We start from the raw sequence: 53,573 nt of genomic DNA on the forward strand, positions 1-53,573 counted from the left end.
CGCCAAAGTCACAGGCAAAACCAGCGGCATAATCGAACGCTTGCCATAGACTAAGCCCAAACCCAGCGCCAATCCAAATAAGGCATAGATCAATAAATGCTGCGCTTGCTGACGATGCTGTGCAAACGCGCTAGACAGTGTGCTGACAGGTTGCTGGAAATCAATCTGTGCGGATTGCAATTGCTGTAATCGCTGCGCCTGTTTAACCCCACGGACCATGACCAGACGCTCGGTAGGACTGAGCTGTAAAAATGCCAAGGGATGTTGTTGAAACACCTGTGCTGTGAGTAAAGGTTGCTGCTGCAATTGTTGTTGCCATTGCAGTAGATCCGCAAAATTTAAACCCATGCTTTCCGCATACTTTTTCAATGCGGTTGCAGGAATCTGCTGAAGTAGTTGCACATTTTGTTGCTGCTGGGCCAAAGGAGGAATCCATTGTCCCAAAGCTTGAAAACCGTCAATCTGCCCCTGAGTTTGCAATTGCTGCAATTGATCAATCAATTGTGCTTCCTGCTGCTCAAGCTCAGCACTGGAGTGTGCACGCACAACAAAATAATCACTGCTTTGCTGCTGGGCAAACAAGGAACGAATATATTGATCTTCCTGTTTCAGCTTGGCATCCATACTTTGCAAGTTTCGAATATCATCATTGGATTGCAAAGCAAATAGGCTGCCTCCTCCAATCAGCAAGATACTCAAAATAAAGCCATAACGTAGTTTTTGATGTTGCTGAAACCATTGTCTGGCCATTCCAATCCAAGCTAAGCGTCGAATTGCAGCTTGTGCATTCAGCGGAGCTAAGCGCGGTAGGAGCAATACACTAGTGATCCAGGCAGCGACCAAACCGACAATTGAAAACACCGCAATTTGCCTAAAGGCTGGAAACGGCGTAAAGCTCAGAAAAATATAGGCCACAACCGTGGTCATTAAGCCCATAAATAAGCTTGGCAGCAACGGTCTAAGAATCCTAAAGCCATCCAGTTTACGGTGCTGCGATTGCATTGCCATAAAATAGAAAGAGAAATCGACACACACCCCGATCAGACTGGCGCCAAAGACCAAAGTCATCAGATGGATTTCGCCAAACACCAGATGTGTCACCGCAAATGCCAGTAAGCTCCCCGTCGACACCGCAATAAATTCAGTCATGAGTGGCCGGAATGAACGAAAGCCAAACCAAACCAACAGGATCAAGCCCAAGGTTGAACCGAGGCCAATGGTTGAGATTTCCTGCTTGGCCGACTGGGTTCCATAATGAGAAAATAAAATGGTCCCCGTCCAATGCGATTGAACCTGCAACTTACTCAGCTCGGGCTGTAGCTGCTCAATCCAAGCATTGACCTGTTCCTGATAATCAATGTTATAAGGACTCTGTTTTAATTGCAGAACCAATAAGCGTGAGGTCTTTTGCTCATCATGAATGGTTGCAAAACCATCTTCCAGCTCAACATTGCTTGAAAGCTGATTGGCCACACTCAACATATAGCGTGGAAACAGCAATAAAGGGTCTTGCTGTAATGAGGTCGCGGTAATCGGCATCCCGACACTCATTAACTGCATCAGGCTTTGTTCGGTCAGTGCCTCATAATCCTGCTGTTGCAAAAACTGTCGGTCTTGTTGATTCAGCAAACCTGCCCGATGTTGATATAGCTGTTTGGAAAACTGTGCTAAATCCAACTGTGGTCGAAGCGGTTGCCACAGGTCACTGTGTAGTAACTTCTGTTGAAACAACTGAGTAGCTTGCGCTAAGGCCTGTTGATCCTGACTTTCTAAAACAACAAAGACTTTTTCATTGAGCTGATCACTCATATATTGCTGTGTTTTAGCAAGCTCAGGATTTTTTTGCGTTTCAGGCAGCAAAGCAAAAATATTGGTCTGGATATGGATCTCTTTTTTGACCCATGCCACTGCCAGCGCAAGTCCAACAATGGTTAAAAGAACTAACCAGATGGCAGTAAATTTATTTTGCCAATTGGAAAAGCGCATCTTCAGCAGCCGTCAGTTGATTCGGTTGAGTGGTTTGATTACGGAATAAAATCGTGGTGCTATTATTGGCCTGTTCTTGAATCACAATCTTATTCACATACTGTTGTCCTTGCGCATCAATTCTCAGGAACAACTTTTTAAATAGCGCTGATTTAGGTGTTAACGCGATATTCCATCCTGTCGGGCTGTAATTGGCGGATAACACATTAAAATTCTTCGCCAAAGCTTTATCATCACCCGACATCAGTTGCAAAAATAAGGTCGCAACCGAACTATAAGGCGATTGGTCAATCTGGATCTGGCTATAGGTTCGTTGTGTTTTCTGGATGAGTTTCTTTTGGGTTACGATCAAATCTGCTTGCACAGGTCGTTTAATTTGCCAAAGTACACCATTTGATTTCGCAAAGGTCAGTGTGCCATTGGAAACAAAAGTCTTGTTTAAACTTGCCAACTTTTTTTGCTGTTCAAAATCGGCGCGAATGAGTTCACTTTTAGCAAGCTGATTAAAAATTGTCGAGACCTGATCCGCATGTGCCGATACGGAAACACTCAAGCTAAACAATACACTAACAACACTGAGTAATAACCAGCAAGCACGCTGTTGCATCAATGCAACAAGTCGATTGAGATTCAAAAAACCAGAATTAACCATGCGGGTGCTCCTTAAACGCATCCCATGCATTTAAACAATCCAATAAAATTTGCGGTGACTGGAAACACATTTCTCGGGTCTCCATATTCACAGCCACTTGCGTGGTATAGCCTTTGGTTAAACGTCGTCCAGTGTTCGCATCAAGAATCAGATATTCAATTTTTAAACGGTTTTCCCATTCTTTTAAAATCGCACGAACTTTAATTTTCTGTTCAAACTCAATCCCCTGCACATAACGCACATGGCTTTCAATCACAGGCCACGCATAGCCCGATGCTCTCATCTGGTTATAGTTATAATTAAACTGTTCCAATAACTTACAACGTGCAATTTCGAAATACTTTAAATAATGCCCATGCCAGACCACATTCATGGTATCCACATCATGAAACGGGATTTCAATGATTACATCTGCCTGCATCTGCCGCTCCTAGACCTGTTGCTGGAATTGATTGAACAATTCAAAGTTGTCGAAACGATCAATAATCTGTTGTAGTTCAGTTTGTAAAGGACGATCTTCTTGCAGTAGTGCAAAACTTTGTAAGGTCCACTCAACAAAAGCTTTTAAAGGCGGGCTTAGTTGAGATTCAACACCTTTCAAATGCACGGCCTGTACACTGGCACAGCATAAGGCCGCCAAAACCTGCTGCGTCAAGGTAATGACCCGAGTCGCATCTCGGGCGGCAATGGTCCCCATACTGACTTTGTCTTGGTTATGGCATTCGGTCGAGCGTGAGAAAATAGACGCGGCCAAGGTATGCTTCAAGGCTTCAGCGGTCCAAGCCGAAACCCCAATTTGTACCGCTTTAAAACCATGATTCAAAGGCAGGCGCTCGGCACTGGCACCCGTTAAATTGCGTGCTAAGCCATGATTCATTTTATGGTCGACTAGCTGTGCAATTTGTCGGTCCATCAAGTCGGCAATATTGGCGATCATAATCTTCAAACTGTCCATAGCTTGCGCAATATGCCCGCCATAGAAATGCCCGCCATGCAGCACCCGTAAATTCACAGGATCAATCAGCGGATTATCATTGCTGGAATTTAATTCATTTTCGATAAATTGACGCAACCATGTTTTTGAATCTTCAAACACACCAATAATATGCGGCGCACAGCGTAAAGAATAACGATCTTGTAAACGTGGACTTTGGTGTGCTGTCTGCACTTCACTGTTTAGCCATTCACGTAATTGCTGGGCAATCTGCTGCTGACCTTGATGCGGTTTTTGGGCAAATAAGACTTCATCAAAATGACTTGGATTACCTTCTAAGGCCAACACATTCAAAGCGGTAATCAAGGTACTGGCCAATGCCACCTGCTCTGCTTTTTTATAGTTTAAGCAGGCAATCGCCGTCATCACCGCGGTACCATTCATCAGTGCCAAGCCTTCTTTAGGGCGTAACACCAAGGCGTCCAAGCCTTGCTCTGCATAGACTTGTGCAATCGGCACAATCTTGCCTTGTGCATAGACATCACGCTCACCAACCAAAGCACCTGCAATATAGGACAGAGGCGTCAGATCACCACTTGCCCCGACAGAGCCTTCCGATGGAATCACTGGAATAATGTTTTCATTCAGCATCCAGACCAGACGCTCCAGCAAGGCCAAAGACACCCCCGAATAACCTCGTGCAAGTGAACAAAGACGAGTCACCACTACCGCACGGGCAGTGATCAAATCCAGATTTTCACCGAGACCGCAGCCATGAAAACGAGACAGATGCAAAGGCAATTCATTGACTTGATGCATCGGAATTTCAACCAGACATGAATCCCCATAGCCTGTGGTAACGCCGTAGATCACGCCTTCATCCAGCAACAACTGATCCAGAAAATCTGCACCGCACTGAATCAATTCACGCCAAGCTGTTGCTGTCGGTAAAGCCACTTGACGCTGTTGTCGAGCAACCGCCACCACATCTTCAATACTGAGTGGCTGCTCGCCGACAATCAGAACCGGCTTGAGCATTGCTTCACTTTGACTTGCATTCACGTTATTTTGTCCAAAACTGATAAAAATTAAACCATTGATACGGTGCCCGTAAGCAATGTTGTTCTAATACGGCGACATAGGATTGGGTGATCTGCTGCATGCTGCTTAATCGGGTTTTACGCGGTAAATCCACTTGCTTGGCAATCGCATGAATATGCACCTGAAACTTCTGCTGGACGCGATAACAAAATACGGCTAGCACCGGAACTTTGAGTAAATTGGCCAAAATCCATGCCCCTTGTGGTAATGCAGCCTCATGTCCCAAAAACTGGATGCTTTGCACTCGATCCGACTGCACAGGAATCCGATCCGCCGCCACGATCACCCACTCCCCCTGCTCCATCTTTTCCTGTAACAGCATCGCTGTTTCAATGCCAAGTTCATCCACTGCAATTAAATTGACATCAGCCTTATCATTAATTTTTTTTAAAAACTGATTAAATTGTGAGGCATGCTTTTGATACACCAGTACATTAATTTTTTGTGGGTGCTCTGACTTTAGCGCCCGCAGTAGCTCAATATTGCCAAAGTGCGACACCACAATAATCGCGCCTTTTTGATAGTGTTGCTGGAAGTGCTCATGCCCAAACAATTGCAGTTTTTGCTCGGGAATATGCCCTAACCAGCCCTCAATTTTATCCAGAATACACTCACCAAACTGCATAAAATGCGTATAGCTATTCATCCAGTTCGGCATTGCTGCAAACGGTGACTGAGCCCCTGCAAATTGATGCAAACGCTGTAAATATTGTAAAGAAGCCTGTCGAGCTGTTACCGCAAACAGCCAATACCACATAATAATAAAATACAGTACCACACGGCATAACCAACGTCCGCCACAGCGATAAAATCCAAGCATCAGCATCAGCGGCAACAGTCCGCCTCGTTCCTTAATCTGATGCCATGTGTCCTGCGAAGTTTGCGGTATCGTCATCAGTCCGCCTTAAACTTATGCCAAATCAGTTTTGGAAAGCGCAGCAGCATCCCTGCAAATAATCGAGCATGTGCCTGACTTAAGCCTAGATTATCACGCCACACATTAAAATGTGACACACCATGTTCAGGATAAATTACCCGTGTAGGCACATTCACAAAAGGGGTATCTTCCCATTTTAAGCGGACCAAAATTTCACTATCAAAACCCATTCGAGGTTGGAATTGAGCAGCATTGAGTACAGCTATGGTTTTCGCCAAGGGATAGACCCGGAAACCGCACATACTGTCTTTAATTTCGAAAGACAAGCTGTTTAACCAGACCCAGAAATGCGTGACATAACGTCCATACAGACGCTTTTTCGGCACTGAATCATCAAAGATCGGCTGTCCAATCACCATCGCTTGGGGATGTTGCTGCGACTGTTCGATAAATTTCGGCACATCTTCCCAGCAATGCTGACCATCCGCATCTAGTTGCAGTGCATGTGTCATTCCTAACTGGAAAGCATGTTGCAGCCCAGTCATGACCGCTTGCCCCTTGCCTTGGTTGGTCTGATGTTCCACTAGATCAACCAATGGATGCTGTTGTGCCAGTTGATGCAGAATCGCCGTACATTCGGCATCACTGCCATCATTGATGAGAATAATCGGACATTGAAATTGTTCCAGATACTCAACAAGATCAGCAAGATAGTGCGGATGATTATACACAGGAATAACAATGCCATAGTTCAACATCAGCGGACTCCTAAACCTGTTCAAGCGCAAACAATAAGCGCCCTGAAGCCAAGACCCGTTGCTCTGAGGTGATTTCAAAGCTGATTTTATGTAATTTACGACTTAATTTTAATTGCACCACAGCATAAGGACGAATCAGGTTTTGAAACTTCAATTGCTCAAACCCCTGACACCACTGTAAATCAGACCAACTATTCTTGGCAAACTGCTGAATAAAGCCAATTTGTCCCACACCCGGATAAATCGGTTGGGTTGGAAAATGCCCCTTAAAACATTCCAGTTCAGCAGGAAACTCAAGGCTGAAATACTGCTCATCCTGTTGTTGCCATTGCGATAACACGACAGGCTGTAACATTGGGCTAAATAATGCTTTTAAATAATTTTTATCCCGTTTTGACTGGGTATTTTGTGGAATCTGACTCAAAAAACGCCATTGTCGAGGAATGGCAATGCTTTCCAACTGATACTGTAACGGCTGCTTCAACTGTTTGACAAAAGCGGCTTTACCTATCGTCATTAATTGCTGTTGAGCCTCGGCACTGAGCACCACAATCGCCGCTAGAATTTGTCGATGCTGATGTTCAAGTAAGAGTGTGTGGCTTTGCTCTACTTCCTGCAAGGTATTCAAACTGTGCTCAATCGCATCCAGACTCAAGCGCTTTTCTTCCAACTTGATAATACGGTCCAAGCGACCTAAAAGTTTGAATTGCTTATTGTCGATCTTGATCCACTCAGCAGCATCGCCCGTGATGATCCAGCCAGACTCACCTGCATGGTTACTTCGCACCATGAGTTGGGTATTTGCAGCAATCTGAATCTCGACATTATTAAAAGCCGTCCATGCCGCATCATCATATTGACGATGTGCAATGCCTCCGGTTTCTGAGCTCCCGAGTACCTCAACAATCGGAACATTCAAATGTGGTCGGACGCCTGCATCTAATTTTCCACCCGAACTGAACACCAGTTCACACTGCTGCAAGATCAGATCCTGCGTCCAGCGTTTCAATAAAGCTGGACTGGAAATCAAGTAGTTGCTCCACCCTTGTTGGGCTAAACGCTGTTGAGCTTGAATGACGTCTTCAGGAAAAGCCAATTGCGGATTAAAAAAATGACATCCTGTTGCGAGTGGTAAAAGCAGTTTGAACAATAATCCATAAATATGCTGGTGACTGACTGTCGCAATGGCCACGCTTTTCTGGTTGAACTGAAAACTACTGGCTAAGCCAACCACTTCATTGAGCAGTTGCTTTAAAGTACGTTGAATCTTTTTCGGTTCGCCTGTTGAACCCGAGGTAAAGAATATGATCTCAGCCTGATTTAAAAAATCATCATCTTGTATACGAATCAGTTGCGAAAAGCTTTCGTCTACATTCACAGTCGCAGCAACAGGTTGACGGCTCAGAAAGTAAATCTGTTGCTGGGCCAATTGTTGTTCTAAATCTCGAACACGATTGGGAGGTAAAATGATTTTTTTATTGGCCAATAAGCCTGCAAAAAATAATAGCAAAAACTGGTAACTATCTTGTTCCCACAATGCCCAAGTCTCTTGGCTCAATCCCCTGATTGCGGCGGCTTGTTCAGCGACGTCTTGCCAAAAATCGGCATAAGAAATTGTTTTTAATTCAGAGCTAATACACAACGCATTCGCTGAATCAGCATCATTATAAAAAGAAATAGGCATAATATTTTAAGGGGTCGTTTGATTTAAACGTTGATGTTTTTTTCGCAAGATGTACTCACCGAGGAATAATATCCCCATCAATAGGTAAGACACAAAGCCGTTATAAATGATCCAATATTTCATGGGTGCAAATACCGTTGCCAGTGCAATGATGGCGTTTATTGCAAAGAAGAAGCACCAAACCACAGTGACTTTCCGTGTCCATACTACACCAGAGGCTGGCAGATCAGGCTCAACCAGACGCGCAAAACGCTCAATCATGGACGGTGGTCGATACAGTGTCAGTGCAAAAATGATCAACGCACCAAGACTCATACCCACAGGATAAAGCTTGAGCCAAGCATGATCTTTTAAAATCAGGCTCAATCCACCACAAATAATGGCTAAACCAGTCAGTGGTAACATCAAATCTCTTTTGGCGCTCAGCAAGCGACTCACACCCAAAACGATCAGTAAAATACTGACCCAGATGAACTGTCCATGCGACAGGCTCCATCCAACAATAAAGGGGTACAACACAAAAAAAGTGATCAATCCCCCTCTAATGAGATGTCTCATTCAGCGGTCATGTTCTGAATGACAGCAACAACATCTTGTACGGTTCTGACTGCTTTAAAATCTTCAGGCTTGACTTGTTTACCAGTCAGTTCTTTAATTTTAACCACCAGATCGACAGCATCAATACTGTCTACATCGAGATCTTCATATAAATTGGAATCAAGTTGGATATCATCAGGTTCAATTTCGAATAAATCCTGCATCCACTCTCTTAACTTTGCCAGCACCTGTTCTTGAGTTAACATCGATCTACTCCTTAACCTGCTTGCTGAGCTTCAACCAAAGCCACTAAACTTTGAACTGATTTAAAATGTTGTTTGGTTTCATCTGATTCTGCATTCAAATGAATGTTATAGCGTTTTTTCAATGCCAAGCCCAACTCGAGCGCATCAATTGAGTCTAAGCCCAAACCCTCACCAAACAATGGTGCTTCAGTTTCAATATCACTGATGCCAATATCCTCAAGCGCGAGAACATCAATAATCATTTGCTTTAATTCATCAGCAAGATTGCTCATTTTTCGATAACTCATTATTAAAAATTTGATAAAAACCTTGATTCAACTGACGCACCTGTTTCGGTGATACGTCTGAATCTGCCAAGATATCTTGGACTTCAATTGCATCCAGTACCTTAATCTCGATATGAAAAGGCTGTGCGGGCACATGATACCATTTTTCATTTTTGGTTAAGGTCGAGGGTGTACATCTAATCAAAACTGGACGTACTGGCACATTGGCACGAATCGCAATATTTGCAGCGCCGCGTTGGAACTCATTCAGACATTCGCCTTTTTCGGTTCGCGTTCCTTCAGGAAAAATCAGTAATGAAGCTGCACCTTGCTGTTTTAATCGAAGCACACAGTCTTCAATAAACTGCTGCGAACCCGCATTTAAAATATAACCCGCACTACGTACTGGACCACGAGTAAACGGATTTGACCAAAGCGATTGCTTCACCACACAATTGGCCTGCTGCATCAATCCAATCATCACCACCACATCAATCAAGGTCGGATGATTGGCAATTACCAACTCTTGGCGGCTATGTTGCAGTTTTTCCAGCCCCTCGACTGAATAGGTCATGACGCCAAGTTTGACCATCATTTCAGTAAAGCCCTTAAAGCTGTAATGAATGACTTGCTGTGCACGTTGCTGACGTACAACTGGATTGCGGCTGCTTAAATGAACCAAGGGTGCCACAATGGTTGCAATCCCAACCCCACCGGCACCAAAACTGGCAAAGCTGAAACCTGTTGCTGCAACACGCCAAGCATAATTGGCTTTCTGTTTAATCTGATTCAGCTTTAACATTTTTTCCATCTCAACACAGATTGACCTACTTCTGCAGCCTGCCAAAACTGGTAAAAAGCTAAACTTTCTAATGATTCCGAGCCACTGAGCTGTAAAACTTCCAGATTGGGATTTTCTAAACTCACAACGGTCGCCAAAGCAAATGCGGGGAACTCAACCGTATCAGCATAAACACTCGGTAAAGCTTGATCATATGCCACCACTAACACACGTTGTGCGGTAGTTGTTGACTTTAAAATTGCATAAGCCTCAATCAATGCTTCCGTCCATTCACAGCTTAAACTTGTCGAGGGCGTCGCATCCTGACATAGAATCGAATACAAGCCTGCAATTGCATTATGAACTGAGGTTGAAAATTGTGTTGGAGATGGTGTTTGTTGTTGTAATACGTCTTGGAGAATATCCAAGGTTTTTTGTTCATCCCCAAATCGGGAAACCCATACAATATAATCAACATGTTGACCATTTAAGCTTGTCAAAGCACTGCTTAATGCCATTTTTGCCAATGCAGATAGACGGCGACGCTGCATGGCTGGAATAGCGTCCAACGCAGCATAGTTTTGCTGTGCATCAATCAACTGAGGCTGCGTTATATGGAGTTTCAACATGCAATGCACAATCCAATATGGTTTAAAAAATAATCAATTTGTAGAAATTTTGCGGTGGCATTATAGCACTGGTGCGAAATTTAACAAAAAATAATTCTTATTACATTTCAACAACTTATATTATTTATTTTAAATAAAACCCAAAGCCAAGCCAAACTAAACAAAAATATGCATTGTTTATATTAACTAATAAAAGAATAGCATCAAAAAAGCCCAAAGCAAACTTTGGGCTTTTATCATCAAGACCAGCTTAACGTTTGAATTTCTTTTCCGCTTTCTTGAACTTCTGAACATAGCGACGTTTACGTGCTGCTACACGCTCATCGACTTGAGATTTACGCCCCTCAAATGGATTATCCGATGTTTTGAAATCTACACGAACCGGCGTTCCTTCCAGTTTATAAACTTTACGGAACACATTCTCAAGATAACGACGATAATCCGCAGGTGTTTTGTCTACCTTGTTACCATGAATCACGATGGTTGGTGGGTTCTGTCCACCCATATGGGCATAACGCATTTTAATACGTTTACCACCAATCATCGGCGGTTGGTGCGCTTCAGTCGCATCATTCAAAATCTGAGTCAGTTTCGCAGGAGAAACTTTTAAATGTGATGAGTCATAAGCACGATGGATGGTTGGGTACATTTCACCTACGCCAGTGCCATGCAATGCCGAAATTAAATGAACTTTGGCCCAAGGAATAAAGTCAAAACGACGGTCTACATCCAACTTACATTGCTTGCGATCATACTCGGTCATGTTGTCCCATTTGTTGATCGCAATCACCATGGCACGACCAGCTTCAAGCGCATAACCAATCAAATGTAAATCTTGTTCGACCACCCCTTCACGGGCATCTAGTACCACCACAATCACATGCGCATCTTTAATGGCTTGTAAAGTTTTCACAATTGAGAATTTCTCAATCATTTCCTCTACTTTACCTTTACGGCGTACACCTGCTGTATCGATCAAAGTATATTGACGACCATCGCGCTCATAAGGAATATAAATTGAGTCACGTGTTGTACCCGGTTGGTCAAATGCAACAACACGGTCTTCACCCAACAGGCGGTTAACCAAGGTTGATTTACCGACGTTAGGACGACCAATAATGGCTAAGCGTAAACCTGTAGCTTTGTCATGTTCTTCTGGATTCTCATCTTCTGGAACCTCAGCCAAGACATCTTCGAGCATCTGTTGTACGCCACGTCCATGGCTCGCCGCAACTTGTAATGGCTCCCCCATACCAAGCTTATAAAACTCAACCAGAGCAGCTTCTGCATGTACACCATCTACTTTGTTGGCAACCAGATATACTTTCTTGCCTAAAGTACGAAGTTCACGAGCGATTTGCTCATCTGACGCCAAGAGGCCAGCACGCGCATCAACGACAAAAACAATGATGTCTGCTTCATGAATCGCAGTTTTCGACTGCTCGGCCATGTAAGAGTCGATACCACCTTCGTTCTCACCAATACCACCCGTATCGACAACAATGAACGATTTATTTTGATAAACCGCATCGCCGTATTTGCGGTCACGAGTTAAACCAGCGAAGTCAGCAACCAAAGCATCACGACTTTTGGTGATTTGGTTAAATAGCGTTGATTTTCCGACGTTTGGACGACCAATGAGCGCAATAACGGGTTTCATAGATTAACCTTAATTCAGACGAGCCATCGTTGATGACATCGTATCAGAAACAGTATGGAAGATTTTGGTGATCAAGTAATCACAATAAAAATTCGGGGTTTTGTTTAAACAAATACCCCGATCATTCTTTTATTAGCAATAGCTAATTGAGCATTTTACCACAAGCTAAGACAAAATTAACGATTCTGCCAAATGGTTAATGCACCTTTTCGTGTTGCGACATAAAGCTGATTGTCAATCACACGTAATGAGCGAACTTCACCACTGGTTTTTGCACGACCAATTAGCTTACCTGAGGCTGGATTAATCAGATGAATCACACCATCCAAATCACCCACAACAAGGTTTTGTCCTAGCATCACAGGATTGCTAAGCTTACGATTCAACAATTCTTCATTTTGCCAAACTAGCTCACCTGTTGCCAAGTTATATGCATTCAACTTGCCATCTGTGGTCGCAACGAAAACTTTATCATCCGCAACTTCAGCGCTATTGGTACTGCTCGCATCTTCGCTCCACACCACACGTTGTGTCGCAAGATCAGTCACGGTCACTTGACCTTGGAAGCTAGTCGTCACCAAATATTGACCTGAAACCACTGGATCACCCACAACATCCACTAGTCGCTGAATGTCAGAACGACCTTCACTGATCGCCACACGACGTTGGAAACGCGGTACACCACTGATGATATCCAAAGCATAAACATAGGCATTGGCAGAACCAATTAGCACAGTACGCTCATCTAAGCGAACAGGTGCTGGTTGACCACGCAAACTAAACTGAACATTCGGTAGCTTATACGCCCAAACCTGTTGTCCTGTCGCTGCATCATGCGCAAATACCGTACCATCATTGGCAATCGTAATCACACGACCTGACTGGATCAGAGACGGAGATAAAATGGCACCTGACAATTTTGCGGTCCACTTCTGTTCACCTGTGGCTTGGTCTAAAGCAAATAACTGACCTTTGCGATTACCGCTCACCACAATTCCCTCACCTGCTTCTACACCAGCAGTGAGTTCTTGTTTGGTAATTTTACTTTTCCAAAGACGCTGTTTACCTTTGTATGCAGAAACCTGACCATCTGGGTCAATCGCAAAAATCACGCCATTGTCTGTATCCAACTGCAAACGTAAAGCTTCCGCAGCATCAGTAGACGAGACACTTTGTGAAAACACAAGGTTTAAATTTTGTTCTTGCGTGATTTTTGGCAATGGATTCGGTTTTGCTTCTTTTACTTTATTGCTTGAACAACCAACGAGTAAAGCTGAAGCAATTGCAATTGCCAAAGGTAATTTTAGTTTATTCTGCATTAAGACTCATCCACTTTGGTATCTAAGATCGGGCGCTCAAACTCAGGATCATCTACTAAAACGCCAACACTTTCGAGTTTAATTTGTAAAAGCTGACGTTCTTGTTTACGCTCGAGTAGGTTATCCCATGCACTTTGATATGCTTTACGCGCAGATTCATTGTCTTTTTTCGCAACAAAAATATCACCGCGAAGTTCATCAGCAGTCGCCTTAAACGCAGGATCAGTCACGCTCGTTAAGGTTTTTAACGCTTCATCGTATTTGCTTTGCGCCAATTGCGCATCCGCTAAACGTAATTTAACAATTTGAACTAAACCAGCATCTTTAACTTTTGAAGTTTCAACTTTCTTCAAGGCTTTTTCAGCAGCAGCATAATCTTGCTTGTCATAAGCAAGTTTCGCCATGATAAATTGTGTTTGAATCGCTTGTGCTGAATCCGCATCATCTTTCACAATTTTATCCGCCGCTTCAGATAAGCTGGCAAAGGCATTTGGTTGACCTGATGCCGCTTTCGCTTCATCCATCAATTTCTGTACCTTTGCTGTTTGGTTCTGGGCTTCAGCAAGGTTTTTCTTTTGCCAATATTCCCATCCGAAAAAGGCAATCAAGGCAATGAGAATTCCGCTAATCATTGCAGAACCATATTTTTTGGCAAACGACTTTAACTGGTCGAGTTGTTCATCATCACTTAAACTCATGTGATTGTCCTTTTCCTAAATTGTGCAATTTATTGTTTAAATTTTTCGATAAAAAATGGCGTCAGTTCAGTTAAAGCCACTTGTGTCTGTTCAGCCGTTGCAAGCTCTTTCACCAATAACTGCTGAGATTCCCACTCACGCTCGCCCAAGATCACTGCATAGGTTGCACCTGATTGATCGGCCTTTTTCATTTGGCTTTTCATGCTACCTTGAGATCCAGTTTTTAAGCGGATTGAACTGTTCGCTGCTTCTAACTGGTCACGGATTTGTTCAGCCAAGACCAAGGCTTTGGCTTGATACGCCGGCTCAGCCAATAAAAACACTTCACAATCACGGACATCTTTGGTTTGCGCAACTTGCTCGACCAATAACAACAAACGCTCCATCCCCATGGCAAAACCAACCGCTGGTACAGACTGATCTGCTTTACCTTTGAGCTGTCCAACCAAGCCATCGTAGCGACCACCAGCACAAACCGTCCCTTGTGAACCCAACATGGTGGTGGTCCATTCAAATACCGTTTTGTTGTAGTAATCCAAACCACGAACGAGCTTTTGGTTAATCACAAACTCAACACCAGCATCCGTTAAGTATTGCTGTAATTGCTGAAAGTGATTAATTGAATCTTCTTTTAAGAAATCATGCAACTTCGGTGCATTTTCCAAAATCTTTTGCGTTGATTCAATTTTAGAATCCAAAATACGCAATGGATTCGTCGTTAAACGACGTTGCGAATCTTCATCCAACGCATCTTTGTGCTGGTTTAAGAACTCAACCAAAGCCGCACGATATTCTGCACGTTCATCACTTTCACCTAAAGTATTTAACTCTAAGCGAACATTCGCAGCCACACCCATACGTTTCCATAAACGTGCGGTCATTAAAATGATTTCAGCATCAATATCCGGCGTTGCGACACCAAAAGTTTCCACACCAAATTGATGGAATTGGCGATAACGACCTTTTTGTGGTTTTTCATAGCGGAACATAGGCCCGAGATACCATACACGCGGTGTCGCACCACGCAGTAAGTTATGCTCTAACATCGCACGCACACAACCTGCCGTTCCTTCAGGACGCAAGGTCAGTGATTCTGGCGGTGTACCTTTGTCGAAAAAGGTATACATTTCTTTTTCAACAATATCAGTCGCATCACCAATGGCACGCTTGAATAGACCTGTTTGCTCAACGATTGGCAAACGGATTTGTTGATAACCATATGCATCCATTAACGATGCAAGTTGTTGTTCCAGACTTCTCCAAGCCGCAGTTTGCGTTGGAAGGGTGTCATTAAAACCTTTGATAGCGACGATTGAACTCATGATGAACTACGAATAATGACTTTAGATTTTGCTTCTTCAAGCTCTTGAACACGTTGACGAACCATTGTTTCAATTTCATCAACCAGCTGATTTGTATCAATTAAATGGCTCTTTTCACCATTTCGATAGACCAGTGAACGAGGTGATGCACCTACAATCCCGATATCCGCTTCTTTGGCTTCACCTGGACCATTCACTTTACACCCGATCACAGACAAATCCATCGGGGTACGAATATCTTCTAAACGCTCTTCCAAGGCCTGCATCACTTGAATCACATTGAATTCCTGACGCGAACAGCTTGGACAAGCAATAAAGTTAATCCCGTTTGAGCGCAAGCCCAATGATTTTAAAATATCAAAACCGATTTTAATTTCATCTTCTGGTTCAGCTGCAAGCGAGATGCGCATGGTATCGCCAATGCCTTCCATCAACAGTCCACCCAGTGCGATGGCTGATTTCACCGTACCAGTACGGTAAATCCCTGCCTCAGTGACACCAAGGTGTAACGGATTATCGATCTGTTGAGACAGCAAGCGATAAGCATCCATGGTCAGGAACACATTCGATGCTTTGACACTGACTTTAAACTCATGGAAATCTAAACGGTCCAGAATATCGATATGACGCATTGCCGATTCAAGTAAGGCCTGCCCTGTTGGCTCACCATATTTCACTTGTAAGTCTTTTTCCAGAGACCCAGCATTGACCCCAATACGAATCGAAATACCATGGTGTTTCGCTGCAGCGACCACTTCACGCACTTTCTGATCCGAACCGATATTACCCGGATTGATACGTAAACAGTCTGCGCCATAATCCGCAACCGCTAAAGCAATACGATGATCAAAATGAATATCTGCCACCAAAGGTACAGAAACGCGCTTACGAATCGCGCCAAACGCCTCTGCTGCTTCCATCGACGGTACTGAAACACGCATGATATCTGCACCTGCATCTGCACAGCGCTGGATTTGCGCCACAGTTGCATCCACATCACAGGTTTCAGTATTGGTCATACTTTGAACACTGATCGGGGCATCACCACCGACATACACTGAACCAACACGGATTTTTCGTGTTGGACGGCGTTTAATTGGATTCACAATCATCGTATAGCTCTACTCTTTGGCATTAACGAGACAAACGGAATTCTGCTTTTCCATTGACTGTATATGGAGACAAGGAGATTTGCTCCTGATTTAAAGTCAATGCGACTGCGGTCGCGTCATCTAAACGAATTTGAAATGGCGATTCGCCACTTAAAGTCAAAGTCGATGCTTGACGACCTGTTGCCAATACTTTACCTGTTGCATCGACAATATGCACAGAAGTTGGTCGATTAAAATTCAACACCAATTGGTCACCAGATGTTGCAGTGGTGGTATTCCCCATTGGCAAAATCTGAACATCCGAATTTTTGATCTTCGGTACATCATCTTCATCTTTATGGCTTGATGTCCAATTCTGCACCGCCATAACCGCCAACCATGCTAAGACTGCAACAGCCGCAACGATTGCAATACGTTTTAACCAGATACGGTTACGCACGCTTTTCGAACCTGATAATTTCCCCATAATTTTAATCGGAGAATTATTCAAGGCATGGCTAGCTTTCAGTCCAGTATCATTAACATAGATTTCATCAAAACGCTGAATGATCGCACTAGCATCTGCATTTAAATGCTTTGCATAAGCTCGATAATAACCTTTGATAAAAGTTGCTTCAGGTAATGATTTATAATCATCTTGCTCTAATGCTGTCAATGTTTTGACAGGCATATTCAATACGTTTGCAATCTCTTCAATTTCTTTCTTTTGTGCAATACGAATTTGACGCAAATACTCACCAGGTCGTTGAATATTTCCTAAGGTTGACGATGGCGAGGTTGAGCCAGTTGGCTGATGTGAATTTGGATTTATTTCCATACGGCCTCAGTACTGTACTGTAATTGCAAATAACGTTGATATTCTGGACTATCAGGAAATAGCGCACGTAGCTGATTGACTAACACTTGCATTCCTAATTGATCCGCATTCGCTCGAGCAATGCGTAGACCAATCCAAAGTGCCCGAGCACCTTGGTTTTTCTGTCCCACGTTACGAACATATTGTTCGTATAGTTGCGACGCATCTCTATTATTTTGTTGCAAATAGAAAATTTCCGCCAACTCTAACATTGAAATGGTTGCATTTCGATTCGCTTGTAGCGCTTGTTTGAATGATTTTTCAGCATTCGCAACATCGCCCAATTTCAAATAGATTCGTCCTAGGTTTTCCAACGACTGAAAACGCTGTTCATACCCTAAGGTTGCACCCGCACGAGTAAATTGCTCAATGGCATCATTATAGCGTTGCTCTTGATACAAATATGTACCGTAATTATTACGCGCTTGAGCATTATCAGGTTCTGAGGAAATTGCACGCTTAAAATAAGCTTCTGCTTTTTCCATATTGGTCTTGCTACCTTCTTGTTGCAGCAAAATCCCCATCATCATATTGGCATTGGCATCACGTGAATCAACCTTTAGGGCTTGGTCCAGCGAACGCTTAGCTGCGTCTAAATCACGATTGCGAATATATTCAGCTGCAAGTTGGGTCCGGACTTGCACTGCTTTTTCTGGATCTTTTTTTAATGTTGAAGATGTTGATTGACATGCTGTTAAGCCAAGTAAAGTAAACACAACAGCTGTCGCAATAATCGTTTTTGGTCGAGTGGTATTCAACGCCTTTTCCCCAAGTATTATCCTTGTGTGCGCAAAATTTCTTGTTGTTGCGCCACTTTCTTTTTCCATTGTTCAGCACGACGAGTACGGTCAGCAACCTGTCCTACCAATTGTCCACACGCAGCATCAATATCATCACCACGTGTCTGACGAATCGTACACACAAATCCAGCATCCGACAAAGTTTTTTGGAAGGCAATAATTCGGTTACGACTCGAGCGACCATACGGCGCATGCGGGAACGGATTAAATGGAATAAGATTGATCTTACTCGGTAAATTTTTTAACAGTTTTAATAATTGTTGTGCGTGCTCAGGCTTATCATTGACACCATCGAGCATCACATATTCGATGGTGACATGACGACGTGAGCTTTCATTACCATCTTTAGCGAGATAACGTTGGCAAGCCGCAATTAACTGTTGTAATGGATATTTTTTATTGATTGGAACAAGTTCGTTACGCAATTCATCATTTGGCGCGTGTAATGAAATTGCCAAAGCGACATCGATATCTTGCGCCAGTTGATCAATTTTCGGGACGACACCTGACGTCGATAAGGTCACACGGCGTTTTGACATACCATATGCAAAATCATCTAGCATAAGCTGCATAGAACTGAGTACAGCATCATAATTGAGTAAAGGCTCGCCCATACCCATCATCACCACATTGGTCACCGTACGTTCACGTTCGGCCACAGGCACCTCTTCCATATAGGAATAGTTCGCCATCCATAACTGACCAATGATTTCAGCTGGGGTTAAATCACGTTGAAAACCTTGCTTACCTGTTGAACAGAATGAACAATCCAATGCACAGCCCACTTGTGATGAAATACACAAGGTCTTACGCGCACCTGTTTTATCTTCCGCAGGAATCAATACGGTTTCAACCAAAGAACCTTCACCATCTCCTACACGGAACACCCACTTCCGAGTTCCATCTTTCGAATAGTTACGATGTACCACATCAGGTGCTTTAATTTCACAAATCTTTTCGAGTTTCTCTCGTAATTTGCCTGAGATATTGCTCATCTCAGCAAAATCAGTCACAAAATATTGATGAATCCATTTCATGACCTGACCTGCACGAAATTTCTTTTCGCCTAAGTCTTCGAAGAATTTTTCTAATTCAGCTCGAGACATGCCAAGTAAATTTACTTTTTTCTCGGCAGCATGAACGACAGGCGTAGAAACAGACTGTTGTTTTTCATCTAAATTTTCTGATGAAACGACCACTGCAGAACTCATGTATATTTACCTAAACAATATCGACGCTAAAAAATGCTGTGCATTATTCGCACAACACAAGCTATAAGAAATAAAAAACCAGATAAGTAGTATACCACTTATCTGGTCTGAATACTTTGGATTAACGAGTGCGTGGGCAAATCTCGTTATCAGCAAAGAAGTAAGCGATTTCACGCTCAGCAGAAGCAACTGAGTCAGAACCGTGAGCAGCGTTTTCGTCGATGCTTACAGCGAAGTCAGCGCGGATTGTCCCAGGAGCAGCTTCTTTAGGGTTTGTAGCGCCTAAAATTTCGCGGTGAGCAAGAACTGCATTTTCGCCTTCAAGAACTGAAACAACCACTGGACCAGAAGTCATGAATGCAACTAAGTCAGCAAAGAAACCACGTTCTTTGTGCTCAGCATAGAAACCTTCAGCATCAGCTTGAGAAAGGTGTTTCATTTTAGTTGCAACAATTTTCAAACCTGATTTTTCGAAACGAGCAAAGATGTCGCCGATGTGGTTTTTAGATACTGCATCTGGTTTTACGATAGATAAAGTACGTTCAATCGCCATGATTGACTCCTATTATGGTTTAAACTAAAAAATTTGCCGCATTATACCGATGTCATCGCTAATAATCAGCTTGAATATGCAAAACTTAAGCGTTTTCTGACGAATTTTTAACGAACTTCATCCAGCCATGCCATTTGAATGGCTTCAAGCAAACCTTCAGTTGACTTATTTGGGTCATCACTAAAGTCAGGCAAAGCACAAACCCATGCATGCAAATCGGTAAAACGAATCCATTGTGGATCTACATCTGGGTGCGCTTCGGTGAGTTCAATCGCAATATCAATCGTATCTGTCCAACGTAAGCCCATATGACAACCTAAATAAATGAGTGTAATTGAGCGTACTTTAACAAATCATACAAATTAAGAGATAGTGTTCTGTCGCTAAATTCGAGATAAAACACCTTACAAAGCGATATTGGCAGTTGGCGCGAACAAGATAATCCCACTGGCAACCGATGCACCAATCATCGCACCCACAATCACATCACTTGGATAATGCAAACCGAGTACCATTCGAGATAAGGCAACCAAAATCGTGAATGGCAGCATTAACAGCAATAGTAGAGGTTGAATATAACCCAAAGTGATGGTCACCATCACTGCATGCAAAGTGTGACCTGATGGAAAACTAAAATGATCGAGTGGTCGCTCACCCAACACAATCACCTGATGCACCTGATAGGGTCTTGGGCGGGTGGTTTTATTTTTTAAAAACTTATAGATCAAGGTTCCAACAGAACCTGCTGCAATCACATACAATAGTTGCAGACCGTATGCCAAACCTTGCATTGCCCATACAGACAACAACATGACATACCAAAATGGCCCATCACCCAAACGACTGATCGTTTTAAAAAATAAAGCGATCCGTTGTGACTGAGAGAGATGATTGAGGTAGACACACCCTTTTAAATCTAAATCAAGTATTTTTATTTTTGCATTTTGAAGATTCATACGATTTCTCCTCTTTTTGAGAGTAGCTTAAGTCGCGGTCATGGGAGACTCCTCACGACTTGATACAATGCTTGTTCTAATTGTTGTACTGGGAACTGCCAGCTACTTTGCTGTACACTTTCACTGGCCAATAAGCCCATTTGTCGTAATTGCGGCAAGGCAGGTAATTGGCAAATCGATTGAATAAGATGATCTGTTTGCCCCAATGGACTCAACCAACCAGTGACATTCGGTTGTACATGCTGATGGGCACAGACATAATCATAAGCCACCACCGCTAAGCCGCTGGCAATTGCTTCTAAGACCACATTTCCAAACGTATCGGCTTGGCTGGCAAAGGCAAACACATCGGCACTGGCATAAGCGGCTGAGAGATCACGACCACTCAGACTGCCCATAAAGATAATGTCATCCGATTGTGCCATCTTGCCTAGACGGGCACGATCTGGACCATCACCAACAATCACAAACTTACTATTTTTACCTTGTTGAGCCTGTAATGCATGAAAGCTTTTAATCAGCACATCGACTTCTTTTTCTGGTGATAAACGTCCGACATACAACATCACTCGGGTATCGGTATCGGCACCCCATTGTTGGCGCAGTTGTTGTGAACGATGTTTGGCCGAGAATTTTTCGGTATCCACACCACGTCCGACCACCACCAATGGGCAAGTCACACCGAAACCACGTAAAGCTTGTTCGGTATATTGACTTGGCACACAAGTCACATCGGTACTGTTATGAAACCACGTTAAATAGCGCTGAATCGGCTTAACCAAGAAAGCCAAGTCAAAGAAGCGGCTAAAATCATGAAAGGCTGAGTGAAAACCACTGGAGACTGCGATTTTTCTTGATTTTGCTGCTTGTAAGGCGGTCAACCCCAAAGGTCCTTCTGTCACAATATGCACCACATCTGGAGCAAATTTTTCAAAGGCTTTGGACACTTTAATATATTGCGGCCAACCAAACTGAATACTTGGATATTTCGGAATCGGTTGAGACATGACCAGACATTCTTGTTCTGGATAAAATTCGGTACAGACTGCTTTTTGGGTTGGTCGTACCAATAAAATTTTATGCCCTAGTCGCTGTAAACCTTGACACAATTGCATCATCGACAGCGCCACACCATTGATTTCGGGTGGCCATGTTTCGGTTACAATGGCGATTCGGAGACGAGGACGAACCAGATCACGAAGCTCAGACAATTCATCTTGTTTATTTTTGGGTTGTTTCCTTTTAAAGTAAAATTTAAAATTTTCAGGAAACTCTTGCTTGAATAGAGATGTCGCGTATGTACTCTGCATATCGCCATCCATTTGTGTCGTTATTTTCATGCTTTCAGCTTAAAAGCATTTTTTGACACTTTAATGATCAGTGTATGACAGTTTTTTGACAGTCTTAAAATAAAAAATGCCCGAGTTCAGTATGAAAATGGGCATTTAAAAGAGATCACGGACTGATCAAGCTAAAGGATTATCCACTGCAAAAAGTTGCTGATCCTCTAAACGGAACGCCATCAATTGCTGTCCCCAAACACAGCCACCATCGACATTTTGAATTTGAGGACTAATGGTCCTGCCCTGCAAAGCCGCCCAATGTCCAAAAATCAACTGATGGGTCTGTGCTGCCTGACTTTCAAACTCAAACCATGGTTGGAAATCCTCAGGCATCGGTGCATCGAGCGCATCTTTAAAATCAAACTCTAAACGGCCTGTTGCATCAGTTAAACGCATCCGCGTCAGATAATTGGTAATACAGCGTAAGCGTGCCATACCCGTCAGCTCATCAGACCATAGATCAGGTTGTGAACCATACATCTCGGTAAGAAAACTATCTAAAACCGAAAGATCGTCATGCCCCACCACTTTCTGTACTTCTTGTGCCAATGCCACCGTTTTTTCGGCATTCCAGATACACGGCACACCTGCATGAGTAATCAAAGTCTGTGCATTTGGAGATAGGCTTAACGGCTGTTTACGCAGCCAATCAATCAGCTCATCACCATCAATGGCATCAATCACTTCTTGAGTGTGATCTTTGTCTTTGGCCTTTTTAAAACCACGGGCGCAGGCAATCAAGGTCAAGTCGTGATTACCCAACACCGTTGCGGCAGCACCACGGTCAGCCAGCTTTTTAATAAAGCGTAAAGCACCTACCGAGTTTTCACCACGTGCAACCAGATCACCCGCAAACCATAAAAAGTCTTGGTCTGGATCAAAGCGGATTTCTTTTAGTAATGCTTTCAGTGCTTCAAAACAGCCTTGCACATCACCAATGACATAGTTATAGCGTTTAGACATCGACATCAAGACACCATCTGATCAGAAAGTGCGACAAAATCAGCCAAACTCAATGTTTCTGGACGTGCCATCGGATCAACGCCTGCTTTTTCAAAGCCGTCTTCTGCCAACATCCCTTTTAAACTATTACGTAGGGTTTTACGGCGCTGGGTAAAGACATGCCCAACCAAACGCGCCAAAGCTTTCTCATCCTTTGCCACGATTGGCTTGGTTTCGTATGGCTCTAAACGGAAAACTGCCGATGTGACTTTTGGCGGTGGATTAAATGATCCCGGTGGTACTTCAAATAAGAAGGTTGGCTTGCAGTAATACTGAATCATCACCGATAAACGACCATATTCTTTGGTGTTTGGTGTTGCCGTAATACGATCAACCACTTCTTTCTGCAACATGAAATGCATGTCTTTGACTTTGTCACCGAACTCCAAGAGATGGAACAACAGTGGTGTTGAAATATTATAGGGTAAGTTCCCTACTACGCGCAGTGGACGGCCGTCTTGAAACAGTTGTGTGAAGTCGTATTTCAACGCATCGGCTTCAATAATGGTCAAACGCTCAGGATGTGGCACACGACCCGGCAAACCCGCGGCCAAATCACGATCCAGCTCAACTACGGTCAACGCATCACATTCGCCAATTAAAGGTGAAGTCAATGCCGCCAAACCCGGTCCGATTTCGACAATATTTTCGCCCGCACGCGGATTCACTGAGCGTACAATTTTGGCAATCACACGTTGATCATGTAAGAAGTTTTGACCAAAACGTTTTCGAGCCTGATGCCCTTCATCTTTAGGGTTTAGGGCATTAATTTGATACATAATAATTCCAACGTGAATAATTTACTCGTTAATCACTGACGAGCTAAATCAAGTGCTAAATCCACTGCAACATGCAAACTCGATGCTTTTGCCTGTCCAGTGCCTGCAAGAGAAAGTGCTGTGCCATGATCGACCGAAGTCCGAATAAATGGCAAGCCTAATGTAATGTTAACTGCTTCACCAAAGCCTTGTGATTTTAACACAGGTAGACCTTGATCGTGATACATCGCCAGAACAGCATCGGCATCTTTTAGATTTTCTGGGGTAAATAAGGTATCCGCAGGTAAACTGAGACTCATGCTAATCCCCTGTGCGCGATAGGTTTCTAACACAGGATTAATCACTTCGATTTCTTCTCGACCCAAATAGCCATCTTCACCGGCATGCGGATTCAGACCACAGACCAAAATACGTGGTGCAGCGATTTTAAATTTTGTTTTTAAATCATGAATCAAAATATCAATCACTTGCTGCAAACGCTCTGTGGTAATGGCATCAGGCACATCACGCAAGGCTAAGTGTGTCGTCGCTAAGGCAACTCTTAATGTTTTCGTTGCCAGCATCATCACCACACGATCAATACCTGCAAACTCTTGGTAATATTCGGTATGCCCACTAAACGTGATGCCTGCCTCATTAATAATCGACTTCTGAACTGGGGCTGTTGCCACACCAACACTCTGTCCTGACATCGCATAATCGGCTGAACGGCGTAGCTGTTCCAACACATAAGCCGCATTGGCTGAATCTAATTGTCCCAACACAACAGGTTTAGCTAAAGGCACATGTTCAACAAAAAGTTGTCCCTGAAAACTAGATTCAGCCTGTCCTTGATAAGCAATCAGTTCAACATCAATACCTAAAAGATTGGCGCGTTGCTGCAACATTTGCATATCAGCCAAAATAACAATGGGCCGTTCATCTACACGCTCTGCCAAACTCAGACAGATGTCTGGGCCAATTCCTGCAGGTTCGCCTGAAGTGACATATAAAGGGAGCATAAGTATCGCCAATCTTTTTGATTACCTCTAGTGTAACCAAAATCTAAAACGAGCTATAGCCCTTCATTTTTTATAATTTACTTTACTTCGGGATTTGTTGTCGCTTTGGGTAAGTTTTGTGGCACTAGATTCGAAGGTACAAACTCGACCTTGCGTGTCCAAGGATTAATCTTGGGCTGTACTTTCTTCTCAGCCTGTACGATCACTGCTTCTTCTTTTTTCTCAGGGACTGCTACAGCACTCGCGGATTTATCTGCCAATAGGTTGCTAACAGTTTCTTTCTTTTCAGCCACTTGTACAACTTGAGTCTCTTTCTTCTCCACAGGCGTTGGCGCAACCACTACACTGACTGGGCGTATATATGGTGCTGCGATTGATCCTTGTTTGACAACCGTTTGTGTGGTTGGTTGCTGAACAGGCTGTGCCGTTGTATTGGTCGCTTGCCCTTGTAAATTCATCTGATCGACAGGAATCTCAATCGCTTTCATTTCTGCAGTAACAGCCATCGAAGGGTCAACATGATCGTTGCCACGACTTTCCAGCACCTCAAGCTTACGACTGGTGCCCTCTTTGGGCTGAAATTCTGAATAATTGGTGACGCTGGTCTGATCTACCCATTTATAAAGTCGTCGTGCATTGGTTTGTGTTGAACAAACGCCAATTAATAATGTGACTACAACAATTTTTGTAGAAAACGACAACTTCATCAAATTCCCCGAGAGAAGAGGTAAATACTTCTATTTATTTCAAATAATTGGAATAAAAATGATAGGGTAAATCTAGCCCCCTCACAAGACAAATAATGTGCTATTTCATTCAGCGTGCGTTAATTCCCAAACCAGTCACATTGCAGCAAATTCTGGCATTCCCGGCTAATTTTTCTTGTGTAGTTTTATAAACTCATGTAGAATTCGGTCTCCTTTTGTTTGGACAGATTTCATCGTCCAAACCAACTATAATAGGTAGTGGTTTAAATGAAAACTCTCAGCGCTAAGCCAGCTGAAGTTCAACACGACTGGTATGTTGTTGATGCTTCTGGCAAAACTTTAGGTCGCCTTGCGACTGAAATCGCTCGTCGTTTACGCGGTAAGCACAAAACTTCTTATACTCCTCACGTTGACACTGGCGATTATATCGTTGTGATCAATGCTGAACATGTTCAAGTGACTGGTAACAAATCACTTGATAAGAAATACTATCGCCATACTGGTTTCCCTGGTGGTATCCGTGAGACTAACTTCGAGAAGTTAATTGCTCACAAACCTGAAGCAGTTTTAGAAAAAGCTGTTAAAGGTATGTTACCAAAAGGTCCTCTTGGTTATGCAATGATCAAAAAAATGAAAGTGTACGCTGGTACTGAGCATCCTCATACTGCTCAACAGCCACAAGTTTTGGACATCTAAGGGATACAGCACATGGCTACTAATTATGGTACAGGTCGCCGTAAGACCGCAACTGCACGTGTTTTCTTATCAGCTGGTACAGGTAAACTCGTAATTAACAACCGTACGCTTGAGCAATATTTCGGTCGTGAAACTGCTCGTATGGTTGTGCGTCAGCCTTTAGAGCTTTTAGAAGTTACTGAAAAATTTGACCTTTACATCACTGTTAAAGGTGGTGGTATCGGTGGTCAAGCAGGCGCTATCCGTCACGGTATTACTCGTGCATTGATCGCTGCTGACGAAAACTTAAAACCTGCTCTTCGTCAAGCTGGTTTCGTTACTCGTGATGCTCGTGAAGTTGAACGTAAGAAACTTGGTTTACGTAAAGCTCGTAAACGTCCTCAATTCTCTAAACGTTAATCGTTTTACGAATCGGACAAAAACCTCGGATTTATCCGAGGTTTTTTTATTGCCTGCGTTTCATCATTTCTTTTTAGAACAATCCATCATCGCATCACCAGCACCATCGGCAGAAGCGAACTCAGTGATCTTACAGCCATTCTGTGTATAGGTCTTGCTCACTTTAGAAAATTGATGATCTTTCGGGATCGGTGCATTACACGGTTGACCTGTTTTTTCATGAATCATCTGGACTGGGCCATCATTATAAAGAGTGACCTGACACCCCTTGACCACATACTGTTTTTTGATCCCACCATATTGTTGCCCACTATCATCATCAGCCGCATCAGCAATAACCGCATCGGCAGCGACCTCACTCTCTACTGCTGAGACATTGTCATGCTCAGATCCTGTAGGCGAGCTAGCACAACCAGCCAGTAACAACGCTCCACACAAAACAATCAGGTAATCTCGCTTCATTCTATTTTCCCTCTTTGAACTTATTGAATCATAAATCTATTCTGTAACATGTATATTGTTCAGCTTTAAGTGATTTCCAACGTTAATTTTAGTATTCTAAACAGTCAACCATAATTTTTTGGACTTATGTCTTTAGAAAATCCCCCAACCCCTGTCCAAGGCATTACGCTTTATAGTCATGCAGATGATTTCCGCTCACACTGGATTCGTTTTTTACTTGCTGAAAAACAAATCAAATACCAACTGATTATTACAGATCATGAGGATGAGGATTTAGCTGATCTCAATCCCTACAATCAACTTCCAATGTTGATTGAACAAAACCTAAAGCTATTTTCAGCCAATGTCATTGCTGAATATTTAGATGATCGCTATCGTCAAAATAAACTCTATGCCGATGCCCCGATGGCGCGTGCCGAGCAACGCCAATACATTTGGCGCTTTGAACAAGATTGGTTCAAGCTTGCCGATCATATGCTAAGACATACGGATACGATAGACCCACAGCAAAAGCAAAAAGCACAGAAGGAACTTCGGGACACCCTAATTTCTCTCACCCCTCTGTTTCAGCATTTTCCATTTTTTATGTCGGAAACTTTTTCAATTTTAGATTGTATGCTCGCTCCAATCTTCCTAAGGCTAAAAAGTATGGGGGTTGAACTCCCTGCACAGCACTGTCGACCTATATTCTTGTATTGCCATCGTATCTTTAGCCGACCATCGTTCATTAAATCAATGACAGCTCAAGAAAAAAACAGCTACAATGAATTGATTTCTACGATTTAATAAGTTTTTCAATTATGTCTGAGCAAATAACTTTTACACCTACACGCCCATATCTTGCTCGTGCCATTTATGAATGGATTTGCGATAACCAACTGACACCATATTTATTGGTGGATGCGACGCAACCCCATACTGATGTTCCCTTACAATTTGTGAAGGATGGTCAAATTGTCTTAAATCTTGCTCCACATGCCATTCATCAGCTACATATGAGTAATGAAGCGATTACCTTCTCTGCTCGCTTCGGTGGCGTTGCAAAAGAAATTTATGTGCCGATTCGTGCTGTATTAGGTATTTACGCAAGAGAAAATGGTCAAGGCTTGTTTTTTGATGCTTCTGAATATGCAGAAATCGAAGACTCTACAGCGGCATCAATCGATGAAACAAAGCAAGAAACTGAACCAACAAAAAAGAAACCTTCACTAAGAATTTTAGATTAAGCGAGGATCGTCACGATGGCATTTGATTTAGTTCAATATTTTTCTGAACAAATAAAAATTCAAAAACCACAACTTTTTGGTCAATATTCTCTTAAAGAAAAACAAACATATATTGATGAAGTAAACGTGTTGGCACTCGGACAATTGATTAGTCTCTGGAAACAGAATCCACAGAAACTCTATCAAGAAGTCCATACTGCCGATCCTCTTTACATTCAAGAGGTTGCTCGCCATCTCACCACCTCAGCTCATAATCAATCGGCACTTAAAGCAACCGAATTGGAAAAAAGCCTGTCAGATGTACTGGCCTTACAATTAACTGAATTGAAACAGCTTGATCAAACTGGCAGCTTTGGGCAAACAGGACTAACAGAACTTTTATTGGGTCAGATTGAGCATCTATCTGGACAAGCAGAAGACTGGGTTTGGTCAACCAATCAACTCACCGAATTACTCGGATCGAAGCCAGTTATTCAGCAAGAAGTATCACTTGAAGCGACGATGCAAGAATTCAATCAAATGGTTCATCAAGCACAACCCGTTGCGCATGATGATGAGCCTACGATCAAAGTCGAAATTCCAGAAACTCCAACTTGGGCCTATATTGTTTCGCCTTTCGTGGCATTGGTCATTCTGATCTTTTTGTATTGTTCATATTGCCAATTGGTTTCCGTTTAAGCTCACTATTTAAATGATAAAGAAAGCACGATTGCTTTCTTTATCATAGACTTATTATTAATTTTATTTTATTTAAAAAATCAATGTACCTATATTAATTAAAAACAATTTACATTTATTTACAATCAAAGCAAGCATTTAAAACCCGATATTAATGTGAATAGAATCACACTAAAAATAAAATCCAATCCTCAATTAGTATTTTTAATTGTTTGTTTGACAAAAATTGTCAATTATTAGCAAATCAGTCAATTCAATTATTTTAAAGCATGATTGATTTAATAAAAGAGTTTCCTATAATGAGATTAACTACTTTTGAAAACTAATCAAAAACAGAAGTGGCAAATATAACTTCATAAACAAAGATGTATTAGTAGAGATAAAATCATGGCTAAAATTTCATTAGAAAGCTTAACAAATATTGATGGGTTCGTTGCAGCAGCATTAGTAGATACAGAGAGTGGTTTGGCGCTAGCAACTCAAGGTGGGGGTTCAATCGACTTAGAATTGGCAGCTGCGGGTAATACCGAAGTTATTCGAGCAAAACGCCGTGTAGCTAACTCATTAAAACTGAACGATGACATCGAAGATATTCTGATCACACTGGGCAAGGCATACCACTTAATCCGTCCATTAGAAAGCAATGGCAACTTATTCCTTTATCTCGTATTAGACCGCAGTAAATCGAACCTTGCGATGGCTCGCCACGAATTAAAAACATTTGAAAAAGAATTAGACTTTGCTTAATTCTAAATTTCAAAATACTTAATATATTAGACTTCTTGTATATTTAATATTTTCATTATAAGAAAATACAAATATGCAAGCGGTCTATTATTAGTCTTTAGTATTAGACTAATTTTGTGCAGTCCAATATTTTATAAAATATTAAAGTGATACTATGAATGGACATTGCATTAATATCGCAATTTCAGGTATAAGTTTAAAAGTTTCAGATGAGTTAAAAATAGAACTTAGAAAAACAATACCTCATGAATTTGGCATTAATTGGATCAATATTGCCGATCCTAATATCGACTTATTATTAATAAATGAAAATTTTTTTGAAACCGAAGGTATTCAACGTATTTTAGAACAAAAACAACTTCCCTGCTTAAAAATTTCAAAAGGAGAAGGCTCACAACATATAGAAGAACACAATACGCTTTACTTGCCTTTTCAGCATACTGATGCATTAAAAAACTGGATTCATCTCCGCCTTTTAAGCTATATCACCCATCAACAGGCGCAACAACCGAAGATCGAATCGACCTCTACACATAATGCTATCAATGAAAAGTATTTAACCGACATGTTAAATCCTGAAAATGCCCGTCTACATTTGTTTGATGATCACGGTACTTTGGCCATTATTGATACGCGGAGTCAAATTGCATGGCTAGAACCAACCCGCACCCACACGCAAACCAACCATAGTTTTAAATATGAATTTGCGACCACCTCAAACTTCACCAAAGTTTCTCGCAAAGTTGAATATAACCTGCAAGATTGGTTATGGAACCTGTTCTGGCATTCACTCGAGTTTCAGCGTTTAGCGCCAAATGAAAATGAATACTACAAAATTGAATATTGGCCACAGCCAGCTCAAGGCACTGACCGTAAAACCACTTTATTGCTTTCTGCTTGCTTTATACAAGGAGCCCAACTCTATCAAGTTGCAACACAATTAAAACTTCCTATTCAAACGGTTCAACAATTTATCGCTGCCTGCATTATTTCTGACAATGGCGGCATTATCCCTGCTTCAGAAAGTCATTACCTACGAATTGAAAAGACTGAACAAACAATTGAACAACAAGGCTTTTTAAATAAATTTTTCGGCAAGATCAGACGCCGCTTTGGGCTTTAAGGATTGATATGATTCTCCAACAATATAAAATTGTATTTGCAGGAAGCATGGGCGCAGGTAAAACCGAAGCAATCAAATCGCTTTCAGAAATTCCTGTCCTCGCGACCGAAGCATTCAATACAGATAGTCAGGCCCATAATAAAATGCAAACTACGGTGGGTATTGATTATGGTGAGATTACTTTAGATGACGGTGTAAAAGTAGGCTTATATGGCACCCCAGGCCAATCACGCTTTGATTTTATTTGGCCGGTGATTTGCCAAGGCGCTTTGGGCGTTATTTTATTGGTTGACCACAACAGTAAAGTACCAATCGAAGAACTTGAGGGGTATTTGGATACCTTTAAGGACTATACCCAAAATATTTCAATCGGCATCACCCACGTGGATGAAAACAAGGGGCAACCAACCACGATCTATCGCGAGTGGTTAATTCAAAATGACTACCAATATCCCTTATTTTTTATTGATGCCCGTAAACAAGAACATATTTTGCTGATGATTGAATCTCTCATAGCAGCATTAGAAGTCAATTTAAAAGCAACAAACTAATTACTTTATAAAGAGAAGAATTATGTTCAGTATTCCTAGTCAGCAACGTACAGCACCCAAAGAGCTGATTCAGTTTGCTAAAGCGCAGGCCAACGATATTTTAACCAATATCCGAGGCGTCGATTACATTATGCTCTGCTCTACCGATGGCTTTGAGCTTGCCTCCATTTACAAGAAGAACCCTTATAACAGCACCAAACTGGCAGCTGTCAGTAGTTCAATCTTGGCAATGGTCACTGCTTTTCTCAATGAAATCCAGTTGACAGGCTGCCAAAGTATTACCTTGGATGCTGAAAATGGTAAGGCCATTCTGACCTCAATCCCTGCCCCTCATCATCCCATGGTCATGGTGACTTTAAGTAATAAAGATGTCTTGTTAGGACAACTGCTCTATAGTTTGAAACAAACCAGCAGTGCAATCGTCGACGCTGACCAAGCTTAATTTTTCTCATCACAAAATCTGACAGGCACCGCCAGCTTGTCAGATTTTGTTCATTTATAGCCTCTATCATAAATAGATTACTTTTCAATTTTCTTTTTTGAATCATTACTTTTCCTATATTTCACTAAATAACTATCCCAATCTGTTAAAAAATCCCTATTTCAGCCAAAAATATGGAATAAAATATTGTTTTTTAAAACATCAGATGAGCGGTTAGAAATTTAAATGATTTAGCAATATTTTTTCATTATTATAATTTTCGAACAAATAACAATCATAAAATTTTCACAAATGAATAATTTCAACAATGAAATATGTATTTGTTCAAACATTATTAAGCACTATGGAGAGATAAAGATGAAGCTGAAGAGCTTAAAACTAGGCGCAGGGGTCGCGCTCTTAATCAGTGGTTTTTCTACCCAACAGACCTTGGCTGATTCCTACGTGTTTGTGACCAATACCACGCCACAAACCGTATCAATACAAGTCAATCAAACTGGGGCAAGCTTACAGCAAGGCAATGAATGGGCGCAGGAAGCGACTCAACTTGCACCCTACGAGACCAAACGAGTATTACGTATCAACCGTTATACCGGGATCAAATCCGGTAAAACCTATAACTTTGATACCGTTCTCAGCAGTGGCAATTCGCAAGTCACTTTAAAACAAACCATGACGGGAACCTGGTCGGGCAGTAATATTAAACATGGGATTCAAACGGCGACCACAACATCACCATGGTATTCAGATCGTGATGTGCATCGTATTAGTACAACTTATGGCGGTTTATCTGCACAAGCAGCAGTAAAAGCTGAATACACGGGGGGCTATGATGATTTCCACTACACCATTCATCAAAACACGCTTCAAGAGCCTGTTTCAGCCAGTGCCGATGAGCTCAAGGTACTGACTTACAATATTTATGCCCTCCCGATGGTGGCGAGTAAAATCAGCGAACGCTTGGCTGAATTACCAAATCATTTAAACGGTTACGATGTGATTATGATGCAAGAAGCCTTTGCTTCATCGCGTACAGGCATGCTGAATCAACTGGCACAACAGTACCCATATCAAACCCATATTCCAGTCGGTTCTGGCTATAACTTGTTTGATAGTGGCTTGGTGATTGTGAGCCGTTATCCAATCGTCAAAACAGCACAATTGATTTATCCAGACTGTACAGGAACTGATTGTTTTGCGGATAAAGGTGTGCTGTATGCAGAAATCATTAAGAATGGTAAGGCGTATCATGTCACCTCTACGCATACCGCTTCTTTTGATACCGATGCAGCACGCGCATTGCGTCAGGTTCAGTTCAAACAAATTCGCCAATTGGTAAATCAACAAAATATCCCAAGTTTTGATGCCGTGCTCATGGGCGGTGATTTCAATGTCAATAAACTGTTATGGCCGCAAGATTATCAAGACATGTTAACCAATCTGAATGCGACCGCAGCACCAAGCACAGGTTATACTGAATCGACCTTTGACCCACGCGTGAATAAGTTGGCTGGAGCAGCAGGTTCAGGTGGTGCAACAGTCGAATATCTAGACTATGTGGTGACATCAAATAACCACCGTCAACCGACTCAGTCTCGTAACGATGTGCGTATCTTACGTACCACAGCGGACCCACTGTATATGACATGGGATCTTTCAGATCACTTCCCTGTGATGGGGCAATTTAATTACGGCCCATAAACGGAATTCGGTATGAATAAAAGACTATTGCTGACAATGCTTATTGTTGTCGTGGTCTTGGTTGGGATTGTAGTTTGGAAGAGCACTGCCTCTTCCGCTGCAATTCAACAAACCAAATCCACCGCATCATCTCAAGATTCATCAACACAGGTGAGTAATGAAGGCATGCCAAACAAAACCAAGGATGAAGTTTTTCAAGAGTCACTTTTAAAACAATTAAAAACACTACAACAGCAACCCGGCAATATCACCGAGTTTCTCAATGATTTTAAAGCCAACTGCCCTGTATCCGACTGTAATGCAGCTTTAGCAAAAGCTTTAGCTAATTATCCAGATCAAAACTTTGCACATTTGGTGGAAAATCTAATAAAACGTATGCCGCAATATGAACAACGCATGCAAAACACGGTGTTATCGACGTCGTTATCGCCAAAAGAACGCTTTGATGCCTTGTGGAAGCTCAGAGAACAAACCTTGGGACAAGCCGAAGCGATGCTGGGTTTTGGTCAAGAACGCGGCTATGCGGATTATCGGTTTGCCTACAATGATTTAGCGCAGAATCAAAAACTTAGTGCTGAACAACGTTTAAAAGCATTTGAGCAGCTACAAAAACAGTACCCTGATGCAGCTCAACAAGAAAATAAAATGGGGCTTTATGAACAAGCACTCGGTTTAATCAATCAAGGACAACATAGCCCTGCTGAAACGCAACGCTTAAAGCAGATGTTACAACAACGCTATCTCACCGAACAGCAACGCCAAGATGTACAGCAGCGTGAACAACGTGAAGTTCAACAACAGCAACAAGTCAATCAATATCAGCAGGCTGTACAACAGCTACAACAAGAGATGGAGCCATTAAAAACACAACTGCCAAATGAAGAATGGCAAAAGCAATATCAAAGCCGCCTAGAAAATCTACGTCTAAAAATGTTCTCTTAACACATTGTACTCAACGGATAGCAGCTTAAATTTATATCTCATTTCTGATAAAGCATTAGCCGACCATTTAGACAGACAATGTGTCGGCATTAAATAAGAATGATCCTTTTTAATTTACTCGGTCCTTATTTGACAAAGAACATGCATTCCCGCTAAATAAACCATTCAATTACTTCAAGATCATGATGTAGCATGGACAGCTTAAAAAATGATAATGCTGGTTGGAGTGGTCAAGCAGCAATTGCTTTGGGGATTGCCGCTTTTCTTGGACAATCAGGAAATAATCACCCTCACCACCACTATGCGCATCAAATCACCATGTCCTTGAATGCAGATCAACCCGTGCAAGTGATTGCTGATGGTCAACTTTATCAAGCACCGACTTTATTCATTCCCGCCAAGCTAAAGCATCAACTTATAACTGGCGACTATCTGTCGCTTTACATTGATACCTGTCATGCACTCACAACCAGATTCAATCTAGAGTTTCATGCATCTACACAAGTAGGTGAAGTATCAATCGATCTACAACAACTGTTGCAACACAGCTTTCACTCACAGATACCGCTCAATCATGGCTTAGCCGATTTCTTAAAAAATACACAGCTGAGCAATTCAGCTCCCTATCGTAATCCACAGAAGCTTGAATACATTCTAGCGTTGCTTTATCAGGGTGTTTTGCAATCCAATATCCCCGATCGCCAATCTTTAGCGCAAGTTGCAGGTTTATCTGAAAGTCGTTTTTCGCACTGGTTTCGTGAACAAGTAGGACTACCCTTGCGCAGCTATCGTAAATGGTTACGTCTCATGTGTGGATTAACTCAAATGCAAAATGGACGTGCATTAACGGATACGGCTCATCAAGCTGATTTTGCTGATCAGGCGCATTTCACACGAACTTGTATTGAATTACTCGGGGTCCGGCCATCGGAACTGAGCCAGATGCAGGGGCAAATTTTCTTTATTGAATAAATAGCTGTTTTGTTCAATTCAGTGCTGCAATCGCATAGGCATAGTGACTGTTCATTGTTTTGGAACAATACACCATGCCGAAGTTAATTCAATACCTCATTCGCTATAGCAGTTATCCCCTGATGATGGGGCTGAGTCTGTTTTTTTTATTGCCCGTTGCCGCGGGTGAGCTTAGCTATTGGCCTTATGTGCCCTGCATTGCAGCCATTGCGATTGCACTTGTTGCGCTGCTTGAACAGATTCAACCTTATGAACAAACCTGGCTAACCGATCATGAAGATACAGGCGTTGATATCCTGCATGCCAGTTTTAGTATCGTCATGATTTTTATGACTGCTGAATGCATTACCTTATTTCGAAAGCTAATTGATATAACTAGCTTTTGGCCAAGCACTCTACCGATCTGGCTACAATTACTGATTGTGGGTCTAGTCATCGACTTTGGCTTGTGGCTGATGCATTGGCTAAGTCATAAAAAACGTTTCCTATGGAAATTGCATGCCCTTCATCATAGCGCTGAACGATTATATTGGCTGAATGGTGAACGTCGTCATCCATTAAGTGCCATTCTGCTCGCAGCGCCTGGAATTATCTGTATTACCTTAATCGGTGCACCCGCCAATCTGATTGGGACGTGGATGGGATTAACCGCAATTCATTTGGCTTTTCAGCATGCCAATCTGGATTATTCTGTAGGTGTTTTTAGACATTTACTGGGGGTTGCCGAAGTCCATCGCTGGCATCATAAATATGGTTTTGGTCGTAAAAACTTTGGTGAATTCTGGATGATCTGGGATCATCTGTTTGGGACGTATTACTATGAAAGCAAACCCGTGAAAGCAGGACAAGTCGGGTTAAAGACTGCGCTACCAAAGACTTATCTCAAACAAATACGTTGGCCATTTGCTAGAAAAAACCAATGAGACACCTAAATTAAAGGAAATCAGCGATGCATTACCCACAATATCAACACGATCTGAATACTGCACTTGAATCAGAAATACTGGGTGAACTGATCTTTTTAAATGCAGCCAAGCATACACGCTCAATTGAGCAACAACAAAAATGGCAAACGCTGGCCAAACTGGAAACCCAAACCCTGCACAAGTTACAGCAGTTCTTAAGTCAACAAGGTCAGACAGCCACAATTCGTCTGCATATTAAGTTACAGGCCAAGGCATCAGGCATTGCGATGGCTAAATTACCTTGGAAACTGGCCATGCATTTACTTAAGCAAGGTACACAACCGTTTATGGTCACTTTTGAACGGATGCAGCAACACGCAGATGCCAACACACAAGACTTTCTCCAGTATTTGTTAGCGCATGAACAAGCCTTAGCTGAATTTGCAACACAAGAATTACAAGGGAATTCAGAGCATTCTTTAAATGCGGTGCTGCACTTATTAAAAAGCGAGGGCTAAGACCTCGCTTTTTGCTCTATTCTAATGTTGTCTTCAAGTCGTGCTAAGGTTTAATAACAATTGACGTTTTTTCACTTGTTGCCCGACTTGACCAATCAACTCCTCGACAACACCATCGACATCGGATTTGATTTGTTGCTGAATCTTCATCGCCTCAAGCACCAATAAGGTTTGTCCTTTTGTTACTGAATCTCCGACATTGACCAGCAAATTCACAATCGCACCGTCCATTGGTGCACGAATTTTGCCATCACCCACCACCTCAGCCGCTTCTGGTACTGCATAGGTGCTATTTTCAATCAATACATTACCATTAGCTGCATCCAAATAGAGTTGATCCTGATCAATAACATAGGCGAGCTTGCGTCGAACACCTTCACAACTATAAACAATCTGCACATCACTGATGCTTACAATATTGATGGTTGCTTGTTGATCACATAACGTAACTTTGACCTGCTGCTGATCATTTTGCACATGCAACAAAATCTGCTGATCGGCATATTTCAGTTTCAGTGGAAACGGCATAGCAACACCCGTTTGCCAAGCCACTTGCTGCTGATTTTGCTGGGTAAACAGTGCTGCTGCCACGGCTAAGGTTTCAAGCGGCAAAGCTTGTTGGTGCAGGCTGACATCTTCTTGGAAGTGTTGCTGAATAAATGCCGTATTGGTATCCCCAGCCACAATGATCGGATGGCGTAATAAATTGACAAGAAACTGCTTATTGCTATTCACACCAAGCAAGACACAATCATCAACCGCTTTGGCAAGCAGTCGAATCGCATCCTGACGGGTCTTGCCATAGGCAATCACTTTGGCCACCATCGGATCATAGAAGGGACTGATTTCACCGTGTTCTAGCATGCCATGATCAATACGGACATTCGGTAGAGTGCTATCAGCACCCGCTGCTTGCCAACGCAGTACTTTGCCTGTTTGTGGCAGGAAGTCCTGACGTGGATCTTCTGCATATAAACGGACTTCGATCGCATGTCCGTTTAAGCTCAACTCATGTTGTTGTAAAGGCAGGGTTTCGCCATTGGCAACACGCAATTGCCATTCCACCAAATCCAAGCCTGTGACCATTTCAGTGACTGGATGTTCGACTTGCAGACGCGTATTCATTTCCAAGAAATAGAATTCACCCGATTGATCAAGCAGAAACTCGACCGTGCCTGCCCCAACATAATCACACGCCTGTGCTGCCGCAACAGCAGCCTCGCCCATTTTCTGACGTAGTTCAGGTGTCATCACTGGACAAGGTGCTTCTTCAACGACTTTTTGATGACGGCGTTGAATCGAACAATCCCTTTCAAATAAATACACATAATTGCCATGTGTATCTCCAAAGACCTGAATCTCGACATGCCTTGGGGCAATCACCGCTTTCTCTAAGATCAACTCACCCGAACCAAAGGCATTTTCTGCTTCCGAACGCGCTGTTTTTAATGCGTCCAATACATCAGCAGCATCTTGGACCAAACGCATACCTCGCCCACCACCACCTGCTGAGGCTTTGACCATTAAAGGATAGCCAATCTTCTCAGCTTGTTGTGCTAGATAATCAAGGCCTTGCTGATCACCTTCATAACCAGGCACACAAGGTACACCTGCTTGGATCATGGCAATTTTAGAAAGACGTTTACTGCCCATCAACTCGATGGCAGCAGCCGTCGGCCCAATAAAAGTGATACCATGATCAAGACAAGCCTGAGCAAAGTCGGTATTTTCAGACAGAAAGCCATAACCTGGATGGACCGCATCAGCTCCAGTCTTCTGACAGGCTGCAATAATATTGGCAATGGATAAATAGGATTCTGAAACTTTAGATGCACCGATATAAACCGCTTCATCGGCCAGTTGGACATGACGGGCATTGGCATCTGCATCTGAATACACCGCAACCGTTTGATAGCCCATTGCTTTAGCTGTTTGCATCACACGAACAGCAATTTCACCACGGTTTGCCACTAAGACTTTTGAAAAACTCATTGTTTCATCTCGATTATTAAATCCCTCTCAATCCACCTCTTAACGGAGGAAGTCCCTCTTGTTTAATAAAGCGGATTTGGAGGAAATTTTAGTCAAACCAACTCGGATTACGTTTTTGAATAAAGGCCATGGTGCCTTCTTGTCCTTCTGCGCCGCCGACAGCCTGAGCAAACTGTTGTGCCGCATCATCCAAAAGCTGCCCTAAAGGCTCATTCAGTGTCCGATGCAATAAAGCTTTGGTGGTACGGGAAGCCAATGGGGCAGCACGTTTAATCTGCTGAATGATCTCTGTAAGCTGTTGTTCAAGCTCAACATCATCTTGTGCAACTTGATGAACAACACCCAAATCTAAAGCCGTCTTGCCATCAAAACGTAAACCCAATAAGGCCAAACGACGGGCTTGAGTCAGACCAATCCGCTTCACTACAAAAGGCGCAATCTGTGCAGGCAAAATACCTAAGCCTGTTTCAGGTAGACCAAACTGTGCAGTATCACGGCTGATGGCAATATCTGAAACACAAGCCAGACCAAAACCGCCACCGAGTACTGCACCTTCCAAAACTGCCACAACGGTTTGCGGTGCTTGATCCACTTGTTCAACCATGGCGCCAAAACGACGGTTAAAATCCACATAGGGCTGTAAGCTACCGCTATTGGCAGCTTCAACGCGTAATCCCGCCATATCCTTGATATCGCCACCTGCACAGAAATGCCCGCCTTGACCACGTAAAATCACAGCGCGAATGGATGTATCATTGGCAATCTGGCTAAACACCTGTTGAATGGCAGTAACCATCTTTAAACTCATGGCATTACGGCTTTCAGGACGATTCAGCCATAGCGTTAAAATACCACCTTGCTGTTCGAGCTGAATGCTGTCATCTAACGCTAAGCCTGCAAGAGAAGTTGCAACTGTCATGCTTCTGCTCCTAGTTTTTCTTTTTCTTCGGCAGAATGTCGGTGAGCTTACAAATGATCCCCAACATGATTTCATCTGCGCCACCGCCAATCGAACCTAAGCGACCATCACGGAACAGTTGCGATGCAGGGTTATCCCACATAAAACCATTACCACCCCAATATTGCAGGCAACTGTCTGCCACTTCACGGCTTAATCGCCCCGCTTTCAGCTTTGCCATTGAAGCCATTAAAGTGACATCTTCACCCGCAACATGCTGTTCACAGGCTTGAAGCGTTAAGGCTTTTAATGCCGCAACTTCTGTCATCAGTTCAGCAAAACGGAAATGTACATACTGGTTATGAATTAAAGGCTGACCAAACGTGGTTCGTTCTCTGGTGTAGTCAATAGTTTGCTGAATGACTTTTTCCATGCCCCCCACCGCATTGATACAAGCCCACATACGTTCCTCTTGGAACTGCATCATTTGCATCATGAAGCCCATGCCTTCCACCCCAACCAAGTTGCGTTGCGGTACACGCACATTGTCGAAATAGACCTGTGCCGTAGTGGTAGAGCGCATCCCCAATTTATTTAAGGGTTCTGAAAAGCTAATCCCTGCTGTCTTGGCAGGAACAATAATCATGGATTTATTGACGTGTGGCTTATCGTCAGAAGTATTGGCAAGTAAACAGAAGAAATCGGCTTGCAGTGAATTGGTGATCCACATCTTGCTGCCATTAATCACATAATCATCACCATCTTTTTTTGCTGTGGTTTTGATGGCTGCCACGTCAGAACCAGCATGCACTTCCGAGACTGCAATCGACGCAACATATTCACCACGAATGGCAGGATTTAAAAACTCATCTCGTAGTTCCTTACTGCCAAAACGTGCCAGTGCAGGCGTTGCCATATCAGTTTGCACACCAATCGCCAGTGGCACACCACCACAAGCAGCTCGACCTAACTCTTCTGCCACCACAAGGTTGTATGAATAATCGAGTCCTAAACCGCCATTTTCTTCAGGCTTACAAATCCCCAATAAACCCAAATCCCCCATTTTCTTAAATACGTCATGAATCGGAAAACGGCCTGCTTCTTCCCATTCTGGAATAAAAGGGTTCAGCTCATTTTCAACAAACTGGCGTGTGGTACGGCGTAAAGCATCATGTTCTGCAGTAAATTTCATTGTTTTTGTTCCTTAAAAATTGTTTTTCCTCCTCACCCTAACCCTCTCCCAAAAAGGGAGAGGGAATCCCTTCTCCCTCTGGGAGAAGGCTAGGATGAGGGTGTTAAAAATTAAAATCTCGACACACCAAATCGTGTTGGATTTAATTCACGTTGTTGTGCTTCATAAATGGTTTGTAATAAAAATATCAATACTTTACGGGTATCTCTAGGGTCGATGATGCCATCGTCATGCAGCATTGCGGTATTGAATAAAGCCGTCGACTGCTGTTCCAATTTCATCGCTGTACTTTGTTCCAAGAAATCCAGCATCTGCGGATTCGGTTCCATTCCCGAGGCTTTTTGTTTGCCCTCAGCTACGATACGCAAGACTTTACCTGCTTGTGCTGCGCCCATTACTGCGACATGAGAGTTTGGCCATGCAAAGATAAACTGCGGGGACAAACTACGACCACACATGGCATAGTTACCTGCCCCATAAGAGCCTGCCACCACAATCGAAATCTTGGGTACTGTGGCATTGGCAACTGCTTGGATCAGCTTGGAACCATGTTTAATAATCCCGTTCTGCTCGGCATCAGTTCCGACCATAAAGCCAGTGGTGTTGTGCAGAAATAAAAGTGGGCGTTGGGTCTGTTCACACAGATGAATAAACTGTGCTGCTTTGGCTGCCCCTTGTGGGGTAATCGGCCCATTATTGGTAATGATGCCAATATGTAGTCCACCCACTTTGGCCCAACCACAAACAGTTAAGGCATCATATTCCTGCTTAAATTCGAGAAAATCCGAATCATCAATAATCCGTGCAATGATCTCTTTCATATCAAAAGGTTGCTTTGGATCTTGTGGAACAATGCCTAACAGCTCCTCCGCAGCATAACGTGGTTCTTTATAACTCTGATTGGATTGTGCGGTTTGCTCTTTCCAATTCAGATGTTCAAAAATCTCACGGGCTAAGCGAATCCCATCGGCATCATTTTCAGCTAAATATTCTGCGACACCTGACACTTGGGTATGCATTTCTGCACCGCCCAGTTCTTCCGCAGTTGCCACTTCCCCTGTTGCTGCCAATAACAGCGGTGGGCCAGCCAATAACATTTCTGTTTGCTTGCGTACTGCAATCACATAATCAGACAAACCTGGTTGATAAGCACCACCTGCCGTTGCATTACCATGCACCACCGCAACTTGTGGAATCCCTGCCGCAGATAAACGTGCCTGATTGGCAAAAGTCATACCGCCATAGGTAAATACCTCCGCCGCATAGTTCAAGTTTGCGCCACCACTTTCAGTCAAAGTGACCATCGGCAGCTTTTGTTCTAATGCGATCTTTTGCAATCGCAGGGTTTTATGCACCCCCATTGGTGACATGGTGCCACCTTTAATGGCGCTGTTACTGGCAGAAACCAGTGCGCGTACACCACTAACGAAACCAATGCCTGCAATCACGCCACCACCAGCTTCGGAACCATCTTTATCGTCATGCATGTTGTAGCCCACCAGACCACATAGCTCGACAAAAGGTGAATCTGCATCTAACAGTAAGCGAATACGCTCATGCGGTAAGATTTTGCCTTTCTTATCAAACTTGGGTTTTGCCGCATAAGATTTATCGATGCTTTTTTGCTGCACGGCACGAACTTCAGCCAGCTGCGTTAATAAAGCCTCTCGATTTTGCTCATAGTGTTCACTACCCACTGCAATTTCAGATTGGAGAATACTCATGTTTATTCTCCATCTGTTTTGAAGATGTCAGGGATAAAAGCACGATGGAAACCATTAAAGGCGTCATTATTGGTCGCATCTGCCAGTGGGTACATACGTGTACCTTGTGAAGCAGCCCCATCAATACGCAGGGTGACACCAGATACAAAAGCAGCAGCATCTGAAAGTAAATAGCAAATCGCTGAAGAGATTTCTGACTCTGTGCCCATTCGTTTTAATGGAACATTACTCGCTAAACTTGGAATAATCACTTTGGCAAAATCACCACTATAATTATCCATGCCCGAAGAAATAATCCAGCCTGGTGCAACCGCATTGACACGTACCCCAGATTTCCCCCATTCCACTGAAGCCGTTTTGGTCAGGTTATCAACACCTGAACGTGCTGCGCCTGAATGGCCCATGCCCGGCATACCACCCCACATATCTGCTGTCATATTAACGATACTGCCGCCATGCTTTGCCATCCACTGGTTATAGGCTTCACGCATCAGGTAAAAGGTTGAATGTAGGTTATTACGAACCACGGCATCAAAACCATTGGCAGAAATATTCTCTAATGCAGAAGGAAATTGCCCCCCCGCGTTATTGACTAAACCATCGAGCTTGCCATATTTTTCCAGCACCTCAGCAATCATATTTTTGACTTGCTCTTCCTCACGGTTATCACAGACGATGAAATGGACTTTGCCTCCATCTTCCAGAATTTCTTGGCTGACTTTTTCTAGTTTTTCAACTTTACGGCCTGTGATGATCACTTGTGCGCCTAAAGAAGCCAACTCATGTGCAGTACAACGGCCAATACCCGAACCACCACCTGTGATGATCACCACTTTGTCAGCAAATGCATCTGCCCTGAAAATTGATTGATAAGCCATGTTTTATGATCCATTCATCTATTATTTTTAACTGAACACACACTACCAAGCAAGTGCTTGGTTTGTAAAGTACCAAGATGCCTTTCTTATTCAAATTTAAATGTCATTTTTTGCTAAAATATTATTTCTAGTGCTAACATGCTGTTCAATTTAAGATTTTTTAAACTTTAAAAACTCACAATGAATACAAGCTATTATCAAAGTTCGATAGATTTTTTTTTAAATGAAAATAAAAATGCAATTTTTGGACAACTTGCACGTCATCATCAACATGATTTAGAAGATTTACAAAAAAATGCTTGGCTTGAACAAATTGATTTTCTAAAACAGGAACTTAAAGAGTTCTGTGGTCATTTATATTTTGAGTTCTCTATCCCTAGAATGGGAAAACGAGTAGATAATATCTTAATTATAAATAATTTAATCTTTGTAATAGAGTTCAAAGTAGGCGACAAAAGTTATTCAAACTATGCTCAGAATCAGACAATTGACTATTGTTTAGATTTACAAAATTTTCATGAAGGAAGTCATAATAAAACGATTATCCCGATCCTTATCGCGACGAATGCCCCAAGTACGACCTCTCAGATTGATAGCTCTCTAGATCTGACCCGTTGTATCCTATGTAATAAAGAAAACTTTAAAGCAACGCTGATCAAAATTCTAGACCACATAAAAATTGAAGAAAGTCTAAATATTGAGACTTGGGAAAATAGCATATATAAACCTACGCCAACGATTATTGAAGCAGCTCAAGCTTTATATAAAGGCCATAGTGTTGAAGAAATTTCAAGAAGTGATGCTGGTGCAATTAACCTCTCCAACACCTCCATTTTAATAAATGAAATTATCGAAGACTCCAAAGCTCAGCATAGGAAATCAATCTGCTTTTTAACAGGTGTTCCTGGGGCAGGAAAAACACTTGCAGGTCTAAACATCGCGAACGAACGACTAAAAGCAGATGAATCAGAACACTCAGTATTTCTATCTGGTAATGGCCCGTTAGTTGATGTCTTGAGAGAAGCATTGACTAGAGATTCAGTAGAATCTGCTAAAAGGAGTGGTCAGAGAATTTTACGTACAGAAGCTGAAAGGAAAGCAAAGGCTTTTATCCAAAATATTCATCATTTTAGAGATGACAATTTAAGAACGCCTCATGCACCTATTGAAAAGGTTGTCGTTTTCGATGAAGCACAAAGAGCTTGGCAAAAAGAACAAGTCTCCAAGTTCATGCAACAGAAAAAAGGAATCACAAACTTTGACATGTCTGAACCCGAATATTTAATCAGTGTAATGGATCGACATGAAGATTGGTGTGCAATTATATGTTTAATCGGAGGCGGACAAGAAATCAATACAGGTGAAGCCGGCGTTTCAGAATGGATTGAGTCGCTAAAAACAAAATACCAATCCTGGGATATTTATTATTCAGATAAGATTTTGGCTGAACCTAATACCTATCTAAATAATTTAGATTTATCAAACTGGTTAGAACAACATGGACATCAAAAAAACTGATCTTCATTTATCCACCTCTGTTCGATCATTTCGAAGTGAAAAAGTTGCATCCTTGATCCAATCCATTTTAGACAATCAAAATGCTCAAGCCGCTCAAATTTACCAAGACATCAAACATAATTATCCAATTAAAATCACTAGAGACTTAACCAAGGCAAAAAACTGGTTAAGACATCAAGCTCGAGGTACAGAAAGAATTGGACTGATCGCAAGTTCAGGCGCTAAAAGACTAAAAGCAGAAGGTATCTATGTTAAGAATGATATATCTCCACCTGATTGGTTTTTAAATCATGAGGATGATACTCGGTCATCTTATTACTTAGAGGATATTGCGACTGAGTTCGATATACAAGGACTTGAAATCGACTATACCTGTGTAACTTGGGATATTAACCTCTATTATGATGAGGGTTGGCAATTTCAAAGCTTTAAAGGCTCAAAGTGGCAGAATATTAATAAAGACTCAACTAAAAATTACCTTCTCAATGCTTATAGAGTTCTATTAACCCGAGCCCGACAAGGTATGGTTATTTTTATTCCTGCTGTAGATGGAAAAGATCCAACACGACCTCGAAAATACTATGACTCAATCTATGACTATCTGCTCTCTTGTGGGCTAGACATAATATAAAAAATACTGGAGTTTCGCTTGTATTGCTTTACGACAAACGAGACTCCAACACCAGGTAAATGCAGCTCAAGATATCAGTTTTCTAGGCACTTTCACCGGCATATCCAATAATTGCTGTGCAAACGCCTTACCTTGTGGATCAATCCGCAAACTGGCGATTCCCCCGCCCCCCAATGCATTTTCCAACATGAAATTCAGTGCATGCATGGCAGGCAGTTCATAACGAATCACTTTTGATTTTTCAGGATCTAAAACATGCCGCATATACGCTGCAACATTGGCCTCAGTCAGTGCCGCACGAATCCACGGTAAATATTCAGCCTTGCGCGCGATCACCCCAATATTGCTGTGATTGCCCTTATCTCCACTGCGTGCATGTGCAACTTCAACGAGAGGAACTTCAATCTCATCACCTTGATATACGGCTACGTCACCAACGGGATGTTGCGTATAATCCTGTGAAGCTTGTCCGACGAGGATTTGAACGGGATAACGCTGTCCTGCAAAGTCGACTTCTACCTTTAATTGATCTTTATCAATCAAGAAAGAAAATAGCTTCACCACTGCCGAGGCTTTAGGTCGACCGCCGACGATTCCTGCCAATGCAGGTGCCATCCCTGTAGAAGCTTGGGCAATTTCAGAAGCAAAGAACATACAAGCTTCTTTAAACAAGTGCTTAACCGCGATTTTGACCACTACTTCACGGCTATCTTTCACTTTCGCATGTGCACCATAAGTACTTTCAATCCCGAGAATCTCAACCGACTTTTCACTAAAAGGAGGAACTGAACGTAGTGCTAACACCCGTTCACATTTGTTGATAATGGCATCGGCGATCACTTGGGCTTTTTCTGGCGCTTCACGACCTGCAATCAAGAAACTAACCAAAACACGATAACCATCCGCATATGTAGCACTCACTTTATATTGCTGAGTTGGCGCACGCCCTGTTGCACCTTTCACTTTGACCCGATGCTCTCCTACCTGTTCTAAATGGACTTGGCTAAAATCAGCACTCACATCAGGTAAAAGATAGGCTTGTGGATTGCCGATCTCATAGACAATCTGCTCTGCTACGGTTGCAGTTGAAACGAGGCCACCTGTCCCTTTCGGCTTGGTCACAATAAATGAAGCATCAGCACTCACTTCCACGATCGGAAAGCCCATGTTGTCAAAGCCTTGAACGAGACGCCAATCGGTAAAGTTTCCACCTGTACACTGTGCACCGCATTCGATCACATGCCCTGCCAAAGAACCTTGTGCCAACTTGTCATAATCATCCAGTGACCATTTGTACTCATGTAATAATGGAGCAAGCACAACCGCTGAATCGACCACACGGCCAGTAATCACAATATCAGCACCTAAGTCCAAGGCATCGCGAATCGCAACAGCACCGAGGTAGGCATTACTACTGGCAACATGTGCGGGTAAGGCTTCAGCATTAAACATTTCCTTAACATTCTGGGTGAGTAATTCAGCCTGCTTGGGTAATACATCATCACCCAAAACCACTGCAACTTTTAAATCCAAGCCTTTTTCATCAATAATTTTTTGTAGGGCATCACGGCAAGCCAAAGGATTTACCCCACCCGCATTGCTGATCACTTTTATTTTTTTCTCAGCAATTTTATTGATCAGGGGTGCCATGACTCGACTGACAAAATCCAAAGCATAACCATGACTTGGATCAATCATCATCGCTTTCGCCATAATCGACATGGTGATTTCTGACAGATAATCAAAGACCAAATAATCAATATCACTCAGATGCACCAACTGAAATGCAGCAGTGTTGGTATCGCCCCAGAAGCCTGATGCACACCCAATTTTGACTACCCTCTGGTCATCCTGTTTGACAGTTGTCATGCGCTTTCTCATTGTTATTGCTAAAAACGCCTTAACATTACCAAGCAAGTGCTTGGTTTGTAAAGTGCATAATGCTATGCTGTATTGGCAAAAATAGACAAACTCAAGCAAATGCTTGTTATAAAAAGATAAGACAATGCATCAAATGATTTTTGTTACAATACACTTTGGATTAAACGGGATAGACGGATAGGCATGATCGCAACCTCAATTGAGCAAATACCCAAGATTGTTTGTTTTGATGACAGTCCGCGTGGACGTTTACTGCAAGGTGCTGCCTATCTGTTTTATAAGCAAGGTTATGACAAAACTACGGTTCGTCAACTCGGTGAATTTATTGGCATTCAATCGGGAAGCCTGTTTCATCACTTCAAAAGTAAAGATGAAATTCTAGCGACAGTGATGGAACAAACCATTATCTATAACTTCGCCCGTTTAAAAGAAGCCGCTGAACGCTCAACCGTTCCTGAACAACAATTACGTCATCTCATCAAAGCTGAATTACTTTCCATTGCAGGTGATACAGGCGCAGCGATGGCGGTACTGGTACATGAATGGTTTGCCCTTTCTAAAGAAAAACAAGATTACCTTCTGAAAATGCGTAATGAATATGAGCAAGTCTGGTTGGATGTGATTGAAAAATTACGTGTTCAAGGCAAGGTGAAACACGATGCTTTTATCTGGCGTCGTTTGCTTGGTGGCTCGATTTCTTGGACGGTGACGTGGTACAGACCCGAAGGTAAAGTCAAAATTGATGAACTGACTGAAATGGTTTGGGAAATGGCGGTGAAATGAGTGCTATCTATTTACGTAAGCCTCAACTCAGCGATTTAGCTGAAATCAAACTTGCCTACCAAAAGAGTATTCAACTGCATCAGCCTTGGACTTATCCACCAACAGACTTTCAACAGTATCTCGCACAAGAACATCGTTATTTTGTCTGCTTGAAAGAAAATCATGCCATTGTTGGCACCTTTAATATCTCCAATATCGTTCGAGGTTACTTTCATTCTGCTTACTTGGGTTATGAAGCCTTTTCTCCTTATGCAGGACATGGCTACATGCGACAAGGGCTGCAATTGGTTTTACAAGAAGCATTTCAAACTCTAAACCTGCATCGACTAGAAGCCAATATCCAACCAGACAATCTACTCTCTATTCGCCTTGTTGCACATGCAGGTTTTATAAAAGAAGGCTTCTCCCGCCAGTACCTGCGCGTTGGTGGAAAAGAGTGGAAAGATCATGAGCGTTGGGCAATTTTAAATGTAGATTGGACCGATAAAAAATATCAGGCATTCTAAAAAAATGATTCTAATTTAAGTACGACACAGCTTATCGCTCACACCTATTTATCTATGTTCGTTGTATCAGAAAGCTGCTATTGTTCTTAAACATCAAATGATTATAAGAATTCGTAAAAATGAATCCAGTACAACATGCCAATATTTCGGTGAAACGTCGTGGGGGCGAGCTTGAAGATTATATTGATATTCATGCTCTAATCGACAGCACCAAAATGTTGTGTACCGACAATCGCCATCGTATCTTGCATACCTTTTGGGGTGTTCAGGAAGTCATTATTCCGATCTTTGGACATCACTTCGAAAATAGTGCAGGTAAAAGCATTGAAGTGAAAGACCTGTGTGAAAAAGATCACCTATTGGTTGATTTCCATCACCGCTTTATTCCAACTTTAGGTGATTTTGTTGCAGCGATGCAGGATATCCCTACAGATGGGTTAGCAAAACGCCTAGAGAAATTCCATGCTGATGTGATTAATGATCCAAAACTATCGGCAACCCTGCTCTCGCCATTATCAGTGACTGGACAATTAAAGTCGTTACTGATCACCCACAATAGTTGGTTTATCAATACCATTCTTCCCATGATGGGAAAAAGTGAAGCCCAATTGATTGATTTTGATATTTGTCCCGATTTCTTTTTCAATCCGATGCGTTTTGAACTCTGGATGGACAATGGCATGACTGTGCCGCCTAGTGCAGCTAAGCTGCAAGAATTAAAAACTAAAATTGCTTAACTTAAGGGGAAATAAAAATGAGCAATATCCAATACGTGATTCGTCAAAATGACTTTGCCTATAATGACGAATGGCATCTAACCAACTGCGTTTCAACTGGGGCAATCAAACAGATTTATACAGATAAAGTTGAAGCAGAAAAGGCCTATAAAACCTTAATTGTTGAGGGCTTATATTATGATGAACTCTGTAACTATGACATCGGCAATGGCGAAGTAGATGATGAAATCTACGAAAAACTTGAAGCTTTGGTATTAGAAAAAACAGGCAAAAAGTTTGATATCGAAGATGGTGAAATTCCGAAACTGAATGAAGATGATGCTTTCGAATTTGCTCAAATTTCAGGTATCGTCTGGTATCAACTCTTAGAAATCGATGCGACACAACCTTGCTATGTACTTTGGATCAATTCAGAAGAAGACTATTTCTCTGGCTATGAGACTGGCAGCATTATCTCTAGTCAAGATGAGAATTTTAGTGATGTTATGTGGGAATCCAATATTTATGCGATGGACTATGAGTTCGAAGCCTTGATGAACAAACCACTTTCAGAGTTAAGTCATAGTCCATTATTATTGAAACAGTTTATCGAACAGACTTCAGATATTCGCTATGATGCTGAAAAAGATAGTATCGAAGGTATTGCATTAGACAGCATAAGATTTATTGATATCAAAGCACTGAATTCATTTCTAAAACAACCCATCTTTGAAATCCGTCAAATTTCTTTAGAAGAATTAGCTGAACTAGAATAAATTTCAAAAATGAAAAAGTGCGGTGTTTTAACCGCACTTTTAATCAAGTATGAAATGAGTTTAATAACCCAATTGTTTACTAATTAAATCCTTCATAATTTCTTCTGCACCACCACCAATCATATTCACCTTCACTTCACGATAAATGCGTTCAGACTTAGTACCACGCATAAAACCCATGCCTCCGAGTGTTTGTACCGCAGCATCGGCACAGAATTGCATAGTTTGAGTGGCAACATTCTTCAGCATACAAATCTGGGCAATCAGTTCACTACCTTGCAATTCAGGCTTGCCTAAACGATAAGCGGTATCCTCGAGTAAAGCACGGGTTGCCGTTAGTCGCGTGGCCATATCCACTAACTTATGACGCATCACCTGATGATCGACCAAACGCTTACCAAAGGTTTGGCGTTGCTGTGCCCAATCCAATGCCTCCTCATAACAAGTTAGGGCAAAGCCATAACTACTGGCAGCAAGGAAAAAACGCTCCATATTGAAGTTATTCATAATCACCAGAAAGCCCATATTTTCAGGACCCAATAAATGGCTGGCAGGCACTTTAACATTGTCAAAATGCAGGTGTGCCGTATCGGATGCCCACCATCCCATCTTATCCAGTTTGGTTTTACTGATCCCTGCACTATGCGCATCTATGAGAAGCATTGAAATACCATTTGCCCCTTTGGCATTTGGATCAGTACGCACTGCCACTGAATAATAATCTGCTCGCATCCCTGAAGTGATAAAGGTTTTTTCACCACTCACCAGAAAATAATCACCTTCTCGCACAGCTTTGGTTTTAAGCGAAGCCACATCTGATCCACCGCCTGGCTCAGTAATCGCCAATGCCGAGATTTTTTCACCTGACAAAATCTGAGGGAGTACCTGAGCTTTAACCTCTTCATTGGCAAAATGCTGGATTGGTGGTGCACCAATGGTATGTGACAGTAAAGAAGCCGCTAAACCACCCGAAGCACATTTTGCAATCTCAATCGAAGATAACAATGTATAAAATGCATCTGTTCCCGCAATCCCACCATATTGCTCTTCAAAACCTAATCCCAACAAACCAATATCTGCGGCTTTCTTATACAGCTCTCGCGGAAAGGTTTCACTTTCATCCCATTCATTGATAAAAGGCGAAATTTCTTTTTCAACAAAACGTCGAATGCTCTTGGCAAATTCAAGATGCTGCTCGTTGTAGTACAAAGGATTAAGGTGCATATTCTGCTTCCTAGCAATTATTGATCATTGTTTATTGAATGAACACTAAAGTAGCAAAATCAGAAAAACCAAGCAAGCGCTTGGCAAAATCAAAGCTTAAAAAAACATGCCAAAAGCACGTTCGAATTATAAAACTATAATTTTAATCGGCCACGAAACCCACGGGTCGCATAATAGGATTGAGCACCATTGTGATAGGTAAAGACGCGGCCATAACGACTATCACAAAAAATTGCACCGTCCAATTTACGTACATCTTCTGGCGTTTTTACCCAACTTGAGGTTTTGAGATCAAAATGCTCAACTGACTGTAACTGCCTATATTGCTCTTCTGTGAGCATTTCAATTCCTATGGCTTCAGCCACATCGACCGCATTATTTTCAGGCTTATGTTCTTTACGCGCATCCAAAGCAGCACGATCATAACAAAGACTTCTACGCCCTTTTGGAGTTTCTACGGCACAATCATAAAAGACAATTTCAGATGATTTTGAGTCAAATGAAACCATATCTGGCTCCCCTCCAGTCTCTTCCATCTGATTCAATACCCATAGCTTTTCGGGTTGCTGTTTTAATTGCTCCTCGATATCAGGCCAACTCAACCCCTGATGCCGATGCATATTGGCTTCAAAACGCTTTTTTAATATCTCGAACAATACAATCGTCTGTTCAGCATTTAGCTGTTTTTTCTTAGTCATTTTTATTCTCTGAATTTGAGTGTTAAACCGAACGGCCATCAAAATGATTGATTTTGATGCTTTCCAAATCTAAATTTTCGATACATCTGATATTAATGGCATACATCTGATTCCCTTGCGGATCAATGCCTGTTGCATAAGGATGAATACCACAGATCTTACAAAAATGATGGTCAATCACATGCTTATTAAATTGGTAACGAGCTAAAGTATTTTCTTGAGCTGAAACATCAACTTTATCTGTCGGTAAGAACCACAATAAAGAACCCTTTCTTTGGCAGATCGAGCAGTTACATGACATTGCTTCAGTCAAATCACCTTGCGCAACAAAGGTTATTTTTCCACAATGACAACTTCCTTTATATTCCATTTTATTGTCCTTTTTTAATTTTATATTGTTTTATCTTATTACTTTTTTAATTCAAATGATGTTCTATTGATCAGTTTTTGACTTCATATCTTAAGTCTAGGCATGCTCAGGTCCAAAAATGTTGGCACTGCCGACACTTCGTTCCATTTTCATACGAAAAGAGCGGAAAGCCAAGCAATAGGAAAACCACATAAGCAGGGCGTTTACCTTCTGTATAGGGTTGTATATCGCTACTGCCACACTTAGGACAGCTTTCACTTGTTCCAAATTGTTGTTCTAATTCTTGGCTAAAATCTTGAGCAAGTAGTACTTTAGCTTCTTCTGCATAGCTTTCAGGAACTAACAGTCGCACACCACCTAAAGCATTGGAGTAAAGCCAATCCATATTAATAGTATGTTCATTTTCAATACGCGCTGGAATTTCAGCTGCTTCTAACTGAGTTTTAGCAATTTGAGCTTCATAGGGAAATGAAAAGCTTTGTACTACGATCCAAGTCATATCAGAAAGCCCTTAAAACAACCAGTATATAAAATTTTTCCCAATAAAAAACACCCCCAACGGTTGGTTGGGGGTGTTTAGATTTAAAAGCTGGCGATGACTTACTCTCACATGGCAAGTGCCACACTACCATCA

Annotated in this window: 57 protein-coding genes and 1 pseudogene (1 of these 58 cut by a window edge); 19 read left to right on the forward strand and 39 right to left on the reverse strand. The window is 42.2% G+C overall.

What is annotated here, in order from left to right; genetic code table 11:
- The 28 genes from F902_RS20150 to F902_RS20285 form a co-directional block, all read right to left on the reverse strand.
- A protein-coding gene (locus tag F902_RS20150) for an MMPL family transporter (protein ID WP_005206331.1) crosses the window boundary here: on the reverse strand, nt 1-1,986 show its 5' portion. The gene continues 327 nt to the left of window position 1, outside the view; the window shows 1,986 of its 2,313 coding nt (coding positions 1-1,986); its start codon is at nt 1,984-1,986; its stop codon lies off the left edge, out of view.
- Nucleotides 1,961-2,638, reverse strand: a complete 678-nt coding sequence (locus F902_RS20155) for a LolA family protein (protein WP_004802676.1) — start codon at nt 2,636-2,638, stop codon at nt 1,961-1,963. Before F902_RS20155 ends, F902_RS20150 begins: the two co-directional genes overlap by 26 nt.
- Nucleotides 2,631-3,059, reverse strand: coding sequence for an acyl-CoA thioesterase (locus F902_RS20160; RefSeq protein ID WP_004802675.1), 429 nt, complete (start codon nt 3,057-3,059; stop codon nt 2,631-2,633). Before F902_RS20160 ends, F902_RS20155 begins: the two co-directional genes overlap by 8 nt.
- Before the next feature lie 9 nt (nt 3,060-3,068).
- Nucleotides 3,069-4,610, reverse strand: a complete 1,542-nt coding sequence (locus F902_RS20165) for an HAL/PAL/TAL family ammonia-lyase (protein ID WP_026057562.1) — start codon at nt 4,608-4,610, stop codon at nt 3,069-3,071.
- A 25-nt stretch (nt 4,611-4,635) separates the two neighbouring features.
- Nucleotides 4,636-5,568, reverse strand: a complete 933-nt coding sequence (locus tag F902_RS20170; RefSeq protein WP_005206335.1) for an LpxL/LpxP family acyltransferase — start codon at nt 5,566-5,568, stop codon at nt 4,636-4,638.
- Nucleotides 5,568-6,308 carry a glycosyltransferase family 2 protein gene (locus F902_RS20175; protein ID WP_005206337.1) on the reverse strand — a complete coding sequence of 247 codons (741 nt, stop codon included), beginning with the start codon at nt 6,306-6,308 and terminating at the stop codon, nt 5,568-5,570. The genes F902_RS20170 and F902_RS20175 overlap by 1 nt, the downstream gene beginning before the upstream one ends.
- Before the next feature lie 10 nt (nt 6,309-6,318).
- The gene (locus F902_RS20180; protein ID WP_005206338.1) at nt 6,319-7,992 is read right to left on the reverse strand and encodes an ApeI family dehydratase; all 1,674 of its coding nucleotides are present in this window, start codon (nt 7,990-7,992) and stop codon (nt 6,319-6,321) included.
- A gap of 6 nt (nt 7,993-7,998) precedes the next feature.
- Nucleotides 7,999-8,550 carry a COG4648 family protein gene (locus F902_RS20185; protein WP_005206339.1) on the reverse strand — a complete coding sequence of 184 codons (552 nt, stop codon included), beginning with the start codon at nt 8,548-8,550 and terminating at the stop codon, nt 7,999-8,001.
- Complete coding sequence (locus F902_RS20190) at nt 8,547-8,795, reverse strand: acyl carrier protein (protein ID WP_004802664.1); 249 nt, start codon at nt 8,793-8,795, stop codon at nt 8,547-8,549. Before F902_RS20190 ends, F902_RS20185 begins: the two co-directional genes overlap by 4 nt.
- A gap of 11 nt (nt 8,796-8,806) precedes the next feature.
- Complete coding sequence (locus F902_RS20195; protein WP_005206340.1) at nt 8,807-9,067, reverse strand: phosphopantetheine-binding protein; 261 nt, start codon at nt 9,065-9,067, stop codon at nt 8,807-8,809.
- Nucleotides 9,051-9,872: a lysophospholipid acyltransferase family protein gene (locus F902_RS20200; protein WP_085942831.1), complete on the reverse strand. Its 822-nt coding sequence runs from the start codon at nt 9,870-9,872 to the stop codon at nt 9,051-9,053. The genes F902_RS20195 and F902_RS20200 overlap by 17 nt, the downstream gene beginning before the upstream one ends.
- Nucleotides 9,857-10,471: a beta-ketoacyl synthase chain length factor gene (locus F902_RS20205; RefSeq protein WP_005206342.1), complete on the reverse strand. Its 615-nt coding sequence runs from the start codon at nt 10,469-10,471 to the stop codon at nt 9,857-9,859. Before F902_RS20205 ends, F902_RS20200 begins: the two co-directional genes overlap by 16 nt.
- 250 nt (nt 10,472-10,721) lie before the next feature.
- Nucleotides 10,722-12,131, reverse strand: coding sequence for a ribosome biogenesis GTPase Der (gene der / locus F902_RS20210; protein ID WP_004802653.1), 1,410 nt, complete (start codon nt 12,129-12,131; stop codon nt 10,722-10,724).
- Nucleotides 12,132-12,307: 176 nt separating this feature from the next.
- Nucleotides 12,308-13,450: an outer membrane protein assembly factor BamB gene (bamB, locus tag F902_RS20215; protein ID WP_004802651.1), complete on the reverse strand. Its 1,143-nt coding sequence runs from the start codon at nt 13,448-13,450 to the stop codon at nt 12,308-12,310.
- Nucleotides 13,450-14,148 (reverse strand): YfgM family protein, encoded by a 699-nt coding sequence (locus F902_RS20220; RefSeq protein WP_004802650.1) that lies wholly within the window; start codon nt 14,146-14,148, stop codon nt 13,450-13,452. Before F902_RS20220 ends, bamB begins: the two co-directional genes overlap by 1 nt.
- A gap of 29 nt (nt 14,149-14,177) precedes the next feature.
- Nucleotides 14,178-15,470 (reverse strand): histidine--tRNA ligase, encoded by a 1,293-nt coding sequence (gene hisS / locus F902_RS20225; protein ID WP_005206344.1) that lies wholly within the window; start codon nt 15,468-15,470, stop codon nt 14,178-14,180.
- On the reverse strand, nt 15,467-16,582 hold the full coding sequence (gene ispG / locus F902_RS20230) for a flavodoxin-dependent (E)-4-hydroxy-3-methylbut-2-enyl-diphosphate synthase (RefSeq protein ID WP_004802647.1): 1,116 nt from the start codon (nt 16,580-16,582) through the stop codon (nt 15,467-15,469). Before ispG ends, hisS begins: the two co-directional genes overlap by 4 nt.
- Nucleotides 16,583-16,604: 22 nt before the next feature.
- On the reverse strand, nt 16,605-17,399 hold the full coding sequence (locus F902_RS20235; protein ID WP_004802646.1) for a helix-turn-helix domain-containing protein: 795 nt from the start codon (nt 17,397-17,399) through the stop codon (nt 16,605-16,607).
- Nucleotides 17,390-18,196: a type IV pilus biogenesis/stability protein PilW gene (gene pilW, locus F902_RS20240; protein WP_004802644.1), complete on the reverse strand. Its 807-nt coding sequence runs from the start codon at nt 18,194-18,196 to the stop codon at nt 17,390-17,392. The genes F902_RS20235 and pilW overlap by 10 nt, the downstream gene beginning before the upstream one ends.
- 17 nt (nt 18,197-18,213) lie before the next feature.
- Nucleotides 18,214-19,449, reverse strand: coding sequence for a dual-specificity RNA methyltransferase RlmN (rlmN, locus tag F902_RS20245; protein ID WP_005206346.1), 1,236 nt, complete (start codon nt 19,447-19,449; stop codon nt 18,214-18,216).
- Between the two features lie 121 nt (nt 19,450-19,570).
- Entirely contained in the window at nt 19,571-20,002 is a 432-nt protein-coding gene (gene ndk, locus F902_RS20250; RefSeq protein ID WP_004652531.1) for a nucleoside-diphosphate kinase, read from the reverse strand.
- Nucleotides 20,003-20,109: 107 nt separating this feature from the next.
- Nucleotides 20,110-20,310, reverse strand: a complete 201-nt coding sequence (gene iscX, locus F902_RS20255; RefSeq protein WP_004652532.1) for a Fe-S cluster assembly protein IscX — start codon at nt 20,308-20,310, stop codon at nt 20,110-20,112.
- Between the two features lie 96 nt (nt 20,311-20,406).
- Entirely contained in the window at nt 20,407-20,958 is a 552-nt protein-coding gene (locus tag F902_RS20260) for a phosphatase PAP2 family protein (protein WP_005206348.1), read from the reverse strand.
- A gap of 38 nt (nt 20,959-20,996) precedes the next feature.
- Nucleotides 20,997-22,268 carry a glycosyltransferase family 4 protein gene (locus tag F902_RS20265; protein WP_005206350.1) on the reverse strand — a complete coding sequence of 424 codons (1,272 nt, stop codon included), beginning with the start codon at nt 22,266-22,268 and terminating at the stop codon, nt 20,997-20,999.
- Nucleotides 22,269-22,424: 156 nt separating this feature from the next.
- Entirely contained in the window at nt 22,425-23,264 is an 840-nt protein-coding gene (locus tag F902_RS20270) for a symmetrical bis(5'-nucleosyl)-tetraphosphatase (protein WP_026057561.1), read from the reverse strand.
- A 5-nt stretch (nt 23,265-23,269) separates the two neighbouring features.
- The gene (rsmA, locus tag F902_RS20275; RefSeq protein WP_005206352.1) at nt 23,270-24,082 is read right to left on the reverse strand and encodes a 16S rRNA (adenine(1518)-N(6)/adenine(1519)-N(6))-dimethyltransferase RsmA; all 813 of its coding nucleotides are present in this window, start codon (nt 24,080-24,082) and stop codon (nt 23,270-23,272) included.
- Nucleotides 24,083-24,114: 32 nt separating this feature from the next.
- Nucleotides 24,115-25,083: a 4-hydroxythreonine-4-phosphate dehydrogenase PdxA gene (gene pdxA / locus F902_RS20280; RefSeq protein ID WP_005206353.1), complete on the reverse strand. Its 969-nt coding sequence runs from the start codon at nt 25,081-25,083 to the stop codon at nt 24,115-24,117.
- A gap of 77 nt (nt 25,084-25,160) precedes the next feature.
- A complete protein-coding gene (locus F902_RS20285; protein ID WP_005206354.1) occupies nt 25,161-25,790 on the reverse strand; it encodes a hypothetical protein in 630 nt (209 codons plus the stop codon).
- Nucleotides 25,791-26,057: 267 nt separating this feature from the next.
- Between F902_RS20285 and rplM the strand changes: the two genes are divergently transcribed.
- Together rplM and rpsI are read left to right on the forward strand one after the other, a co-directional pair.
- Complete coding sequence (rplM, locus tag F902_RS20290) at nt 26,058-26,486, forward strand: 50S ribosomal protein L13 (protein ID WP_004652543.1); 429 nt, start codon at nt 26,058-26,060, stop codon at nt 26,484-26,486.
- Nucleotides 26,487-26,498: 12 nt separating this feature from the next.
- Nucleotides 26,499-26,885, forward strand: a complete 387-nt coding sequence (rpsI, locus tag F902_RS20295; RefSeq protein ID WP_004775642.1) for a 30S ribosomal protein S9 — start codon at nt 26,499-26,501, stop codon at nt 26,883-26,885.
- A 63-nt stretch (nt 26,886-26,948) separates the two neighbouring features.
- Here rpsI and F902_RS20300 read toward each other — a convergent pair whose 3' ends face one another.
- Entirely contained in the window at nt 26,949-27,347 is a 399-nt protein-coding gene (locus F902_RS20300; protein ID WP_005206355.1) for a hypothetical protein, read from the reverse strand.
- Between the two features lie 126 nt (nt 27,348-27,473).
- Between F902_RS20300 and F902_RS20305 the strand changes: the two genes are divergently transcribed.
- The 12 genes from F902_RS20305 (at nt 27,474) to F902_RS20360 (ending at nt 37,152) form a co-directional block, all read left to right on the forward strand.
- Nucleotides 27,474-28,133 carry a glutathione S-transferase N-terminal domain-containing protein gene (locus tag F902_RS20305; protein ID WP_005206356.1) on the forward strand — a complete coding sequence of 220 codons (660 nt, stop codon included), beginning with the start codon at nt 27,474-27,476 and terminating at the stop codon, nt 28,131-28,133.
- 14 nt (nt 28,134-28,147) lie between these two features.
- Complete coding sequence (locus F902_RS20310) at nt 28,148-28,573, forward strand: ClpXP protease specificity-enhancing factor (protein WP_004802623.1); 426 nt, start codon at nt 28,148-28,150, stop codon at nt 28,571-28,573.
- Nucleotides 28,574-28,588: 15 nt separating this feature from the next.
- The gene (locus F902_RS20315) at nt 28,589-29,251 is read left to right on the forward strand and encodes a hypothetical protein (RefSeq protein ID WP_005206357.1); all 663 of its coding nucleotides are present in this window, start codon (nt 28,589-28,591) and stop codon (nt 29,249-29,251) included.
- Nucleotides 29,252-29,638: 387 nt separating this feature from the next.
- Nucleotides 29,639-29,998 carry a roadblock/LC7 domain-containing protein gene (locus F902_RS20320; protein ID WP_004802620.1) on the forward strand — a complete coding sequence of 120 codons (360 nt, stop codon included), beginning with the start codon at nt 29,639-29,641 and terminating at the stop codon, nt 29,996-29,998.
- A gap of 154 nt (nt 29,999-30,152) precedes the next feature.
- Nucleotides 30,153-31,121, forward strand: a complete 969-nt coding sequence (locus tag F902_RS20325; protein WP_004802619.1) for a hypothetical protein — start codon at nt 30,153-30,155, stop codon at nt 31,119-31,121.
- A gap of 8 nt (nt 31,122-31,129) precedes the next feature.
- On the forward strand, nt 31,130-31,672 hold the full coding sequence (locus F902_RS20330) for a GTP-binding protein (protein ID WP_004802616.1): 543 nt from the start codon (nt 31,130-31,132) through the stop codon (nt 31,670-31,672).
- A gap of 22 nt (nt 31,673-31,694) precedes the next feature.
- Nucleotides 31,695-32,114, forward strand: coding sequence for a roadblock/LC7 domain-containing protein (locus F902_RS20335; protein WP_004652554.1), 420 nt, complete (start codon nt 31,695-31,697; stop codon nt 32,112-32,114).
- Nucleotides 32,115-32,471: 357 nt separating this feature from the next.
- Nucleotides 32,472-33,815 (forward strand): sphingomyelin phosphodiesterase, encoded by a 1,344-nt coding sequence (locus F902_RS20340; protein WP_005206358.1) that lies wholly within the window; start codon nt 32,472-32,474, stop codon nt 33,813-33,815.
- 12 nt (nt 33,816-33,827) lie between these two features.
- On the forward strand, nt 33,828-34,757 hold the full coding sequence (locus F902_RS20345) for a lipase secretion chaperone (protein ID WP_005206362.1): 930 nt from the start codon (nt 33,828-33,830) through the stop codon (nt 34,755-34,757).
- A 192-nt stretch (nt 34,758-34,949) separates the two neighbouring features.
- Nucleotides 34,950-35,729, forward strand: a complete 780-nt coding sequence (locus F902_RS20350; protein ID WP_005206364.1) for an AraC family transcriptional regulator — start codon at nt 34,950-34,952, stop codon at nt 35,727-35,729.
- A 74-nt stretch (nt 35,730-35,803) separates the two neighbouring features.
- Nucleotides 35,804-36,652 (forward strand): sterol desaturase family protein, encoded by an 849-nt coding sequence (locus F902_RS20355; RefSeq protein ID WP_005206367.1) that lies wholly within the window; start codon nt 35,804-35,806, stop codon nt 36,650-36,652.
- A gap of 26 nt (nt 36,653-36,678) precedes the next feature.
- Entirely contained in the window at nt 36,679-37,152 is a 474-nt protein-coding gene (locus tag F902_RS20360) for a hypothetical protein (protein ID WP_005206369.1), read from the forward strand.
- A gap of 33 nt (nt 37,153-37,185) precedes the next feature.
- Here F902_RS20360 and F902_RS20365 read toward each other — a convergent pair whose 3' ends face one another.
- The 5 genes from F902_RS20365 to F902_RS20385 form a co-directional block, all read right to left on the reverse strand.
- Complete coding sequence (locus F902_RS20365; RefSeq protein WP_005206370.1) at nt 37,186-39,144, reverse strand: acetyl-CoA carboxylase biotin carboxylase subunit; 1,959 nt, start codon at nt 39,142-39,144, stop codon at nt 37,186-37,188.
- Nucleotides 39,145-39,232: 88 nt separating this feature from the next.
- The gene (locus F902_RS20370; protein WP_005206373.1) at nt 39,233-40,063 is read right to left on the reverse strand and encodes an enoyl-CoA hydratase/isomerase family protein; all 831 of its coding nucleotides are present in this window, start codon (nt 40,061-40,063) and stop codon (nt 39,233-39,235) included.
- Nucleotides 40,064-40,073: 10 nt separating this feature from the next.
- Nucleotides 40,074-41,234 (reverse strand): acyl-CoA dehydrogenase family protein, encoded by a 1,161-nt coding sequence (locus F902_RS20375; RefSeq protein WP_005206375.1) that lies wholly within the window; start codon nt 41,232-41,234, stop codon nt 40,074-40,076.
- Nucleotides 41,235-41,344: 110 nt separating this feature from the next.
- On the reverse strand, nt 41,345-42,958 hold the full coding sequence (locus F902_RS20380; RefSeq protein WP_005206377.1) for an acyl-CoA carboxylase subunit beta: 1,614 nt from the start codon (nt 42,956-42,958) through the stop codon (nt 41,345-41,347).
- A gap of 2 nt (nt 42,959-42,960) precedes the next feature.
- A complete protein-coding gene (locus F902_RS20385; RefSeq protein WP_005206378.1) occupies nt 42,961-43,836 on the reverse strand; it encodes an SDR family oxidoreductase in 876 nt (291 codons plus the stop codon).
- Between the two features lie 180 nt (nt 43,837-44,016).
- On the opposite strand from F902_RS20385, the pseudogene F902_RS23010 reads away from it, so the two are divergent.
- Nucleotides 44,017-45,985, forward strand: a pseudogene (locus F902_RS23010) (DUF2075 domain-containing protein).
- A 66-nt stretch (nt 45,986-46,051) separates the two neighbouring features.
- On the opposite strand, the gene F902_RS20395 reads toward F902_RS23010, so the two are convergent.
- Nucleotides 46,052-47,854, reverse strand: coding sequence for an acyclic terpene utilization AtuA family protein (locus F902_RS20395; RefSeq protein WP_005206384.1), 1,803 nt, complete (start codon nt 47,852-47,854; stop codon nt 46,052-46,054).
- Between the two features lie 195 nt (nt 47,855-48,049).
- Between F902_RS20395 and F902_RS20400 the strand changes: the two genes are divergently transcribed.
- From F902_RS20400 to F902_RS20415, 4 genes are all read left to right on the forward strand, one after another.
- A complete protein-coding gene (locus tag F902_RS20400; RefSeq protein WP_005206385.1) occupies nt 48,050-48,649 on the forward strand; it encodes a TetR/AcrR family transcriptional regulator in 600 nt (199 codons plus the stop codon).
- Nucleotides 48,646-49,155: a GNAT family N-acetyltransferase gene (locus F902_RS20405; RefSeq protein WP_005206387.1), complete on the forward strand. Its 510-nt coding sequence runs from the start codon at nt 48,646-48,648 to the stop codon at nt 49,153-49,155. The genes F902_RS20400 and F902_RS20405 overlap by 4 nt, the downstream gene beginning before the upstream one ends.
- 119 nt (nt 49,156-49,274) lie before the next feature.
- Nucleotides 49,275-49,892 carry a DUF6915 family protein gene (locus tag F902_RS20410; protein ID WP_005206389.1) on the forward strand — a complete coding sequence of 206 codons (618 nt, stop codon included), beginning with the start codon at nt 49,275-49,277 and terminating at the stop codon, nt 49,890-49,892.
- A gap of 17 nt (nt 49,893-49,909) precedes the next feature.
- Nucleotides 49,910-50,647, forward strand: coding sequence for a hypothetical protein (locus tag F902_RS20415; protein WP_005206390.1), 738 nt, complete (start codon nt 49,910-49,912; stop codon nt 50,645-50,647).
- A gap of 60 nt (nt 50,648-50,707) precedes the next feature.
- Here F902_RS20415 and F902_RS20420 read toward each other — a convergent pair whose 3' ends face one another.
- The 4 genes from F902_RS20420 to F902_RS20435 form a co-directional block, all read right to left on the reverse strand.
- A complete protein-coding gene (locus F902_RS20420; RefSeq protein ID WP_005206393.1) occupies nt 50,708-51,871 on the reverse strand; it encodes an acyl-CoA dehydrogenase family protein in 1,164 nt (387 codons plus the stop codon).
- Nucleotides 51,872-52,005: 134 nt separating this feature from the next.
- Nucleotides 52,006-52,569 (reverse strand): DUF4256 domain-containing protein, encoded by a 564-nt coding sequence (locus F902_RS20425; RefSeq protein WP_005206396.1) that lies wholly within the window; start codon nt 52,567-52,569, stop codon nt 52,006-52,008.
- Nucleotides 52,570-52,591: 22 nt separating this feature from the next.
- Complete coding sequence (locus F902_RS20430) at nt 52,592-52,939, reverse strand: GFA family protein (RefSeq protein WP_005206398.1); 348 nt, start codon at nt 52,937-52,939, stop codon at nt 52,592-52,594.
- 106 nt (nt 52,940-53,045) lie between these two features.
- A complete protein-coding gene (locus F902_RS20435; RefSeq protein ID WP_005206399.1) occupies nt 53,046-53,438 on the reverse strand; it encodes a putative signal transducing protein in 393 nt (130 codons plus the stop codon).
- Nucleotides 53,439-53,573 lie beyond the last annotated feature (135 nt).

This window comes from Acinetobacter higginsii (assembly GCF_000369525.1).
GTDB lineage: Bacteria > Pseudomonadota > Gammaproteobacteria > Pseudomonadales > Moraxellaceae > Acinetobacter > Acinetobacter higginsii.

Bases quoted from the DNA above. Each gene is read 5' to 3' on its own strand.
- F902_RS20320 (WP_004802620.1), top strand. From the start codon at position 29,639: ATGGCTAAAATTTCATTAGAAAGCTTAACAAATATTGATGGGTTCGTT.
- F902_RS20170 (WP_005206335.1), bottom strand. From the start codon at position 5,568: ATGACGATACCGCAAACTTCGCAGGACACATGGCATCAGATTAAGGAA.
- F902_RS20370 (WP_005206373.1), bottom strand. From the start codon at position 40,063: ATGACAGTTGCAACTTCTCTTGCAGGCTTAGCGTTAGATGACAGCATT.
- F902_RS20350 (WP_005206364.1), top strand. From the start codon at position 34,950: ATGGACAGCTTAAAAAATGATAATGCTGGTTGGAGTGGTCAAGCAGCA.
- F902_RS20260 (WP_005206348.1), bottom strand. From the start codon at position 20,958: ATGAATCTTCAAAATGCAAAAATAAAAATACTTGATTTAGATTTAAAA.
- F902_RS20310 (WP_004802623.1), top strand. From the start codon at position 28,148: ATGTCTGAGCAAATAACTTTTACACCTACACGCCCATATCTTGCTCGT.
- F902_RS20235 (WP_004802646.1), bottom strand. From the start codon at position 17,399: ATGGAAATAAATCCAAATTCACATCAGCCAACTGGCTCAACCTCGCCA.
- F902_RS20175 (WP_005206337.1), bottom strand. From the start codon at position 6,308: ATGTTGAACTATGGCATTGTTATTCCTGTGTATAATCATCCGCACTAT.
- F902_RS20165 (WP_026057562.1), bottom strand. From the start codon at position 4,610: ATGCTCAAGCCGGTTCTGATTGTCGGCGAGCAGCCACTCAGTATTGAA.
- rplM (WP_004652543.1), top strand. From the start codon at position 26,058: ATGAAAACTCTCAGCGCTAAGCCAGCTGAAGTTCAACACGACTGGTAT.
- F902_RS20340 (WP_005206358.1), top strand. From the start codon at position 32,472: ATGAAGCTGAAGAGCTTAAAACTAGGCGCAGGGGTCGCGCTCTTAATC.
- F902_RS20385 (WP_005206378.1), bottom strand. From the start codon at position 43,836: ATGGCTTATCAATCAATTTTCAGGGCAGATGCATTTGCTGACAAAGTG.
- ndk (WP_004652531.1), bottom strand. From the start codon at position 20,002: ATGGCGATTGAACGTACTTTATCTATCGTAAAACCAGATGCAGTATCT.
- F902_RS20400 (WP_005206385.1), top strand. From the start codon at position 48,050: ATGATCGCAACCTCAATTGAGCAAATACCCAAGATTGTTTGTTTTGAT.
- F902_RS20325 (WP_004802619.1), top strand. From the start codon at position 30,153: ATGAATGGACATTGCATTAATATCGCAATTTCAGGTATAAGTTTAAAA.
- F902_RS20315 (WP_005206357.1), top strand. From the start codon at position 28,589: ATGGCATTTGATTTAGTTCAATATTTTTCTGAACAAATAAAAATTCAA.
- rsmA (WP_005206352.1), bottom strand. From the start codon at position 24,082: ATGTATCAAATTAATGCCCTAAACCCTAAAGATGAAGGGCATCAGGCT.
- rlmN (WP_005206346.1), bottom strand. From the start codon at position 19,449: ATGAGTTCTGCAGTGGTCGTTTCATCAGAAAATTTAGATGAAAAACAA.
- F902_RS20220 (WP_004802650.1), bottom strand. From the start codon at position 14,148: ATGAGTTTAAGTGATGATGAACAACTCGACCAGTTAAAGTCGTTTGCC.
- F902_RS20435 (WP_005206399.1), bottom strand. From the start codon at position 53,438: ATGACTTGGATCGTAGTACAAAGCTTTTCATTTCCCTATGAAGCTCAA.
- F902_RS20430 (WP_005206398.1), bottom strand. From the start codon at position 52,939: ATGGAATATAAAGGAAGTTGTCATTGTGGAAAAATAACCTTTGTTGCG.
- rpsI (WP_004775642.1), top strand. From the start codon at position 26,499: ATGGCTACTAATTATGGTACAGGTCGCCGTAAGACCGCAACTGCACGT.
- F902_RS20155 (WP_004802676.1), bottom strand. From the start codon at position 2,638: ATGGTTAATTCTGGTTTTTTGAATCTCAATCGACTTGTTGCATTGATG.
- hisS (WP_005206344.1), bottom strand. From the start codon at position 15,470: ATGAGTTCAATCGTCGCTATCAAAGGTTTTAATGACACCCTTCCAACG.
- F902_RS20380 (WP_005206377.1), bottom strand. From the start codon at position 42,958: ATGAGTATTCTCCAATCTGAAATTGCAGTGGGTAGTGAACACTATGAG.
- F902_RS20410 (WP_005206389.1), top strand. From the start codon at position 49,275: ATGAATCCAGTACAACATGCCAATATTTCGGTGAAACGTCGTGGGGGC.
- F902_RS20300 (WP_005206355.1), bottom strand. From the start codon at position 27,347: ATGAAGCGAGATTACCTGATTGTTTTGTGTGGAGCGTTGTTACTGGCT.
- F902_RS20360 (WP_005206369.1), top strand. From the start codon at position 36,679: ATGCATTACCCACAATATCAACACGATCTGAATACTGCACTTGAATCA.
- F902_RS20190 (WP_004802664.1), bottom strand. From the start codon at position 8,795: ATGTTAACTCAAGAACAGGTGCTGGCAAAGTTAAGAGAGTGGATGCAG.
- F902_RS20200 (WP_085942831.1), bottom strand. From the start codon at position 9,872: ATGGAAAAAATGTTAAAGCTGAATCAGATTAAACAGAAAGCCAATTAT.
- F902_RS20205 (WP_005206342.1), bottom strand. From the start codon at position 10,471: ATGTTGAAACTCCATATAACGCAGCCTCAGTTGATTGATGCACAGCAA.
- F902_RS20330 (WP_004802616.1), top strand. From the start codon at position 31,130: ATGATTCTCCAACAATATAAAATTGTATTTGCAGGAAGCATGGGCGCA.
- F902_RS20185 (WP_005206339.1), bottom strand. From the start codon at position 8,550: ATGAGACATCTCATTAGAGGGGGATTGATCACTTTTTTTGTGTTGTAC.
- F902_RS20285 (WP_005206354.1), bottom strand. From the start codon at position 25,790: ATGAAGTTGTCGTTTTCTACAAAAATTGTTGTAGTCACATTATTAATT.
- iscX (WP_004652532.1), bottom strand. From the start codon at position 20,310: ATGGGCTTACGTTGGACAGATACGATTGATATTGCGATTGAACTCACC.
- F902_RS20355 (WP_005206367.1), top strand. From the start codon at position 35,804: ATGCCGAAGTTAATTCAATACCTCATTCGCTATAGCAGTTATCCCCTG.
- F902_RS20270 (WP_026057561.1), bottom strand. From the start codon at position 23,264: ATGTCTAAACGCTATAACTATGTCATTGGTGATGTGCAAGGCTGTTTT.
- F902_RS20195 (WP_005206340.1), bottom strand. From the start codon at position 9,067: ATGAGCAATCTTGCTGATGAATTAAAGCAAATGATTATTGATGTTCTC.
- F902_RS20345 (WP_005206362.1), top strand. From the start codon at position 33,828: ATGAATAAAAGACTATTGCTGACAATGCTTATTGTTGTCGTGGTCTTG.
- der (WP_004802653.1), bottom strand. From the start codon at position 12,131: ATGAAACCCGTTATTGCGCTCATTGGTCGTCCAAACGTCGGAAAATCA.
- F902_RS20405 (WP_005206387.1), top strand. From the start codon at position 48,646: ATGAGTGCTATCTATTTACGTAAGCCTCAACTCAGCGATTTAGCTGAA.
- F902_RS20395 (WP_005206384.1), bottom strand. From the start codon at position 47,854: ATGACAACTGTCAAACAGGATGACCAGAGGGTAGTCAAAATTGGGTGT.
- F902_RS20375 (WP_005206375.1), bottom strand. From the start codon at position 41,234: ATGAAATTTACTGCAGAACATGATGCTTTACGCCGTACCACACGCCAG.
- F902_RS20415 (WP_005206390.1), top strand. From the start codon at position 49,910: ATGAGCAATATCCAATACGTGATTCGTCAAAATGACTTTGCCTATAAT.
- ispG (WP_004802647.1), bottom strand. From the start codon at position 16,582: ATGATTGTGAATCCAATTAAACGCCGTCCAACACGAAAAATCCGTGTT.
- F902_RS20180 (WP_005206338.1), bottom strand. From the start codon at position 7,992: ATGCCTATTTCTTTTTATAATGATGCTGATTCAGCGAATGCGTTGTGT.
- F902_RS20335 (WP_004652554.1), top strand. From the start codon at position 31,695: ATGTTCAGTATTCCTAGTCAGCAACGTACAGCACCCAAAGAGCTGATT.
- F902_RS20160 (WP_004802675.1), bottom strand. From the start codon at position 3,059: ATGCAGGCAGATGTAATCATTGAAATCCCGTTTCATGATGTGGATACC.
- F902_RS20425 (WP_005206396.1), bottom strand. From the start codon at position 52,569: ATGACTAAGAAAAAACAGCTAAATGCTGAACAGACGATTGTATTGTTC.
- pdxA (WP_005206353.1), bottom strand. From the start codon at position 25,083: ATGCTCCCTTTATATGTCACTTCAGGCGAACCTGCAGGAATTGGCCCA.
- F902_RS20265 (WP_005206350.1), bottom strand. From the start codon at position 22,268: ATGCAGAGTACATACGCGACATCTCTATTCAAGCAAGAGTTTCCTGAA.
- F902_RS20365 (WP_005206370.1), bottom strand. From the start codon at position 39,144: ATGAGTTTTTCAAAAGTCTTAGTGGCAAACCGTGGTGAAATTGCTGTT.
- bamB (WP_004802651.1), bottom strand. From the start codon at position 13,450: ATGCAGAATAAACTAAAATTACCTTTGGCAATTGCAATTGCTTCAGCT.
- F902_RS20420 (WP_005206393.1), bottom strand. From the start codon at position 51,871: ATGCACCTTAATCCTTTGTACTACAACGAGCAGCATCTTGAATTTGCC.
- F902_RS20305 (WP_005206356.1), top strand. From the start codon at position 27,474: ATGTCTTTAGAAAATCCCCCAACCCCTGTCCAAGGCATTACGCTTTAT.